The 42,275-nt window shown below is 73.4% G+C and carries 37 protein-coding genes; 15 read left to right on the top strand and 22 right to left on the bottom strand.

All coding sequences use genetic code 11. The annotated features are described in order from the left end of the window. Positions 1-75: 75 nt before the first annotated feature. Positions 76-1,404, bottom strand: coding sequence for a ricin-type beta-trefoil lectin domain protein (locus ABZZ17_RS35170; protein ID WP_356882533.1), 1,329 nt, complete (start codon positions 1,402-1,404; stop codon positions 76-78). A gap of 180 nt (positions 1,405-1,584) precedes the next feature. Then, a complete protein-coding gene (locus ABZZ17_RS35165; RefSeq protein ID WP_356882531.1) occupies positions 1,585-2,040 on the bottom strand; it encodes a hypothetical protein in 456 nt (151 codons plus the stop codon). Positions 2,041-2,218: 178 nt separating this feature from the next. Here ABZZ17_RS35165 and ABZZ17_RS35160 point away from each other — a divergent pair, with 178 nt between their 5' ends. Beyond that, positions 2,219-3,484, top strand: a complete 1,266-nt coding sequence (locus ABZZ17_RS35160; RefSeq protein WP_356882529.1) for a histidine kinase — start codon at positions 2,219-2,221, stop codon at positions 3,482-3,484. Then, positions 3,472-4,125 carry a response regulator transcription factor gene (locus ABZZ17_RS35155; RefSeq protein WP_356882527.1) on the top strand — a complete coding sequence of 218 codons (654 nt, stop codon included), beginning with the start codon at positions 3,472-3,474 and terminating at the stop codon, positions 4,123-4,125. The genes ABZZ17_RS35160 and ABZZ17_RS35155 overlap by 13 nt, the downstream gene beginning before the upstream one ends. A gap of 160 nt (positions 4,126-4,285) precedes the next feature. On the opposite strand, the gene ABZZ17_RS35150 is transcribed toward ABZZ17_RS35155, so the two are convergent. The 10 genes from ABZZ17_RS35150 to ABZZ17_RS35105 all read right to left on the bottom strand — a co-directional run bounded on the left by ABZZ17_RS35150 (position 4,286) and on the right by ABZZ17_RS35105 (position 13,539). Continuing rightward, the gene (locus ABZZ17_RS35150) at positions 4,286-4,795 is read right to left on the bottom strand and encodes a DinB family protein (protein ID WP_356882525.1); all 510 of its coding nucleotides are present in this window, start codon (positions 4,793-4,795) and stop codon (positions 4,286-4,288) included. A 111-nt stretch (positions 4,796-4,906) separates the two neighbouring features. Then, positions 4,907-5,560 (bottom strand): LPXTG cell wall anchor domain-containing protein, encoded by a 654-nt coding sequence (locus tag ABZZ17_RS35145; RefSeq protein ID WP_356882523.1) that lies wholly within the window; start codon positions 5,558-5,560, stop codon positions 4,907-4,909. Between the two features lie 162 nt (positions 5,561-5,722). Next, a complete protein-coding gene (locus tag ABZZ17_RS35140; protein ID WP_356882521.1) occupies positions 5,723-7,822 on the bottom strand; it encodes an RICIN domain-containing protein in 2,100 nt (699 codons plus the stop codon). Positions 7,823-8,187: 365 nt separating this feature from the next. Further along, positions 8,188-8,520, bottom strand: coding sequence for a TcmI family type II polyketide cyclase (locus ABZZ17_RS35135; RefSeq protein ID WP_356882519.1), 333 nt, complete (start codon positions 8,518-8,520; stop codon positions 8,188-8,190). A 41-nt stretch (positions 8,521-8,561) separates the two neighbouring features. Then, a complete protein-coding gene (locus ABZZ17_RS35130; protein ID WP_356882516.1) occupies positions 8,562-9,041 on the bottom strand; it encodes an SRPBCC family protein in 480 nt (159 codons plus the stop codon). A gap of 1 nt (position 9,042) precedes the next feature. Further along, positions 9,043-9,297, bottom strand: coding sequence for an acyl carrier protein (locus tag ABZZ17_RS35125; protein WP_356882514.1), 255 nt, complete (start codon positions 9,295-9,297; stop codon positions 9,043-9,045). Between the two features lie 75 nt (positions 9,298-9,372). After that, positions 9,373-10,626 (bottom strand): beta-ketoacyl synthase N-terminal-like domain-containing protein, encoded by a 1,254-nt coding sequence (locus tag ABZZ17_RS35120; protein ID WP_356882512.1) that lies wholly within the window; start codon positions 10,624-10,626, stop codon positions 9,373-9,375. After that, positions 10,623-11,894, bottom strand: coding sequence for a beta-ketoacyl-[acyl-carrier-protein] synthase family protein (locus tag ABZZ17_RS35115; protein WP_356882510.1), 1,272 nt, complete (start codon positions 11,892-11,894; stop codon positions 10,623-10,625). The genes ABZZ17_RS35120 and ABZZ17_RS35115 overlap by 4 nt, the downstream gene beginning before the upstream one ends. After that, positions 11,891-12,337, bottom strand: coding sequence for a cupin domain-containing protein (locus tag ABZZ17_RS35110; RefSeq protein WP_356882508.1), 447 nt, complete (start codon positions 12,335-12,337; stop codon positions 11,891-11,893). The genes ABZZ17_RS35115 and ABZZ17_RS35110 overlap by 4 nt, the downstream gene beginning before the upstream one ends. A gap of 101 nt (positions 12,338-12,438) precedes the next feature. Continuing rightward, a complete protein-coding gene (locus ABZZ17_RS35105; protein ID WP_356882506.1) occupies positions 12,439-13,539 on the bottom strand; it encodes a SchA/CurD-like domain-containing protein in 1,101 nt (366 codons plus the stop codon). 274 nt (positions 13,540-13,813) lie between these two features. On the opposite strand from ABZZ17_RS35105, the gene ABZZ17_RS35100 reads away from it, so the two are divergent. Further along, positions 13,814-15,445, top strand: coding sequence for an FAD-dependent monooxygenase (locus ABZZ17_RS35100; RefSeq protein WP_356882504.1), 1,632 nt, complete (start codon positions 13,814-13,816; stop codon positions 15,443-15,445). Between the two features lie 55 nt (positions 15,446-15,500). Here the strand turns inward: ABZZ17_RS35100 and ABZZ17_RS35095 are convergent, their stop codons facing one another. The 4 genes from ABZZ17_RS35095 to ABZZ17_RS35080 all read right to left on the bottom strand — a co-directional run bounded on the left by ABZZ17_RS35095 (position 15,501) and on the right by ABZZ17_RS35080 (position 19,457). Next, entirely contained in the window at positions 15,501-15,710 is a 210-nt protein-coding gene (locus ABZZ17_RS35095; protein ID WP_356882537.1) for an acyl-CoA carboxylase subunit epsilon, read from the bottom strand. 183 nt (positions 15,711-15,893) lie between these two features. Beyond that, on the bottom strand, positions 15,894-17,777 hold the full coding sequence (locus tag ABZZ17_RS35090; protein WP_356882502.1) for a galactose oxidase-like domain-containing protein: 1,884 nt from the start codon (positions 17,775-17,777) through the stop codon (positions 15,894-15,896). Between the two features lie 164 nt (positions 17,778-17,941). Beyond that, on the bottom strand, positions 17,942-18,292 hold the full coding sequence (locus ABZZ17_RS35085) for a VOC family protein (RefSeq protein WP_356882500.1): 351 nt from the start codon (positions 18,290-18,292) through the stop codon (positions 17,942-17,944). Between the two features lie 58 nt (positions 18,293-18,350). After that, positions 18,351-19,457 (bottom strand): M20 family metallopeptidase, encoded by a 1,107-nt coding sequence (locus tag ABZZ17_RS35080; protein ID WP_356882498.1) that lies wholly within the window; start codon positions 19,455-19,457, stop codon positions 18,351-18,353. Between the two features lie 241 nt (positions 19,458-19,698). Here ABZZ17_RS35080 and ABZZ17_RS35075 point away from each other — a divergent pair, with 241 nt between their 5' ends. The 5 genes from ABZZ17_RS35075 to ABZZ17_RS35055 all read left to right on the top strand — a co-directional run bounded on the left by ABZZ17_RS35075 (position 19,699) and on the right by ABZZ17_RS35055 (position 25,857). Further along, on the top strand, positions 19,699-21,894 hold the full coding sequence (locus tag ABZZ17_RS35075) for a UvrD-helicase domain-containing protein (RefSeq protein WP_356882535.1): 2,196 nt from the start codon (positions 19,699-19,701) through the stop codon (positions 21,892-21,894). A 138-nt stretch (positions 21,895-22,032) separates the two neighbouring features. Further along, on the top strand, positions 22,033-23,307 hold the full coding sequence (locus ABZZ17_RS35070; protein WP_356882496.1) for a VWA domain-containing protein: 1,275 nt from the start codon (positions 22,033-22,035) through the stop codon (positions 23,305-23,307). Beyond that, on the top strand, positions 23,307-24,101 hold the full coding sequence (locus tag ABZZ17_RS35065) for a hypothetical protein (RefSeq protein ID WP_356882494.1): 795 nt from the start codon (positions 23,307-23,309) through the stop codon (positions 24,099-24,101). Before ABZZ17_RS35070 ends, ABZZ17_RS35065 begins: the two co-directional genes overlap by 1 nt. A gap of 112 nt (positions 24,102-24,213) precedes the next feature. Further along, a complete protein-coding gene (locus ABZZ17_RS35060) occupies positions 24,214-25,131 on the top strand; it encodes a MurR/RpiR family transcriptional regulator (RefSeq protein WP_356882492.1) in 918 nt (305 codons plus the stop codon). A 339-nt stretch (positions 25,132-25,470) separates the two neighbouring features. After that, entirely contained in the window at positions 25,471-25,857 is a 387-nt protein-coding gene (locus ABZZ17_RS35055) for a hypothetical protein (protein WP_356882490.1), read from the top strand. A 14-nt stretch (positions 25,858-25,871) separates the two neighbouring features. Here ABZZ17_RS35055 and ABZZ17_RS35050 read toward each other — a convergent pair whose 3' ends face one another. Continuing rightward, a complete protein-coding gene (locus ABZZ17_RS35050; protein WP_356882488.1) occupies positions 25,872-27,467 on the bottom strand; it encodes a phospholipase D-like domain-containing protein in 1,596 nt (531 codons plus the stop codon). A gap of 295 nt (positions 27,468-27,762) precedes the next feature. Here ABZZ17_RS35050 and ABZZ17_RS35045 point away from each other — a divergent pair, with 295 nt between their 5' ends. Next, positions 27,763-27,963, top strand: coding sequence for a hypothetical protein (locus ABZZ17_RS35045; protein ID WP_356882486.1), 201 nt, complete (start codon positions 27,763-27,765; stop codon positions 27,961-27,963). A 70-nt stretch (positions 27,964-28,033) separates the two neighbouring features. On the opposite strand, the gene ABZZ17_RS35040 is transcribed toward ABZZ17_RS35045, so the two are convergent. From ABZZ17_RS35040 to ABZZ17_RS35025, 4 genes are all read right to left on the bottom strand, one after another. Further along, positions 28,034-29,143 carry an aryl-sulfate sulfotransferase gene (locus tag ABZZ17_RS35040; protein ID WP_356882484.1) on the bottom strand — a complete coding sequence of 370 codons (1,110 nt, stop codon included), beginning with the start codon at positions 29,141-29,143 and terminating at the stop codon, positions 28,034-28,036. Positions 29,144-29,214: 71 nt separating this feature from the next. Next, positions 29,215-30,216, bottom strand: coding sequence for an NrtA/SsuA/CpmA family ABC transporter substrate-binding protein (locus tag ABZZ17_RS35035; RefSeq protein WP_356882482.1), 1,002 nt, complete (start codon positions 30,214-30,216; stop codon positions 29,215-29,217). 229 nt (positions 30,217-30,445) lie between these two features. Next, the gene (locus ABZZ17_RS35030; RefSeq protein ID WP_356882480.1) at positions 30,446-31,162 is read right to left on the bottom strand and encodes an ABC transporter ATP-binding protein; all 717 of its coding nucleotides are present in this window, start codon (positions 31,160-31,162) and stop codon (positions 30,446-30,448) included. Further along, positions 31,159-31,413, bottom strand: a complete 255-nt coding sequence (locus ABZZ17_RS35025) for a hypothetical protein (protein WP_356882478.1) — start codon at positions 31,411-31,413, stop codon at positions 31,159-31,161. The genes ABZZ17_RS35030 and ABZZ17_RS35025 overlap by 4 nt, the downstream gene beginning before the upstream one ends. Before the next feature lie 691 nt (positions 31,414-32,104). Here ABZZ17_RS35025 and ABZZ17_RS35020 point away from each other — a divergent pair. Then, a complete protein-coding gene (locus ABZZ17_RS35020; protein WP_356882476.1) occupies positions 32,105-32,677 on the top strand; it encodes an XRE family transcriptional regulator in 573 nt (190 codons plus the stop codon). Between the two features lie 84 nt (positions 32,678-32,761). On the opposite strand, the gene ABZZ17_RS35015 is transcribed toward ABZZ17_RS35020, so the two are convergent. Continuing rightward, on the bottom strand, positions 32,762-35,299 hold the full coding sequence (locus tag ABZZ17_RS35015) for a serine hydrolase (protein ID WP_356882474.1): 2,538 nt from the start codon (positions 35,297-35,299) through the stop codon (positions 32,762-32,764). 240 nt (positions 35,300-35,539) lie between these two features. Here ABZZ17_RS35015 and ABZZ17_RS35010 point away from each other — a divergent pair, with 240 nt between their 5' ends. From ABZZ17_RS35010 to ABZZ17_RS34990, 5 genes are all read left to right on the top strand, one after another. Next, positions 35,540-35,962 (top strand): GntR family transcriptional regulator, encoded by a 423-nt coding sequence (locus tag ABZZ17_RS35010; protein ID WP_356882472.1) that lies wholly within the window; start codon positions 35,540-35,542, stop codon positions 35,960-35,962. Continuing rightward, positions 35,959-36,891 (top strand): ABC transporter ATP-binding protein, encoded by a 933-nt coding sequence (locus ABZZ17_RS35005; protein WP_356882470.1) that lies wholly within the window; start codon positions 35,959-35,961, stop codon positions 36,889-36,891. The genes ABZZ17_RS35010 and ABZZ17_RS35005 overlap by 4 nt, the downstream gene beginning before the upstream one ends. Further along, entirely contained in the window at positions 36,888-37,841 is a 954-nt protein-coding gene (locus ABZZ17_RS35000) for a transporter (RefSeq protein WP_356882468.1), read from the top strand. Before ABZZ17_RS35005 ends, ABZZ17_RS35000 begins: the two co-directional genes overlap by 4 nt. A gap of 136 nt (positions 37,842-37,977) precedes the next feature. Beyond that, a complete protein-coding gene (locus tag ABZZ17_RS34995; protein WP_356882466.1) occupies positions 37,978-38,754 on the top strand; it encodes a class I SAM-dependent methyltransferase in 777 nt (258 codons plus the stop codon). A 210-nt stretch (positions 38,755-38,964) separates the two neighbouring features. Further along, positions 38,965-42,228, top strand: a complete 3,264-nt coding sequence (locus ABZZ17_RS34990; RefSeq protein ID WP_356882464.1) for a TIM-barrel domain-containing protein — start codon at positions 38,965-38,967, stop codon at positions 42,226-42,228. The last annotated feature ends 47 nt before the right edge of the window (positions 42,229-42,275 follow it).

The raw sequence follows: 42,275 nt of genomic DNA, 5'->3' as shown, positions 1-42,275 counted from the left end.
ACCGCCGCGAGGTACGTCGCCGCCTTCTGCGGGGTGTCCGGGACTCCGGCACCCAGGATCACCGAGCTCCGAGCGCTACTTCGGGGCGGTCCAGACCTGGCGCTTGTTCGTGTTCGCCGTGTAGAGCTGGACCACGGTCCCGTTGGCGGTCGCGCCACCCGTCACGTCGAGGACCTTGCCCGACGCCACGTGCACGATCTGCCCCTTCGCGTTGACGGACCAGCGCTGCGCCGCCGAGCCGTTGCAGTCGTGCAGGCTGATCTTGTTGCCGTTCGTGTTCGCGTTGCGCGCGTTGTCCAGGCACTTGCCGAACGCGCGGAACGTACCGTCCTTGCCCAGGATCCACGACTGCGCGGCCGAGCCGTTGCAGGTGTAGAGCTGGATCTGCGTGCCGTTGGCCGCCTTCCCGCCCTTGACGTCGAGGCACTTGGCGCCGAGCCCCGACACCCTGCCCTGCGGGGACAGCACGGCTCCGGCGCCGGACGCGAGGCGGCGCAGACCCTGTAGGTCGAACTGCTGGACGTAGGTGCCCGCGCGCTTGTCCTGGTACGCGTACGCCGGTGAGCACATGACCGGGAACTGGCCGGAGTCGGTGCCCTTCACGCAATCGCTCTTGTTCAGGCTGCGGTTGGCGTGCGTCAGGCCCAAGGTGTGCCCGAGCTCGTGACTCACGTGGTTGCGCATGTACGTCTCGCCCATGGCGGCGGTTGGCTTGCCGGCCGCGGTGAAGAAGCTGCTGTCGATGTAGGCGTGCCCGCTGGTGACGGTCTCGGGCAGCGAGGCGTTGGTGAAACCGCAGCTGAGGTTCGCGGTCCCCGAGCCGTCCCGCACGACCTTCCAGCCGGTGTTGCCCATGGTGCCGCCGTCCGCCGGCGGTACGCACGGGCGGGGCAGGACGCCGACGACGACCTCGCCCCTGGGCCTGACGTAGTCCCAGCCGACGGGCTTCGTGTCGACGCTCACCGGCAGGTTCGTGATGCGCTGGAGGTCCGCGGCGGAGGCCCGTACGTACGGAGCCAGCCAGTCCGCGGACTTCTGGTCGTAGAACTTGACCGTGTAGCCGGTCGTCAGCCACTTCGTGGCGCCGCTCAGCTTCCACCCCTCGCCCTGGGGCGGTGCGGGCGGTGCGGGCGCGGCGGCCGCGGCCGTGCGCGCCGCGGGCTTCGCCCCCGGAACGCCGAGGGACAGGACGCCGCCCCGGAAGGCCGTGCCGTCGTCGGTGTACGCGGCGGAGTCCTCCGCGTGGGATTCGGGAGCCTCCGAGGGCTCCAGCGGGACCGACGCCTCCGTCGGGGGTGCGGTGTCCTCGGTGCCGAAGGCGGTGGAAGGGAGCTGGAGGCTCCCGAAGACCGCCGCCGCTGCGGCGGCGACCATGGCTATGCGGTGCTTGCCCGTGAAACGCAAGTGCTCGTTGCCCTCTCATCGTGGATCACTTCCCGGACCCCGGCCCGGGCAGGGGCTCGCGAGAATCGAACAGATGATAGGTCAGCTACGGAAAAGGGCACGCACGGGCCGTAGTTGACGGTGGGTCCGCCCGCCCCCGCGTCGCCGCCCGTCCCCGCCCGTCCCGCCCGTCCCCGCCCGTCAGGCGGTACGCCGTACGGCCACCGCCGCGCAGACCGCCGCCAGCGGCAGCTCCGCCGCGGCCGCGAGCACCAGCGCCGGGCCCTGGCCGCTCGTACCGGCCGAGGTCGTCACGTCGAACCAGGCGTCCATCACCAGCAGAGCGGCCGTCGCCGCCGCCACCGGCGACACCCGGGAATCCCCCTTGCGCAGCAGGAACCCCGTTCCCGTCAGCCCTGCGGCCAGCATCGCGTCGAGGCCGATCCACGCGGCCGACCAGTTCGACACCTGCGCCGACTGCGGCACGGTCCGGGCCAGCACCACCATCCACGGCAGCAGCGCCAGCCCCGCCCCGGTGAGCACCGTGGACAGGCGCGGACCGCGACGGCCGGCGCGGGGGCGGGACCCGCCCCGCAGGGCTCGGTTCCGCAGGAGCGGGAACCGCGGGGCCGGGAACCGCGGGGCGACGAGGGTCATGACGGGAGGTCTCCTTCCTGCCCGGCGGACCGTCCCCCGGGCACACCACCACTCTCGTCGCGCGCCCCGGCGAGATCACTGGCTCCACGGCCCGAACCGGGGGTGGTGCCAGGTACACCCCGGGCCGGGCACCAGGGTGGTGGAAGGGCCCCCCGCACGTCCGATTACCGTACGAGTCATGGCATACAGCGGCGCGTTGAGGCGTACGTACACCTGGATCGCCGCGCACACCCCCTGGTCGGTGTGGGCCCGGCACAACACCGCCTTCTCCGTGGCGGCGATCCCGCCCGCCCTGCCCGTCGTCCTCGGACTCGTGGTGCTGACCGCGACCCCGGCCCGCACCCCGCTCCCCCTGCTCGTCGTCCTCGCCTTCCGCCCGCTGCTGACGTTCCTTCAGCGCAGCCGGCTGCGGACCATGCTCGGCCTGGACGTACCGCCCGTCGTGCGCCACCACCCCTGGAACTCCGTCCGCGGACTGCGCGAAAGGCTGCGCTCCGAGGCGACCTGGCGCCAGTACGGCTACCACCTGCTGGTCAGCCCGTTCGCCGCGCTCGCGGGCGCGCTGATCGCAGTGGCCTGGGCCGCCGGCGCCGCCGCCGTCACCATCTACGCCTGGGAGTGGATGCTCCCCGCCGGCGGGGTGATCACCGGCCCCGACACCTCGGCCCGCTACGACCTGATCACCGCCGCGGGCGTGCTGACCCTGCTCGCCACGCCGTGGGCGGCCGCGCTCACCACCCGCCTGGACGCCTCCGCGGCGCTCGCCCTCCTCGGCCCCAACCGGGCGCGCGAACTGGAACGCCGCGTGGAGGACCTCGCCGAAAGCCGGGCCGGAGTGCTCGACGCGGCCGACATCGAACGCCGCCGCATCGAACGGGACCTGCACGACGGCGCCCAGCAGCGGCTGGTCTCCCTCGCCATGAACCTCGGCATCGCCCGGGCCACCCTCCACGACCTGCCACCCCAGGCGAAGGCCGTCATCGACGAGGCCCACCGCGAGGCGAAGGAAGCCATCGAAGAACTGGGCGACCTGGTACGGGGCCTGCACCCGGCCGTCCTGGAGGACCGGGGACTGGACGCCGCGCTCTCCGGCATCGCCGCCCGCGCCCCGCTCCCCGTCGAGCTGTCGGTGGAACTGGCCCGGCGGCCGGACCCCACCGTCGAGGCCGTCGCCTACTTCGTCGTCTCCGAGGCGCTCGCCAACGTCGCCAAGCACGCCCGCGCCGACCGCTGTTCCGTCCGTGTCGCCCGCGTCCCGGGCCGGCGGGGCGACCTGCTGCGGGTGGTCGTCACCGACGACGGGGCGGGCGGCGCGGACCCGGCCGGCGGCACTGGTCTGGTGGGCCTGCGCAAACGCGTAGGGTCGGTCGACGGAACACTGTTGATCAACAGCCCCCTCGGGGGCCCGACCGTCATCACCGTGGAGCTGCCGTGCGGGCTGTGATCGCCGAGGACTCCGTCCTGCTGCGCGTAGGACTCGTCCGGGTCCTCGAAATGGCCGGGTTCGAGGTGGCCGCCGAGACCGGCGACGCCGAAGGGCTGCTCGCCGCCGTCGGGGAACACCGGCCCGACCTCGCGCTGATCGACGTCCGGATGCCGCCCGCCTTCACCGACGAGGGCGTCCGCGCCGCCCTGGCGATCCGCGCCGAGAGCCCCGGCACGGCCGTCCTGCTGCTCTCGCAGTACGTGGAGGAACGCTACGCCGCCGACCTCCTCGCGGCCCCGTCCAGTGCGGGCATCGGCTACCTCCTCAAGCAACGCGTCGCCGACGTGGAGGCGTTCGTGGACGCCCTGCGCCGCGTCGCGGCCGGCGGGACCGCACTCGACCCGCAGGTCGTCGCACAGCTCCTGCTGCGCCGCGGCGGGCCGGACCCGCTGGAGCGGCTGACCCCGCGCGAGCGGGAGGTCCTCGCCCTGATGGCGGAGGGCCGCTCCAACGCGGCGATCGCGGCCGGACTCTTCGTCAGCGAGAGCGCGGTGGCCAAACACATCAACAACATCTTCGCCAAGCTCGACCTCCCCCCGGCCGCGGAAGCGCACCGCCGGGTCCTCGCGGTGCTCCGCTTCCTGAACGGCACGACCTGACGGGACCCGGGCGGCGGGCCTCCGGGCTCTGACCGGCGCGCCGTTCCGACGACGTGGCGTCCGCCGTCGACGGTGAGGACGTCCCCCGTCGTGCCAGGGGGTGTCGATCGGCCGGGCGCGACCGCGTTGACCCGGACACCGGGGCCCAGACCGCTCGCGATCAGCGGCGTTCGAGGGCGCCCCTGATGTAGGCGGCCTGGCCCGCGTGCTGGAGGTCGTCGGACAGGACGCTGACCAGGCGGACCGCCAGGGTGACCGGGGGGTCCCAGCGCTCGTCGACCACGCGGTCCAGGTCGGCCGCGGCGAGGCCGTGGACGAAGCGCAGGGTCCGTTCGTGGACGGCGTCGAAGTAGCCCAGCAGGAGGTCGCCGGAGTCGACGCGCACCGACGCGACCTGGCGTGCGGTCTGGCCGTAGCCGGTCGCGTCGGCGGGGAGGCCGAGCGCGAACCGGTCGGCCCAGCCGTCGGAGCGCCACACCTGCTCGGTGTCCGCGGCGTCGGCCAGGTGGTCGTCCTGGACCCGGGTCAGGTGCCAGACGAGCCAGGCGATCGAGTTCGCCTCCGGGTCGAGCCGGGCGTTCAGTTCCTCCGGGGACAGCCCGTCGACCACCTCGTGCACCACCTCGTGGATGCGCCCGAAGCCGTCCGCGAGTACGTCCGTTGCCTTCATGTGCCGTCCCCAGCCGTGTTCCGTCGTGTGCCGTCGGGGCGCCGCCGGGCCGGCGGCCGCCGCCGGGACCACCATGCAAGGCCCGCGGGCGGCGGCGCCGCAGACACTCCGTCAGCGGCGCGACAGGCGCCTGCGGCGCAGGAACACGCCGGCCGCGGCGCCGGCCAGGGCGATGCCCACGACGCCCGCGGTGGTCCACCAGCCGGTGTTGTCGGTGGAGCCGGTGGGCCCTGCCGCGGACGGGGAGGGCGCGGACGGCCGCGGGGACGGCGCGGCCTCGGGCGAAGCGGACCGCGCGGACGCGGGCGCCGGGGCCGGGGCGGAGGGGACGGTGGACGGCGCGGTGGACGGTGCGGTGGAGGGGGCCGGGTCCACCACCGGCACGCCGATCTCCCGCTGGCCGTGTCCCAGTCCGGGGAAGCCCGCGTCGACGCTCACCGTCCAGGTGCCGGGCGGGAGCACCTCGGCCGTCGTCCAGCCGGCCTTCGTGCCGGTGTCGCGGACCAGTCGCCAGGGGCCCTCGGTCCGGCTGCCGTCGGCGCTGACCGCGTTCACGGTGGCGGCGACTTGCTCGTCCACCGGGTCCCCGTCGTTCTCCCACGTGACGTCGGCGGTGACGTGACCGTCGCGCTGACCGGTGACCACCACCTTCAGGGTGTCTCCGTGGGCGTGTACGGGTCCGGCCAGGACGACCCCCTGGACCAGGCACAGCAGGGTGAGGCCGAGTCCGGCCAGGGTCGGGGAAGCGAGGGGACGCAGGCGCATCGGCACGGTGCTCCAGGTGATGAGGGAGAGCGGGAGGGGAGCGTGGGGGGGGCGATGGGGGAGGTGGGGGAAGCGGAGGAGCGTGGGGGAGGAGAACGGGAGGAACGGGGGAGCGGCGGGCGGCCGCAGGGGAGTACGGCCGCCCGCCGGTTCTGGGGGTGGTCAGCCGGCCTTGCGGGCCGTCCAGACCTGCGCCGGACGGCCGTCCGCGCGCTGGAGTTCGAGCAGCCAGTTCCCGTAGTAGGGCCGGTCGCTCACGGCGAGCGCGAAGCCGCCGCTCGGGTCGGCGACGGTCACCGTGCCGTCGCGGGTGGAGACCTTCCAGCGCTGGGCGCCGGAGTTCCCGCAGGGCTGCTGCGCGACCCACATGCCCGCCGCCGGGGCGCCGCCCGGCTGGAGGCACTTGCCGGAGACCGCGGACCGGATGCGGACCAGTCCGTCACCGGCGTCGTCGAAGAACCACTGCTGCTGCGCGTACCCGTTGGTGCGCCCGGCGACGAGGACCGTGCCGTCGGCGGTGCGGCCGCCCCACAGCTCGGCGGCCATGCCGGTGCTGCCGTTGCCGAGCACGTAGCGGGTGCCCGGCGTGGTGGCGCCGCCGCCCTTGTCCGCCGTACGGAACGAGGCGGCCTTGCCCGCGCCGCTGTCGCGGCCGGAGCCGTCACGCACCGACACGGCGGCCGTGTACGCGGTACCCGGCTGGAGGTTGTAGACGCGCAGGGACGTGGACTGCACCCAGGTCAGGTGCTTTCCGTTCAGCAGGACCTGGTACCAGACGGCGCCCTCGGTCTTCGGCCAGCTCAGCACCACCGAGTCCGCCTGGACCTGGCCGGCGGTCACGGCCGGGCCGCCCGTCGGCTGCTTGGTCGGCGTCGGCGTCGGCTTCTGCGTGGGGGTGGGCTTGCCGGTCGGCGTCGGTGTCGGGTTCGGACCCGGGTCCGTGCCGCCGCCGGAGCGCATCAGGAACTGGTTGTCGGCGATGTTCCAGTGGGTGGCGAGGTAGCTGCCCGCCTTGGGACTGGTGTGGAAGTAGTCGTCGTGGTTGCAGTCCAGGATGTTCTCCGCCGCCTGGTTGGTGCAGACGTTGCGCATCTTCGGGTAGTACGGGGTGTCCGAGTAGCACATGACGTCCCACTCGTCCGTGCAGTGCGCGCCGCGGCTGGTGTTCGGGGCGCTGTTGTTGACCGCGCCCAGGTTGTGGCCCAGTTCGTGGGCGGCGGTGTGGCCGCCCCAGCAGCCGGAGTCGGTGCGCCCGTAGGAGGGGCCGAAGTTGCTCAGGTTGTTCTGGCCCGGGCGCTCGTCGCCGTTGAAGGTGCCGATGCCGCAGTAGACCTGCGCGTCCGCGAAGATCATGTACTTGCGGTCGCGGCGGTCCAGTCCCTTGGCGGCGAGCGCCTTGTTGGTCGCGCTGAACTCCGCGAGCGCGGACTGCGGCAGTTCGATGCTGAGCACCGAGGGGGTGCAGTCGGCGGCCGTCACGTAGCGGATGTGACGGACACCGCCCGTCTCCTTGGCGCTCGCCGAGTAGATGACGTCGGCGTCGGCGGCCCACTTGCGGAACGAGGCGAGGTACTCGGCGTAGCGGTCCTTGCCCGGGGCGTGCACGTACACGACCTGGACGCGGTTGCCGGTGCTGCCGTCGCCGTCGCACTGGACGGTCTGTCCCGCCGGGCCGGCGGCGACCGCCTGGCTTCCGGAGGCGGGCGGTGCGGGCGCCGCGGCGGCCGCGGCCTTGGCGCTGCCGGCGTCGGCGGCGGCGGGCGCGTCCTGAGGACGCCCGCCGCCTTCCGTGGCGGCCGGGTCGCCCGTGGCCGGGGCGGCGGGGTCGGCGGCCGGGGCCTTCGCCCGTACCGCGGGCTGGACGTCCTTCTTGATGTCGACGCCGCCGGGAGGCGCGTCGGGGCCGTGCGTGCAGTGGCCGGCGTCCGTGCGGTAGACACCGGCGCAGTGGTCTTCCTTGGGCGCGGCCTCCAGGCCGTCGTAGACCATTCCGCGTGCGCCCTCGTTCGCGGGCTTGGCCGCGAGGGGCGCCGGTTCCGCGTCCCTGGCGGGTGCGGAGGCCGGCTCGGGGGAGCCGGCGCCGGGTCCGGCGGCCACGGCGGGCGGGACCGCTTCGGCCTGGTCGCCGAACCCGGAGTAGGCGAGGCCTCCCGCCATCACCGCCGCCGCGGCCACGGCGGCGGTGACGAGTATGAGCCGGCGGGGTCGGCGCCCGTCCTCGCGGGGTCTGCGGCGTCGGCCGCCCGCGCGTCTGGCTGTCATGCGCACCTCAAATCGATGTGAGGGGGGTGGGTGCGCGGAAGCTTGCCAGAAGGACGCCGAGAAGAATTCGGACAAACGGGAGACGGATCCGAGAAATCTATCCGTTACCTTGTGGATGAATCTGATGAACTGTCAAAGACCAATAAAACAAAGGGAGTTACGCGCGTCGCACGATAATGGTCCAGGCCTTTTCGGTGATGTCGTTATCGAATCGAGATATGAGGCGGAACCTTGTTGACGGCAATTCAGTCAGGTATTCATTCAAAAACTACCTGCCGAATCTCTCCCGTCACGAGCGGTGAACCACGGCCCTGGGTGCCCAGGCCGCCCGGTCGTTCCGGCGGCGGCAAGGGCACCCGTACGGACTACCTTCCGGCCTCCCGCTCCCAGCGGTAGAACCGGTGCGCCATCGCGTCCTTCGGACCCCGCCAGGTCTGCGGGTCGTGCGGGCTGATGAACGCCGAGAGCCGGTCGCTGAGGTCGCGGAACTCCGGGTGCCCGGTGACCTGCGCGATGGCCGGGCCGGGGTCCTTCTCCGACTCGATCAGGTGCAGGTACACGTCCCCGAACTGGAACAGGCTGCGGCGGCTGACCCCCACCAGGTGGGGGAGCTCGCCCGCGTCCGAGGCGGCGAACAGATCGGCGATGTCGGACGCCGAACCGGGCTGCATGCGGGCCACGATGAGGGCTTGGTGCATCGGGAGGGCTGCCTTTCGTCTCGGTGGGTGCGGCCGGGGCCTCAGCGCCGGTCGGCGACGGGGGTGCGGACCCGGCGCTGACTCTGCTCGATCTTGTCCCGGATGAGTTCCATCTGGATCCGGGAGTTGTGGTTGATGCGCCGCGTCATGCCCTCGTCGTCGATCGGGGCGTCCGGCTTCATCGCGAAGTCCTGGACCCAGCGCATGCGGGTGCCGCCGGGCACCTCGCCGTACTCCCAGTGGATGTCCATGTGGGCGAACGGGCCCGTCTCCACGCGGCGGGCCTTCACCGTGAGGCCCTTGCGGTCCACGGTCCGCTCGGAGACCCAGCTCCACACCACGCCGTTCTCGTCCGGGTGCATGGCGAGACGGAAGCGCGTGGTGTTCCCCTTCTGCTCGAGGATCTCGATCGTCGCGTACTCGCTGAACAGCTCCGGCCAGTTCGGCAGGTCGTTCGTGACGTCCCACACGACGTCGACGGGCGCGTTGACGGTGATCTCGTTGTCGGTGTGTCCAGGCATGTCAGGCTCCGGTCATCAGGCTGTTGTTCACGAGGTCGAGGAACTCGTGGGGGCTCTTGCAGCGGTCGGCGTCGGTGGGCAGGGCCCGTCCGCGCCGGTTCTCGAGCTCGCCGACGATGCCGAGCAGGCCCAGCGAGTCGAGTCCGTACTCGTCGAACTTCGACTCCGGACGGTTCGCCATCTCGGAGGGGTCGACGGTGATGCCCGCGGTCTTCATCAGGGCCGCGAGCTCTTCCATGGTCAGTCGGTCGGACATGGGTGCCTTCTCTCTTTCCTGCTTCCGGAGAGCCGCGCCGAGGAGGCCGCGGCCCTGACGAACGGGTCCCGATCCCTACGCGGGCGATTCGGGCCCTGTGCGGAGGACGAGTGCCGCGTTCGAGCCCATCAGGCCCCGGCTCAGTACGAGCGCGGTCCGTACGGGCACGACCCGGGCGCTGCCGGTGACGAGATCGAGGTCGTGGCAGACGTCGAAGACGTTCGGCGTGGGGGGTACGACGCCGTGCTCCAGGGCCAGGACGGCCGAGGCGACGTCGAGGGTGCCGGCCGCGCAGTACGCCCGTCCGGTACCGGTCTTGGGGGCGGTCACGGCCACCTTGGCCCCGTGCCCGCCGAGCGCGTCGTGGATCGCCCGGACCTCGGCGGCGTCCGCCTCCGGCGTCCCGAGGGCATCGGCGAAGACCACGTCCACCTCCTCCGGTGCGCAGCCGGCCTCCGCGAGCGCGCCGCGGATCGCGCGGGCGAGCCCCTGCGCCGACTCCTCCCAGCGCCCCGGCCCGGTGAAGGTGGCGGCGTGGCCGGCCAGTACGGCCCGCACCGGCGCGCCCCTGGCCGCGGCCGCGGCGGCCTCCTCGACCACGAACATCGCGCCGCCCTCGGCCGGGGCGAACCCGCACGCCTTCGCGGTGAAGGGCCGGTAGGCACGCTCCGGTTCCTCCCGGGTGCTGAGGCCCGGGTACCCGAGCTGGCACACCACCGAGTACGGGGCGAGCGGAGCCTCCGTGGCTCCGACGAGCATCGCCCGGCTGCCCTGGCGGATCTGCCGGGCGGCGTGCGCGAAGGCGTCGAGCCCGCCCGCCTCGTCGGAGGCGACCACCCCGCACGGGCCCTTGAACCCGCGCCGGATGGAGACCTGGCCGGTGCTGGCCGCGTAGAACCAGGCGATCGACTGGTACGGGCCGACGTAGCGGGGGCCCTGCCCCCACAGCCGCTGCAGCTCGCGCTGCCCGAACTCGCCGCCGCCCGAACCCGCGGCGGTGACCACGCCCACCGCGTACGGGTCGTCCTCGTAGTCCGCCCGGCCCAGCCGGGCGTGCTCCAGGGCGAGGTCGGCCGCGGCCAGGGCGTAGTGACTGAAACGGTCGGTCTGCACCAGGAAGCGGTCCTCGACCAGGGCGCCGGGCTCGAAGCCCCGCACCTCGCCCGCGACCCGCAGCGGCAGGTGCTCGCACCCCTCCCGCGTGACCCGGTCGAGGACGCTCTGGCCCGACTGGGTCGCCTTCCAGAAGGCATCGGCGCCGATCCCGTTGGGCGCGACGACCCCGATGCCCGTGACGACCACCGACTTTCCGGCAGTACGGCTCTTCACGCGCGTACCTCCTTGGGCTGGGTCAGGACCACGGCGGACTGGAAGCCGCCGAATCCGCTGCCGACCGACAGCACGTTGCGCAGGGTGTGGCCGCGGGCCGTGCGCGGCACGTAGTCCAGATCGCATTCCGGATCCGGGGTCTCGTAGTTCGCCGTCGGCGGCACCACGTGATGCGTCATGGCCAGGACGCAGGCGGCGAGTTCGATCGCCCCGATCGCGCCGAGGGAGTGCCCCACCATGGACTTGATGGAGCTCATCGGCGTCTTGTACGCGTGATCGCCCAGCACCCGCTTGACGGCCGCCGTCTCGTGGCGGTCGTTCTGCTTGGTGCCGGATCCGTGCGCGTTGACGTAGTCGATCGAACCGGCGTCGACCTGGGCCTGGGCCAGGGCCGTCTGGATCGCCCGGGCCATCTCCAGACCCTCGGCGGTCAGTCCCGTCATGTGGTGGGCGTTGCCGAAGGTGGCGTAGCCGCCGATCTCGCAGTAGACGGTCGCGCCGCGGGCCCGGGCGTGCTCCAGGTCCTCCAGCACCAGGACCGCCCCGCCCTCGCCGAGGACGAAACCGTCCCGGTCCGCGTCGAACGGACGTGACGCGTGCGCCGGGTCGTCGTTGTTCGCCGAGGTCGCCTTGATGGCGTCGAAGCAGGCCACGGTGATCGGGGAGACGGGCGAGTCGGAGGCGCCGGCGATGCACACGTCCATCCGGCCCTCCTGTATCGCGTGCACGGCGTACCCGACGGCGTCGAGCCCGGACGTGCAGCCCGTGGAGACGGTCTGCACCGGCCCGCGCGCCCCGGTCTGCTCCGCCACCGCGGAAGCGAGCGTGGCGGGCGTGAACGCGCGGTGCAGGAAGGGGGAGGCCAGGCGGTGGTCCACGTCCCACCAGTCGCCCTGCTGGCTGACGGCGACGTAGTCGTGCTCCAGACGGGTGGTCCCGCCCACGGCCGTGCCCAGGGAGACCCCGGTGCGCCACGCCGTGTCGCCGTCGAGTTCCAGCCCCGCGTCGGCCACCGCCTCGCGGGCGGCGACCAGCGCGAACTGGATGTACCGGTCCGCCCGGGCCGCGTCATCGGGGCCCAGGCCGTGTGCGGTCGGCTCGAAGTCGACCTCGGCGGCTATCCGGGAGCGGAACCCGGCCGGGTCGAAGAGGGTGATGCCCCGCGTCGCCGTCCGGCCGTTGGACAGCAGGTCCCAGAACGCGGCGGCGCCGATCCCGCCGGGCGCGACGACACCGACCCCGGTGACGGCCACCCGCCGGCGGGTCAAGAGACCACACCCGTACGCTCGGGCGGGCGCTCCGCCCACCCGGAGGCCTCCGGGTTCGGAGCCTCCTCGGTGTCGACGTGCCCGAGCTCCGGGCGCGGCGCGAGCGGGCCGAGGTGGAAGACCATCCGGGCCTCGGTGGAGCCGACGTTGCGGAAGCGGTGGCGCATGTTCAGCGGGACGAGCAGCCCCTGGTCGGTGCGCAGCGGGTGGGCTTCCCCGTCGAGGTCGACCTCCAGGGTGCCGCTCACCACGTACACGAACTCCTCGGAGTACGGGTGGTAGTGCTCGGCGATCGACTCCCCGGGAGCCATGACGGCCAGCCCCATGAAACCGCTGGTCGAGCCCACCGAGGTCGGCGTGAGGACGGCGCGCAGGTCACCTCCGCGCCGGGTGTTGGGCTGCGTCTCGCTGAGATCCACGATGCGCGGGTGATGTTGGGTCATGACTGACTTCCTCCTGGCGGATGCGGAGCCTGGACGTGGGGCTGCCGGTGGTGGTGGGGTGCTGCTCGGGCCGCGCCGGCGGGGCGCCGCGGCCGTCCGGATCAGGACTGCGCCGGAGCCCGACGGTCGGTGATCAGGTCCATGGGGTGGGGTGCGCCGTCCGGGGCCGCCGTGGGCTCCCCGGCCAGCAGCCGGCGCAGTACCGCCGCCTTGCGCGGGCCCTCGATGCCGAACCCGGCGGCGAACGCGCCGTCCGACGGGCCGGTGACGTCGAGGAGCCGGACCACGATGTCGTCGCGCTGGAAGACGGTGCTGCTCACCACCGGACTGGTGGGCCGCTGCGCCGCGGCCTCGTCCTGCCGGGCCAGGAAGCGGGCCACCAGCGGTCCGCAACCGGGCTTGGCCGGGTAGAACAGCGCGTGCCGGCGCAGCTGCTCCGGCTCCCGGCCGGGCGCCGCCACGTGGTGGACGGCCGGCAGGGCCGCCTTCATGAAGAACAGCCGGGCCGACTCGGCGTCGCCCAGGTCCCGGTCCTGCTCCAGATAAGGATTGATGGCCTGCTCCACGGCCCGCACCTCGGGCTGCTCCGACACGTGCCGCAGCGCCGACATCAGGTCGCCCTGGACCTCCACCGCCCGGACCACCCGGTTGCCGTGCATGTACAGGGACGTCCGGCACAGCCGGGTGTGGTCGTCGACGCGGGCGGCCGGCGAGGCGTACGAGGACAGGATCTCCGCGACCTTCTCCTCGCTGCCGGGCTTGACCGTGAAGGTCAGGGCGTGGCGCACGATGCCCGCACCCAGCCGGGGGGCGCCCTGGAGGCGGGCCGCGACCGCCCCGGAGGGGGCCTCGTAGCGCCTGCCCGTCTCGCGCAGGACGGTGAACTTCAGCGGGCGCATGGACCGGGCACAGGCACCCAGCGGGCGGACCTGCTCGGCGTGCTCCTCGCTGTTCACCCAGGCGAGGTACTGCGGGGCGCTCTCCCACTCGCTGGTGATCAGCCACTGCGAGGGGTTCTCGAAGGACTGGCACAGCTGGTCGCCGAGGTGGCCGGGCACCGAGGCGATGTCGTGCCGCAGCTGCTCGTAGGCGTCGAAGAACTGTTGCTGGACCCCCTCGTGCAGGTCCATCAGGAGGACGACCCGGAGCATGGAGCCGTCGAAGGCCGACTGCGACACCCGTTCGGACAGGGTGGTTGTCATCTGCTCACTCCTTCGTGAGGGCATGGAGTCCGGCGCTAACGCGCTCACATGCGTCTTCGGCTGCCATGGCCCGGGGCCGCGGGGCCGGAGCCCGTGCGATCGGGGACGGCGGGGCCGAGGGTCCGCCGCTGTCGCTCATCGTCATCCGGCCGGGTACGGATCGCTACATCTCCGGATCAAGCGGGTGACAAGAGGCGAATCACCAGGGCATCGAGGCTCATCGGGGGCATAAGGCGACCACTGCCCCCCCACACGAAACAGGAGCCCGCAGCTGATGGAAGAGCATGCCGATGTTCGCGTACCGGTCCTCGTCGTGGGCGGCTCCCTCGTGGGCCTGTCCACCTCGCTGTTCCTGAGCCGTCACGGCATCAGGCACCTGCTGGTCGAGAAGCATTCCGGTACCTCCGTCCACCCTCGCGGACGAGGAATCAACGCACGGACGATGGAACTGTTCCGGACGGCGGGCGCCGAGCCCGCCATCCGCAAGGAGGCCTCCGCGCTGGAGGCCAACCAGGGAATCCTGCAGACCCACGCGCTGATCGGCGGCGAGCACAAGTGGCTGATCAAGGCGGTCGACCCCTCCGGGGCGCTCGCCCGCTTCAGCCCCACCGGCTGGTGCCTGTGCAGCCAGAACAACATCGAGCCGGTCCTCGCCGCCCAGAGCCGCGCCCAGGGCGCCGACGTGCGCTTCTCCACCGAACTGATGAGCTTCGACCAGGACGCCACGGGAGTGACCGCCCTGGTGAAGAACCGCGAGACCGGTGAGCACCTCACCGTCCGCGCCGACTACCTGATCGCCGCCGACGGCCCGCGCAGCCCCGTCCGGGAGGCGCTCGGCATCCGCCAGACCGGCAACGGCGAGCTGTTCCACAACGTCAGCATCGTCTTCCGCTCCCAGAACCTCGCCGAGGCCCTCGGTGACCTGCGGTTCATCGTCTGCTACCTGATGCGCCCCGGCGCGGACGGCGCCCTGCTGCCGGTGGACAACGAGACCGAGTGGGTCTTCCACGCCCCCTGGCACCCGGAGACCGGCGAAACCCTGGAGGACTTCACGGAGGAGCGCTGCGTGGCGCAGATCCGCGAGGCCATCGGGGTGCCCGACCTGGACGTCGAGATCGGCGGCAAGGCCCCCTGGCACGCCGCCGAACGGGTCGCCGAGCAGTACCGCGTCGGCCGCGTCTTCGTGGTCGGCGACGCGGCGCACGAGATGTCCCCGACGGGTGCGTTCGGCTCCAACACGGGCATCCAGGACGCGCACAACCTCGCCTGGAAGGTCGCGGCGGTCCTGAACGGCTCCGCCGGCCCCGGCCTCCTCGACACGTACGAGGCCGAGCGGCTGCCGGTGGCGAAGGCCACCAGCGAACGCGCCTCCGCCCGTTCCGCCGAGCACAGCCACCCCGGCTACGTACCGCCCCCCACCATGGGCGGCGGCCCCGGCAGCGGCGTGCTGACCACCGCCATGGGCTATGCCTACCCCGAGGGCGCGGTCATCGGCGGCGACACCACCCGGCCGATCATCCCCGAGAAGATGCGCCTCGCCGGCGACGTCGGCACCCGCGCACCGCACATGTGGCTGACCCGGGCGGGGGAGCGGATCTCCACGCTCGACCTGTACGAGACCTCGTTCGTGCTGCTCAGCGCCCCGGGCACGCCCTGGCGGGCCGCGGCGGACGAGGTGGCGCGGCAGCTGTCGGCGCGCCTGGACGCCTACACGATCGGTTCGGCGCCCGACGCCGACCTGGTCCAGGCGCCCGACGCCGACTGGGCCGCCCTGCACGAGCTGCCGGCCGACGGCGCGGTGCTCGTCCGTCCGGACGGGTTCGTGGCCTGGCGTGCGGAGGGCGCCGCGGCGGATCCGCGGGCGGCGCTGCTGGAGGCGATGTCACTCCTGCTCGCGCGTTCCTGACCGGCCGCTCCTGACCGGCCGTTCCCGACCGGTCGTTCCCGAGCGGCAGGACGGGTCAGCGGCAGGCCCAGCACCCCGCCCAGCATCCGTGGCCCACCGGCCGCGGGCGCGGGCGGCGGTGCCGGTCCTGCGCGGGGCGGGTGGCCAGTGCGGCGGCCCGCCCCGCGAGGCAGGCGACCACGACGGCGATCGCGGCCAGTTCCTCGGGTTCGGCGGTGCCTCGGTGGACCCGGAGCAGGCTGGCTATGGGGGCGTCGTTTCGCATCGACACGGCCTCTCAGCAGGAGAGTTCACCTTGCCGGGGCCGCTGGGACCCTGACGCTCACGACGCTACGAGCCCCCCGGCGGCCTGTCGTGCCGGGGAGCTCCGTCCACACCCATCCGTGCGACGCGCCCGGGACGCGGGGGACCCGGCGGGCGGCGGCCGGAGGGGTGACGGCGGGCGGGTTCAGCGCACGCCGAGTTTCACCCACTTGGCGGTGCTGGGAACGCCCCGCGCGTCCAGCAGGAACAGCATGTAGTAACCGGGCGGCGCGTCCGCCGCGGACGGCGGGGTCCGCAGCCCGATCGTGTCGCCCCGCACCCCGGTGACGCGCAGCTCCAGGTGGCGCTGGCTGGTGTTCACCGCGTGCGTCACCGTCGTCGGGGCCAGCAGCACCGCCCGCCTGACCGAGGCGGCGCTCGTGCTGCGGACCTCGAAGGCGCTGTCGTGGGCCAGCTCGCGCCCGGGGACGCGGTCGAGCGAGGGCCTCGGACCCCGGTGCAGGTAGACGGGTTCGTAGAGTTCGACGCTGCCGTCCATCGCGTCCCGGACGTCGGGGTCGTTCGCGATCTGCTGGAGTTCGTCGCCGGTGACCATGACCCGGCCGTCGGGCATGACCAGGGCGTTGGAGTGGTAGCCGCGGGGCAGGCGCTGGGCCGGCCCGAGCCGCCAGTGCCCGCGCGCGTCGCGCAGTTCGGTCTGCCGGTACTTGAGGTCGGCCTTCGGGTTGAAGGGGCCGTTGCCGTAGTCCCGCGTGCTCAGGGCGCCGTTGACGGTGAGCAGGGTGGCGTCCGGGAGGATCAGCGTGTCGTCCTGGGTCCGGCCGAAGGCCCGCGGTCGCTCCGTGGTCCACCGTCCTCCCGCCAGCCGGTAGGTGTTCGGGTCGTGCGGATCGCCGCCGAGGACGAGCACGGAGTCCGGACCGCGGAACCCGGCGGGGAGGGGTACGGCGGAACCGTAGCCGCGGAAGTCCGCCGGGCGCCGCGGCAGGTCGGTGCGGGTCTCCTTGACGGGGTCGAACAGCCACTGCTGGTCGGCGTCCCGGCCCAGGCCGTAGATCAGGCCGTCCCGCAGCGAGAACAGGTGCGGATAGTCGTTCCTGAAGGGCGCGTCCGCCCCGAACCGCTCGGCGGCGACGTCGAGCGGGATGTCGTACGGACGCCAGGGCACGGGCAGGCGCTTCGCCGGGAAGCGTTCCACCACGGGCGTCGGGGTGCCCGTACCGCGCTCGGACTGGCCCGACATGATGATCTGGCGGCCGTCCGCGCCCGTGACCACCGACGGGTACCAGCGGCCGACTGCCATGTCGCGGTTGCGGAACCAGGTCTCCGTCCACGGGTCGAAGACGAAGGACAGCTTCGCGCCGCTGCCGCCCTTGCCACCGGTGTTGCCGCCGAACACGGCCAGCATGCCGTTGGGGAGGAAGGCGTGCCCGGCGCAGAAGAACGGCGCGGGGCGCGGCGCGTGCGTGCCGTCGGGCATCAGGACGGTCGGGGGCCGGACCTCCTTGAAGGCGCGGGCGCCCGTCCCGCGGGCCGGGTCCCACAGGAAGGCGCGGCCGGCGTTGGTGGGGCCGATGCGGTCGGTGGGGCCCGTCTCCTTGGTGGGGTCGGTCTCGACGCGTTCGAAGGAGAAGAGCAGCACCTTGCCGGTCGGCAGCTGGGCGAGGTGGACGCCGAAGTCGGGGGAGGGGAAGAACTCCGTGAACCGGCCCGACTCCGCGGCGGTGAAGGAGGCGTTGACCCGCAGTTGCGAGGCCCGCAGCGAGTCCAGGCTCGCGGTGCGGGTCGTCTGCGGGTACTCCACGGCGCCCCGGACGGCCGCGCGCCGCCCGGCGTGCGCGCGGGCGTGCTCCTCGCCGAGCAGGGCGACCTCGTCGGCGGCGGGCTCGGCGGCGCGGGCCGCCGCCGCTCCGAGGGGGTGACCGTGGTCGTGCGGGTGGTCGTGGGCCGGCGGCAGCCGGTGCCCGCCGGGGGCCGCCGAGGCCGGGACGGCGAGCGTGGCCGCGACCGCCAGCGCCGAGAGGAACACGCCTGCGGACTGGGCGGCGGACCGGTGTGCTCGGGACATGCCTCTCCTCGGTGCGACTGCCGGGACGGGACGCCCATGCTAGGAGAAACGGGACGAACCGCCGCATGTGACGCGAGGTCGCTTCCCGACCGGACCGGACCGGCCCCCGCCGGACGGCGCGTCCGTCCGGCCGGGGCGGGGGTGGGGCGGGGGTGGGGCTGCGGTCAGCGGTGGCCCAGGACGTTGACCACGCGGCCGTTGGGGTCGCGCACGAAGAACCGGCGCACTCCCCACTCCTCGTCCTGAAGGGGGTGGACGATCTCCGCCCCGCTGTCGCGCAGGGCGGCGTAGGCCGCGTCCACGTCGTCCACCTCGACGCTCATGTCGGGCGTGACGGGCGCGGTCCTGTCCTCCTCGGCCATCAGGCTGATCTGCGCCGACGGGTTGGAGGGGGACGCCAGCGTCATGATCCATCCGAGGTTCATGACCTCCTCGAAGCCCAGCAGGCCGTAGAACTCCCGGCTCTCCGGCACGGCTTCCGAACGGACGTTGGGTACGACGCGGCGGACGGTCATGGGCGGCTCCACGGGAGAAGGGACGTATCTGCGGTCTTCGGGCCCCCGGACGTCCCCGTCACTTCCGCGCGTCGCGGATCGCGTTCACCAGGCCGGCGACGAGGTGGGCCCGTTCGGCCATGGAGGCGATGACCAGGTACTCGTGGTCGGCGTGGGCTCCGCCGCCGACCGCTCCGAGGCCGTCGAGGGTGGGTACTCCGAGTGCGGCCGTGAAGTTGCCGTCGCTCCCGCCGCCGACGGCCCTGCCCTCGATGCCGGGGAGCAGTCGCCGCGCCACCGCGAAGAGTTCGGCCGAGGCCGACTCGGGCATGGGGGGCCGTCCGACGCCACCCTGGACGGTGATCCGCGCCCCGTCGAGGTGCGGGGTCAGGGCCGCGAAGGCGGCTTCGATCCGTTCCTTCTCGTCGGCGGACTCCACCCGGACGTCGACGACGACGGTCGCCTCGGCGGGTACGACGTTGTCCAGGGTTCCGGCGGCGGCGACGGTCGGGGTGACGGTCGTGCCGATCGCGGGCCGGCCGAGCGCCGCGATCTCCAGTACCTGGTGGGCCGCTTCGACGAGGGCGTTGATCCCGGCGGCGGGTTCGAGCCCGGCGTGCGAGGCCCGGCCGGCGATGGCGACCTGGAAGGTGCCGCATCCCTTGCGGCCGGTCTTGAGGCCGCCGCCGTCGGCGGCGCCCTCGAAGACGAGCACGGCGCCGCAGGCCAGGGCCCGTTCTTCGATGAGGGCGCGCGAGGAGTGGGAGCCGACCTCTTCGTCGGCGGTCACGAGGACCTCGACGCCCGAGAGGTCGTCGAGCGTCGCGAGTCCGTGTACGGCCTGGACGAGTCCGCCCAGCATGTCGAACACGCCGGGGCCGGTGACGTGCCCGTCGGCGACGGTGAAGGGGCGCCGTTCGAGGGTGCCGAGCGGGAACACCGTGTCGTGGTGACCGAGGATCAGCACGCGGGGGGTGCCGCCGCCGGACCAGTGGACGTGGGGTCCGGCTTCGCTCTCGACGAGGACGGCGTGCCCGCCGAGACGCTCGTCGAGGAGGGCGGCGACCGCTTTGGCCGATGCGGCCAGCGCGTCGTGGTCGCGCGAGGGGGACTCGGTTTCGACGAGTGTCCTGAGGTCCTCGATCATCGCGTCAACGTTCACATCGACGGTCTTGTGCGTCGTCATCCCGCAAGACTACTGCGGGCCAGCGCGCCACCGGGCGGCAGCATGGCGCAAAAAAATATCCCCGGACGAATTGACGTCCGGGGTGTGTGCCTGAGTATATTCGATGTTTCACGTCATCCTCGAAAGAGGGCGTGAAGAAGTGTTGTAGAGGCATCGTATCGCGTCGGGAGCGGAATTGTCAAACACGGAACGTGAAAACGAGCAGCAATTCATCACCCGGCTGTACGCGCGCCTCGAAGACATGCGGGACCAGGCCGAACGTGCTGTTCGGGCCGCCCTGAAGGCAGGCGGCAGCGGATATCAGGCGCGCCTGGAACGCGATGTCCTCGTCGCCGAACAATCCGGGCTGCTTTCCGCCCTGAACTCGGCCGAGCACGGTCTTTGTTTCGGCCGTCTGGAGTTCACCGACGGCCGCGACCACCACATCGGCCGCATCGGCATCAGGCAGGACGACGCCGAACGCACTCCCCTCGTACTCGACTGGCGGGCCGAAAGGGCACGCCCGTTCTACCTGGCGACCGGGCACGTCCCCATGGGGCTGCGCCGCCGCCGGCACATCACCACCCGGGACCGCACGGTCACCGCCCTGCACGACGAGATCCTCGACCTCACCGACACCGAGCGCACCGGCTACGAGGGGACCGACGCGGACGCCGTCCTCCTCGCGGCCCTCGACGCCGCCCGGACCGGCCGCATGCACGACATCGTGCGGACCATCCAGGCCGAGCAGGACCGCGTCATCCGCTCACCGCACCAGGGGGTCCTGGTCGTGGAGGGCGGTCCGGGCACCGGCAAGACGGCCGTGGCCCTGCACCGCGCCGCCTACCTCCTCTACGCCCACCGGGAACTCCTCGCCCGGCGCGGCGTGCTCATCGTCGGCCCGAACCCCGCCTTCCTCGGCTACATCGGGGAGGTGCTGCCCTCCCTCGGAGAGACCGGCGTCCTCCTCGCCTCCCCCGGCGACCTGTTCCCCGGCGTCCACGCGACCGGAACCGAACGCCCCGGCGCCGCCGAGGTGAAGGGCCGCGCGGCCATGGCCGAGGTCCTCGCCCGCGTCGTCGCGGACCGCCAGACCCTGCCCGAGGGCATCCCCGCGGGCAGCGGCGAGGACAGCGCCGTCGTCCCCGAACCCGCGCTGGAGATCGACCACGACGACTACGGCACCCTCCTGCTCGACCGCACCATGGCCCACGCGGCCCGTGACCGGGCCCGTGCCACCGGCCTGCCCCACAACCCGGCACGCCCCTACTTCGCGTTCGCCGTCATCGACGCCCTCACCGCGCAGCTCGCCGACCGGCTCGGCGCCGACCCCTACGGCGGCCCCAACCTCCTCGGCCCGGACGACGTCGCGCAGCTCGGCAAGGAGATCGCCACCAGCGCCGAGGTGCACGCGGCCATCGACACCCTCTGGCCCCCGCTCACCCCCGGCCGGCTGATCACCGAGTTCCTCGCCGACCCCACCCACCTCCCGGCCCGGGACGCCGACCTGATCCGGCGCACCGGCGGCGACTGGACCCCCGCCGACGTCCCGCTCCTCGACGAGGCCGCCGAACTCCTCGGCTTCGACGACACCGCCCGGCGGGCCGCCGAGGAACGCGACCGGCTGGAGCGCGTCGCCTACGCCCAGGGGGTCCTCGACCTCTCCCAGGGCTCGGACTCCTACGAGTTCGAGGACGCCGAGAACGAGTACCTCGCCGCCCACGACATCATCGACGCCCAGCGCATGGCGGAGCGTCAGGAAGAGGCGGACCACCGCACCGCCGCCGAGCGGGCCGCCGCCGACCGGACCTGGGCCTTCGGGCACGTCATCGTCGACGAGGCGCAGGAACTGTCCGAGATGGCGTGGCGCCTGCTCATGCGCCGCTGCCCCACCCGGTCCATGACGCTCGTCGGCGACCCGGCCCAGACCGGCGACGAAGCGGGCTGCGGCTCCTGGCGGCAGATCCTCGAACCGTACGTGGGCTCCCGCTGGGAGCGCGTACGCCTCGGGGTCAACTACCGTACGCCCGCCGAGATCATGGAGGTGGCCGCCGCCGTGCTCCGCGCCCACCGGCCCGGCTTCGAGCCGCCGCGCTCGGTGCGCTCCACCGGCGTGCCGCCCCGGGTGCGGGCGGCGGACGACCTCGCCGCCGGCGTCGCCGGAGCGGTCCGCGAGGCCACCCCCGCCGAAGGACGGCTCGCGGTGATCGCGCCGCGCCCGCTGCACCCCGAACTGGCCGCGGCCCTGCCCGGCGTACGGGCGGGGGAGGAGCCGGACCTGACCCGGCCGGTGGTCCTGCTGGACCCGCGCCAGGCCAAGGGGCTGGAGTTCGACACCGTGATCGTGGCCGAACCCGCCGACTTCCAGCCGAGCGACCTGTACGTCGCCCTCACCCGGGCCACCCAGCACCTCGGCGTGGTCCACACCGGCCGCCTCCCGCAGGGGCTGCGGGCCTGACCGCCGCGGACCGGCCACCCACCCCCGCCCGGGTAAGTGGCCGGCGCCGCGCGGCCCGCCCCGCCGGGCCGCCGCGGGTGAACACCGGCCGCCGCGCACCGTTTTGGATTGGTGCCGGTTCCTCAATACGATCCGGCGATGATCACAACAAAACGGCTGGCGGCCGGGGCCTGCGGCCTGCTCGTCGCCCTCACCGCGGGGCTGTTCCCGGCCGCCGCGGCCGCTGCCGACGGACCGAAGAAGGAACCGCCCAAGGTCGAACTCGTCCTCGACGTCAGCGGTTCGATGCGGGCGAACGACATCGACGGACAGTCCCGCATGGCCGCCGCCAAACAGGCCTTCAACGAGGTCCTGGACGCGGTGCCCGAGGACGTCCGGCTCGGGATAAGGACCCTGGGCGCCGGGTACGCGGGCGAGGACAAGGCGCTCGGCTGCAAGGACACCGCGCAGCTGTACCCCGTCGGCCCGCTGAACCGCACCGAGGCCAAGACGGCCGTCGCCACCCTCGCCCCCACCGGCTGGACCCCCATCGGCCCCGCCCTCCTTGGCGCGGCGCAGGACCTGGAGGGCGGCGACGCCACCCGCCGGATCGTCCTCATCACCGACGGCGAGGACACCTGCGCGCCGCTCGACCCCTGCGAAGTGGCCCGCGAGATCGGCGCGAAGGGCATCCACCTCGTCATCGACACCCTCGGACTCGTGCCGGACGCCAAGACCCGCGCCCAGCTGACCTGCATCGCGGAGGCCACCGGAGGCACCTACACCTCGGTGCAGCACACCGCCGAACTCTCCGGCAGGGTCAGGCAACTCGTCGACCGGGCCGCCGACCCCGTCGTCACCCCGGTGGCCACCGAGGGCGCCCGGCAGTGCGAGAACGCCCCGAAGCTCGGGGCCGGCCTGTACGCCGACCGGGAGACCTTCGGCGAGCACCGCTGGTACCGGGTCGACGTCCGCCCCGGGCAGGAACTGCGTGCCTCCGTCAGCATCTCCGCCGACCGCGCCGTCAACCGTGACTACGGGATCCTGCTGCGCGCGACGACCGTCCACGGGCGGGAGATCGTCCGGGGCTCGGAGTCCGGCGACGGCCGCACCGACGCCGTCTCCACCGGCCTGCGCTACCCCAAGGCCCCCCTGGACGACGCCGACGGGGACGCCGCCGAAGCCCCCGAGACCGTCTGCCTCCAGGTCAGCAACTCCTTCTCCGCCGGCCCCGCCGTCAAGACCGCCCCGGGCATGCCCGTGGAGCTGACCATCGACGTGGTCGACGGTCCCGACGAGGCGTCCGACGTGGCCGCCTTCGGCCTCGGACGCGGCTGGTGGCTGCTGGCCGTGCTCGCGCTGACCGGCCTCGTGGCCGGGCTGGTCTGGGGCTGGATCTCGCGCTGGCGCATCTCCGTCTGGAGGACCAACTGATGCGTACCGTACGCACACTGACCGCCGCCCTGCTCACCGGACTCGCCCTGGCCGCCACCGCGGCCCCGGCCACCGCCGCCCCGACCCCCACCCCGAGCGCGGGCGGGGACGGCGCCGGCCCGACCGAGGCCGGCACCGGCTTCCGCACCGCGACCCCCTTCCGCCCCGGCCAGCGCGCCACGGCCGCCGCCTCCACGGGCGACTACCTGTACTGGGTGCTCCCGGCCGACGCGGGCCAACGGGTCACCGTACGGGCGTCGGTGACCCTGCCCGAGCCGGCGCTGCGGCACGGCACGGCCACCTGGCGGCTGGACGTGTACGACGGACTGCGCCGCCGCCAGGCCTGCACCTACGGGACCCAGACCAGGGCGGTGGCCAGGGAGGCCGCGACGGCGGAGCTCTCGTGCACCTTGCGCACGGTCCGCTCCGGCGCCGAGCCCTGGGCCAACGATCCCCTGCCGGGCAGCTACTACGTACGCCTGACGGTCGTCGGACTGCCCGAGGAGGACCTGGGCCTGCCGGTCCGGGCGCAGGTGGAGGCCGACGTCAAGGACGTGGGCGGGGCCGTGGCCGTCGACGCGGCGCTGTCCGAGCCGCTCGTACCGGGCATCGCCGCCGCGTCGGAGGAGCAGCGGGCGGTGCGCGCGCCCGAGGACGGCTGGTCCGGCGGCTGGTGGTCCGACCGCTGGATCTGGACGGCCGCCGGAGGCGTGCTCGCGGCCCTCGCGGGAGTCTTCGGGTACTCCCTCACCCGTGGCTCGGGCCGCCCCGGGGGCACCCGGCCCGCCGCCTGAGCGGGGGCCGCCGCGCCTGCGGGCGCGGCGGTCGTCCGACCAGGGAGTTGATCACCGGACACGGAGCGTGGGCTATGTTGGAACACGAGTGACGTGAGAAGGAGGCCCGCCGGTGTCATCGGGGCAGCAGGCACGCGCCCAGGCGGCTGCGATCACGCCGGGCGGACGGGCGACGGAGCAGGTCAGGCCGCCGGCCGACCGCCTCCTCGCGCTCTTCGACGGCCACCGGCTGTCCCCGGGGCAGCGCCGGATCGCCCAGTACCTGATCGACCACCTCACCGAGGCGGCGTTCCTGTCGATCACCGAGCTCGCCGAGCGGGTCGGTGTGAGCCAGCCCTCCGTGACCCGCTTCGCCGCCTCCCTCGGGTTCAGCGGGTACCCGGCCCTGCGCGACGTCCTCCAGCCGATCGCGCTGAGCGCCGTCGCCGGGACCCCGGACAGCCGGGAACAGATCCGCCAGAACGAGCTCCAGGCCGCCGTGGACGCCGAGATCGAGAACCTGGAGAACGTGCGCCGGCTGCTCGCCGACACCAACCAGGTCCTCGACATCGGCCGCGAGCTGGCCCGCTCCGTCCCGCTGACCGTGCTGGGCCTGCGGATCTCGGTCTCCCTCGCGGAGTACTTCGCCTACGCGGCCCGCCGCATCCACCCCGACGTCCGCCTGGTCACCCGGGGCGGCAGCGTCGCGTACGACGCCCTCCTGCAGTCCCGGGCGGCGGGCGGGACCTGGGTGCTGGCCTTCGCCATGCCGCGGCACGCCAACGAGACCCTCGCGGCCCTGCGGGCGGCCCGCAGCACCGGCCTGCGCGTGGTCCTGATCACCGACCCGACCCTGGGGCCCCTGGTCGACGAGGCGGAAGTGGCGCTGACGGCCGGTACGGGCTCGCGGCTGGTCTTCGACTCGTACGCGGCCCCCGGCATGCTGTCGGCGGCCCTGCTCCAGGCGATGGCCGACGCGGATCCCGAACGGACCCAGGCCCGGCTGGAACAGTACGAGCAGGTCGCCGACCAGCACGGATTCTTCCTCTAGGGCTTCGTCTCCGGGCCCGTTCCCGCACCGCGCGTACCGTGAACGGACCGGAAATATTCAGAGCCCGCAGGTGCATGAAATTTTTCATACTCTTGCTTACTCGACGGTATATATGTTTACTGACGGCGGCGCTCCGGATCCATCAGATGCCAAGGGGGACGTCCCCACGTCTCCCTCGAACCGGACACCCAGTACGCCGCTCCTCCTCACGGCGCGACCGGGTGTCGAGTCAGGCTTTCGGATCCCGCAGGGCGCCCCGGCGGCCTCGGTCAACCCCTGGGCCGAGGCCGCCCCAGCACTGTCTCGATCAGAGTTCGACACCACTCGGAAGTGACGAGAATGTCCCAGACGGCCACCCTCACGCGCAGCCCGGACTGGCCCCTGCAGGTCAAGAGCCCCGGCACGCACGACTGGGAACGCACGGCCACCCGATGGCTGCGCGACCTCCTCCCGGCCCGCTACGGCGGCTACCTGACCCTGACCCGTCACCACGCCCTCCTCGCCCGCCACGTACAGCTCCAGCTCCAGCACGAGATGCGCGCGGTGCGCGTGGCCCTGCACACCAGCCGGGCCGACCTGCCCACGATGGGCGTGGCCGAGGCGGTCATCGAGAACACGATCAGGATGTACGCGATCGAACTGGAGCAGCTGTCCCGGCTGTCCCGGGGCGCCCGCCTGGTGTCCGAAGCCCTCCTCCTGAACACCCCGTCCCAGCGCAAGCGCTAGCGCTTGCTCGGTGGTCAGGGAGCGCAGAGGCCTCGGGTGTGGTCGTACGTCGCCGTGGCCTGGGAGTAGCGCCACTGCGGTGCCAGCAGGCCGGTCGCGAGCTGGCGGGCCGCGGCCGGGCTCTCGACGATGTAGCCGAAGTCCTGGAGCCAGGACGGGTACAGGTTCTTCGAGCCGATGTAGAAGGCCGAGTCGTCCACCGAGACCAGCTTGTGGTGCTGGGCGTACGGCTTGCCGTCCGCCCAGGTCGGGCTGTCCGAGGAGCGGAACGTCGCCAGCTGGAGGTTCTGGCACATCGCGGCCTTCGCGCGGCCCTCGTCACCGGTCAGTGCCGTCAGCCGGCCGCGCAGCGCGTCGCCGACCTCCGACAGGGACTTGATCTGCGAGTAGCCGTTGCTGCCGACCAGCCCCCCGTTCGCCGGGTCGCTGACGACGATGCGCACCTTGACCCCGGAGTTCAGCTTCGCGGCGAGCACGTCGTACAGCCGGACGTCGTAGCGGGGCAGCGGCGGGCAGGTCGCGTGGACGTCCTGCTGGGAGATCTCGATGTGCTCGGTGGCGCTCGCCACCAGGGCGCGCAGTGCGCTCTCCTCCGGGTTGACCGTGTCGTAGTCCCGGTCGGCGTTGGTCCGGTCGGGCAGCCCGATGCCGCACTTGGTGTCGGGGGCCGTCGGCAGGGCGGGGCGGAACGCCGACGCGGGGTCGTTCTGCCGGATGCCCACGCCCAGACCGCCGACGGCCAGGACGGGAACGTCACCGCCCGCGGGCGGGGAGGCGGGCCGGGGCAGGGTCGGGAGGCAGCCGGCGCCGTTCGAGGAGGCGAACCAGGCGGCGCTCCAGCTCCAGTTCCCCTTGTTGCGGCAGGTCCAGTCCCACAGGGTGTCCAGGTACCGGCCGGCGGAACCCGCCGCCGGACCGGACAGCGCCAGGTCGACGTCGCTCACCGGGTGCGCGGTGTCGAGGTAGTCCTTCTTCCAGCTGTTGATGCCGCCGGTGATCACCGACTCGCCGTCCACGACGACCAGCTTGGAGTGGTTCCAGGAGAACGCCGTCTTCGAGGTCGTCATCGACGCCACGTTGAGGGTGATGTTCGCGGCGTCCGGGCCGAGCCGGGTGACCAGCTCGTCGCGGTACGAGGACGGCACCACGTTGGCGTGGTAGATCGGCGCGGCGCCGACCATGACGCGGACCTGGAGCCGGTTGCCCTGCTGCGCGGCCTCCTTCAGCCCGGCCACGATCGCGTCCTGGAACGCGCCGTCGGGGAAGGGGGCCAGCGTCGATATGTCCACGCTCTGGCGGGCCTTGGAGATGTCCTCCCGCGTCTTGTCGAGCAGCCGGCGGGTGCCCGGCCGGTCGGTGCAGGTGGGGTCGCCCCAGCAGCCGGGCGTCTGGAGCAGCCAGTCGGCGCCGCCGGGCGCGGAGGCGCCCAGCCGGTTCCCGGCGGTGCGCTCCCAGACGGAGCCCTCCAGGCCGGGGGACACCTGGCGCAGGGTCTGCTCCACGGCGTCCAGGTGGGGTGCGGGGGCGTCGGCGGCGAAGGCCGGGGCCGCGGGCAGCAGCGCGGCGGACAGTACGAAGGCGAGGGCCGTCGTGCGGACGGTGCGGGCCAATGTGGTTCCTTGCTCGGGGGGTGGCTCTGCCGGGCGGCAGGGTGCAACCGGGCCCCCCGGCCTTGATCAACCCGCGCAAGTTACCAGCCCGTAGCCCCGCGTTCACCTCCGTGGGGCTGCTTCCGGCCACCGCCCGCCGGGAGGCCGTAGGCCGGTCCGTACGCCGGTCGGCAGGCCGGTCCGCGCGGCTGGTCCATTCGGATGGGACTCGCGCCCGCGCGGTCGGGCGCCGGGACAGCCGGGCCGCCGTTGCCTACCTTCGGTGCTTGCCCCCTCCCTTTCGAAAGGTGGATCCATGCGATCTGTCCGCTCCGTCCTCACGGTCCTCGCCGCCGGCGCCCTCGTCTTCGGCGGCGCCTCCGTCGCGAGCGCCGACGTGACCGTGACCGTTCCGGAAGGCAACAACTACACCCTCGTCTTCGGCGACTGGTTCCAGTTCGCCGCGGACGACGTCTTCAACGCGGGTCACGACAACACCGTGGGTTCGAACAACTGACGCAGCCACACCGGCACGGCCGGTCCCCCTCCCCGGGCAGCCGGGAGCGGGGGGACCGGCCGTACGCCGTTCAGAGCCAGGGGATCTGCTCCGCCCCGTACCGGTAGGCGCGGAACACCGAGTTCTGGGCGCCGCGCGAGGACTCCAGGCCGGTGCCCCGGCTGAACGAACCGAACTCCGGGACCACGAACTCCCACACCACGTCCCCCTCGGGGGTCACCTCGAAGAGCCGCCCGAAGGACCCCTCGGCGATGAAGGTGTTCCCGTTCGGCAGCCGCTGCGCGCTCGACATGTACGGGCTGTAGAAGTTCTGCGGCGGGTTGTCCTCGTACGACCACACCTCCTTGCCCGTGACCGGGTCCAGCTCCAGCACCCGCGAGTACGGCACGGACGTCGTGTCGCGGTACGTGCCGTTGTCGAAGACCAGGATGGTGCCGCCCGGCAGCTCGTGGGGATGGTGCTGCTGGGCCAGTACGTCGGGCCCGATGCGCCAGCGCACCGAGCCGTCGGCACGGTCGACGGCCACCGTCGTCGACGCGCTGCGGAAGCCCACCACGATCCCGCCGTCGGCGAGTTCGTTGACGGTGTTGGCCATTGGCCAGTGCTCGCGCGCGAAGTGCGGGTTCAGCGGAACCTCCTCGGGGTCGAGGTGTTCGATGGCCGCCCAGCGCCACACCGTCTCGCCCTCCCAGGTCAGCTCGTACACCACGTCCCCGTAGATCACCCCGCCCGGCGCCTCCGAGCCGGGGATGCCGCCGCGGATGCGGGCGGCGTCGGCCGGGGAGAGCGGCTCCACGACCGTGACGAGCAGGTTGCCGTTCCGCAGGACGGAGGCGTCGTGGTGGTGGAAGGGGTGCCGGACCTCGCGCAGCACCGTGGAGTCGGGGGCGAGCTCCTGGAAGATGCCGCCGTGGTAGACGTCCCAGATCGGGAAGAGCGTCGGCCCGGAGGTGTCCTTGGCCGCGTAGAAGAGGTTGCCGTTCGGGAGGAGCTGTGCCTGCCGGCCGGGCGGGTGCGGGGAGTTCCAGGTGTGGGCGGTCCGCCCCTCGATGTCGACGAGGTGGATCTCGCCGTCCCCCGTGATCGGGGTGTAGAGCGTGTAGCCGCCGTGGCTGCGCTCGGGATCGTGGGCGCGCAGGCCGGTGCCGCGCCGGCGCAGGGTGTTCTGGTCGACGGTCATGAAGGGCTCCTGTGGGGCGTGGGGTGAACGGGTCGTGGGTGGTGGTCGGTGGGACACCGTCGTGCGGGAGGTCAGCCGACGGTGACGGCGGACGGGTCGGCGGCCTTCAGCGGGCCCGGGCGCAGCCGCTTCAGCAGGGACGCCCGGTCGGCGTCGCCGGGCAGGGACTGGGTGGCCTTCGCCCAGGCGGCCTCGTCCGTCAGCTGCGTCAGCAGCTCGGGGGACAGGCTCGCGCCGTACGCGTACCGGGGCTGGAAGGCGTCGACGTACCCCGCCTGGAGCGCGCCCTTGGACTGCGCCACCACGGCCGCCCGGGCGGCGGCGGGGTCTTCGGCCGACGCCCGCTGGGCGCGCAGCACCGTACGCAGGACCGCCGTGACGGCCTCGTCGCTGGCCGAGGGGCCCGCGACCAGCAGGGTCCGCGCCGTGTAGCCGGTGAAGGGCAGTTCGGCGTAGCGGTCGCCGAGGGCGGTGCGCGCGGCGTCGTAGAAGCTGGGGAAGGTGACGCCGGCGTCGACGTCGCCGCGGGCCAGCGCCGCCGCGACCTGGTTGGGGGTCAGGTTGACCACGGTCACGTCGGCGGCGGTCAGCTGCGCCGAGGCGAGCATCCGGCTCAGCGCGTACTCGACGTTGGTGCCCCGGGGGACGCCCACCTTGCGGCCGCGCAGCGAGGCGAAGCCGGTGATCCCGCGGTCGGTGGCGGTCAGCAGCCGCCAGTCGGAGAACCGCGAGAGGTCGGCGACCACGCGTACGTCGCGCCCGCTCAGCGCGGCCGTCACGGCGGGCAGGTCGCCCACGATGCCGAGCTGCGCCTGGCCGCCGAGCACGGCGTTCAGGGCGTCCCGGCCGGTGGGCAGGGTGGTGACCGTGGCGTCGACGCCCTCGGCGGCCCACAGGGAACGTTCCTCGGCGATGTGGACGGGGGCGCCGCCGAGGTGGTCGCTGCCGGCCACGGTCACGGCGAGTCGCCCGCCGGACGTGTCGGGGCCGGCGGGAGCGCCGCCGCAGGCGGTGCTGAACGCGCAGAGCAGGGCAGCCAGCAGTACGGCGGCCACCGCGCGGGGTCTGGGCATGGGTCGGGATCCTTCCAAGGGGGGCGGTCGGGGGTGTGCTGAGGGGGATGCCGGTGAGTCGGGGTGTGGCCTGGGGTGGGTCCGGGGTCGGCCGGGACGGCAGGGCGCCGGGCCCGGTCGGAAGGCGACCCGGTCGGGAAGGCGGGGACACGGAGGGCCGGGGGACGTGGACGGTCGGGACGGCGGCCCGCCCGGTTCGGCGGATGCCGCCCGAGGGCATGGCCCCCCGTCAGGCGGCGCCGAGGTGGCGGGCGATCAGGTTGCGCAGGTCCGGGTCCGGGGGGCCGGGCTCGACCGGGTGATCGGCCAGCACCCGGCCCGGCGAGCCGCCGAGGACGACGACCCGTTCGGCCAGCGCGAGCGCCTCGTTGATGTCGTGGGTCACGAAGAGCACGGTGGTGCCGCTGCGCCGCCACAGCTCCCGCAGCAGGTCCTGCATCCGGGTCCGGGTCAGCGCGTCCAGGGCGCCGAACGGCTCGTCCATCAGCAGGACTTCGGGCCGCGCGGCCAGGGCGCGGGCCAGCGCCACGCGCTGCTGCATGCCGCCGGACAGCTGCGCCGGGTACTTGTGCGCTCCGTCGGCCAGTCCGACCTCCGCCAGCGCGGCCAGGGCCCGTTCGCGGCGTTCCGCGCGTGTCAGCCCGAGGCGCTTGAGGGCGAACTCGACGTTCCCGCGGGCCGTGCGCCAGGGGAACAGGGCGTAGTGCTGGAAGACCACCCCCCGGTCCGGACCCGGCCCCTCCACGGTCGCGGAGCCGGCCGTCACCCGGCCCGCCGCCGGGCGGACGAACCCGGCCACCGTGTTCAGCACCGTGGACTTCCCGCACCCGCTCGGTCCGAGCAGCGCGGTGAACGACCCCGCGGGGAACTCCAGGTCCGTGGGTTCCAGGACGGGGGTGTTCGCGTAGCCGGCCGACAGGCCCTCCAGCCGTACCGTCAGGCTCATGACGCGCTCCAGTGGACGAAGCGGCGGCCCACGGCGGCGAGTACGAGATCGGCGGCCACCCCGAGCAGTCCGAGGACGATCAGCCCCGCGAACATCCGGTCCACCCGCAGGAACTGGCCGTCGACCTGGAGCCGGTACGCCAGTCCGCTGTCCGCACCGCCCAGTTCGGCGGCGACCAGGGCCAGCAGCGCCACCGAGGCCCCGTAGCGCAGCGCGGCGAGCAGGGCGGGGGCGGCGGCCGGGAGCAGCACCTCGGTGAAGCGCCGGTGCAGCGGAGCCCCAGGGAGCGGGCCGCCCGCAGGTGGGAGACCGGTACGCGGGACACCCCGTCGTGCACGTACAGCCAGACGGCGAGCAGGACGGCGTAGGCGATCAGCAACCGCTTGGCGCTCTCGCCGATGCCGAACCAGGCCGTCGCCAGCGGTACGAGCGCGATGGCCGGGATGGGCCGCAGGAAGGAGACCACCGGAGTCACGGCGGCCGACAGCCGGGGCAGGTACCCCGTGGCGAAACCGAGGGCGCCGCCGATCAGCGAGCCCAGGGCGAACCCCTGGCCCGCGCGGGCCAGGCTCGCGCCCAGGTCGGAGGCCAGTACCCCGCTGCGGGCGCTCTCGACGAGCGCCGCGGCCGTCTCGGCGGGGGTGGGCAGCAGCCCCGGGGCCACCGCGCCGGACCAGGCGGCCAGTGACCAGAGGGCGAGCACCGCGCCGGCCGCGCCCAGGGCGGGCCCGAGCCGGCCGAGGGCCCGGCCCGTGGGCGAGGGGGTGGCTTGCACGCGAAGACTCCTTCGTTGAACCGCGTCGACCACGTTGGCCGCGTCGACCACGTCGTTCATAAGTGAGGTCAATAATTGACCACGCTTATGAACGGGGTGTTGCAGCGGTGCGAAACCTCCCCGGGGAGCCCCGGGCCCCCGATCGGCGATGGGGTACGTTCACCTGCGTGTCTCGACCAGAACCCACGCCCGAAGCGATCGAGGTCGGCCGGGCGATCCGCGGCTGCCGTACCGCCCGCCGCGTCTCCATGGCCGTACTGGCCACCCGATCGGGCCTGTCGCAGCCCTTCCTCAGCCAGCTCGAACGCGGCCTGGCCACGCCCAGCCTCAGCTCGATCTACCGGATCGCCGAGGCCCTCGACGTGACACCGGGGACCTTCCTGCGGCCCCCGGACCGGCCCGGAGTCGTCAGTCACGAGAGCGACCCGCAGGTCATCCGCGTGAGCGAGGCCGCCGGACAGGTGGCCCAGGTGCTCATCCCGGGCGGGCGCAGCGGCCTGATGGAGGCCTACGAGCACCACTTCGAACCGGGGCAGGGCGAACGCGGCTGGTTCGAACACCCGGGGGAGGACTTCCTCTACGTCCTGGAGGGGGAGATCGTCCTGGAGGTCGAGGGCGAGGAGCCGCTCGTCCTGCGCGCCGGACAGAGCGCCCACCACCGCGGCGAGGTACCGCACCGCTGCGGGCTGGGCGGGCGCGAGGCCGCGGCCCGCACCCTGCTGGTCATCGCCAACGCGTAGGCCCCGCCCGGGCGGCCCGCGAAGGCCGGCCCGGACGGGGCCCGGGGGTGTGGCGCCGGCCGGACGGCCGGGGTGGAACGGGGTTCAGGACAGGCGTGTCACCCGGGTTCCGAACGACGGCCCGGTCAGGGCGCGTTCGACCGCGACCGGCACGGACTTCGCGCCCGCGCCCTCGCCCACGGTGAGGACACCGACCGCGGTGCCCGCCTTCGCCTCGTGCGGCACGGGCTTCGTGCCGGGGCCGAGCGAGAGCCGCAGCTGCTGGCCCGGTACGGCTATCACGTTGAGGTCCTTCGTGGCCACCAGCGGCGTCGACCCGCCGAGGCCGTCCGACACGTGGCCCACGACCTGGCCCTTGCGGATCACCGGCGCCGAGGTCAGCGCCGTACGGACGGCCTCGATCACCTTGCGGCTGTTCTCCTTCACCAACCCGAGGGCCTTGAAGGCGTTCGGGTCCGGGCCGTCGACGCGCTGTTCCATCATCGCGCCCAGGATCAGCGGGGTTTCGTCCCCGACCGTCTTGTAGGCCGCCCACAGCAGGGTGCCGCCGGCGGGCGTGCTCGACCCGGTCTTGATGCCCTTGATGCTCAGCCCGTTGGACAGCAGCAGGCTGCTGTTGTTGTTCTCGATCGGCTTGGGCAGGCCCTCGATGGTCGCGCTGGGAAGCGCGACGATCGCACGGAACACCTCCTCCTTCATGACCGCTTCCCCGAGCTTGAGCTGGTCGGCCGCGGTGCTGACGGTCCCGGAGTCCAGGCCGCTGGGATCCGTGTACGTGGTGTCGTTCATGCCGAGTTCCTTGGCGGCGGCGTTCATCTTCGCGACGAAGGCGTCCGTCGAGTCACTGCCCGAGTCCCAACGGGCCAGCAGGCGGGCGATGTTGTTCGCGGAGGGGATCATCAGCATCTTCAGCATGTCCTGCTGGCTGAAGGTCGTCCCCGCGGTCAGCCCCTCGATCCGCGACTCGTCGTCGGAGTTGCCGTCGGCCACCGTCTTGGCGTCGACCTCGATGCGCGGCCCCGGTTCGCCCTTGCGCAGCGGGTGCTCCTTGAGGATGACGTAGGCCGTCATCACCTTCGCCACGCTGGCCGTCGGCATGGGCTTCTGCTCGCCGAAGGTCCCGATCTCTCCGGAGCCCGGGACGCGCACCGCCGCCTGGCCCTTCGCCGGCCAGGGGATCGAGGTGGTCCCCTCCAGGGTGTACGTCGTCGACCCGGCGACGAGCTGCGGCGCCGGGAGGGGACGCATCAGCTGGGCCCCGGTGGCGGCGGCGGCGAGCAGGAGCAGGATCGGCGTCCACACCTTGACGCGGCGCGTGAGCGTGCGGCGCGTGGTCTCCGGCGGGGGAGCGGTGTTGGTCAGTTCGGCCAGCAGGTCGAGCGGAGGCAGCGGCGCCTCCCGCGTCGGCTCCACCACGGGCGGCTCCGCGACGGGCCGCGCGGCGACGGCCACGGGTGCGGGCCTGCCGGGGTCCTTGAGCGCGACGAACGTACTGGTCCGCTCGGCATCGGACTCGTCACCGGCCCCGGTCCGGTCGGCCCCCGTCTTACCGCCCTTCGGCCCGGCAGCGGCGTCGGCCTCGCGGGGCCCGCCGGAGGCGGTGTCCGGGGTGCGGTCCCGGGCCGGCTCCGGCGCCCCGCGCTCCGCGTCGGGCTTGGCCCAGGACGGGGTCCGGCGTACGGAGGTGCCGGCGGCAGCGCCTTCGCCCGGCGCGGCTCCGGCCGGTGCGTCTGCCGCCGCCGCGGTGGCGGCTCCGGCCTCCTCCGCGGGTTCGTCCGCATCGTCGGGCGCGTCCTCCGCCGTGGGTGCGGCCGGGGCGGCGTCCGGCGTACCGGTTCCCGCATCGGCGTCGGGACCGGCGCCGGCTCCTGCCTCGGGCGCTGCGGTGCCGTCGTCCGGGTCGTCCGCGCCGTCCGAGTCGCCTGCGCCGTTCGCGTCGTCCCGGTCGTCCGCGTCGCCTGCGTCGTCGCCCGGTTCGGTGCCGGCCGCGGTCGTCGAGGAGGGTTCGTCCGTCGCGTCGGCCTCTTCCGCCTCCGTGGCGTTGGCCGGGGCGTCGTCCGGCGCGTGGTCCTGTGCCGGCCGCGGCGCACCGGCTTCCGACCCGGCGTCGGGCCCGGCCGGTGCGCCCCCGTCCGCTTCGCCGTCGTCCGCGTCGTCGTCATCCGCGGTGCCGCTCGGCCCGGCTGCTGGCGCAGCCTCGCGGGGGGCTTCGCCCGCCGCCGCGGACTCGTCGTCGCCCGACGGAAGTTCGGCCGGGTCCTCGGCGCCGGCGCTCGCTTCGACGTCCGCCTCGACGTCCGCTTCGGCCTCCCCGGCCGGCGCGCCCTCGTCCGCGCGTTCCGGCGCGTCCGCGTCCGCGTCCGAGTCCGTATCGGAGTCCTCCGGAGCCGACTCGCCCCCGCCCGCGGCGGCGTCCTGTACGGGCTCGTCCCCGCCCGGAGCGATCCGCTTCCCGTCCCCGGAACCGGGCACGCCCGCGGCGTCCTCCGCCCGGTCCTCCGGAGTCCCCCCTGTGGTGGTGTCCCGCAGGGCCGGGTCCGGGGCCGGAACGGCGTTCCCGCCCTCCGGCGTTCCGTCGCCACCGGCCGCCGTCGCCTCGCCCGCCACCGTTTCCGCCTTCATTCCAGCGCCCCACCTTGCTGCTCACACCCGGCCCGGCCGCTCGCGCGTCGGCCGGCCGGTTCTCGCCGACTCGTCGGCGGGTCCCGCGTCAGGGCCCGCCGAACCCCTAGATGTGCCTCGCGGCCTGCGCGTTCCACCCTTCGGAGCCTGTGACGGTTCGGTCATACTCCGCGCCGTTTGACGGGCCCGCCTCCACCCTGCACTATTCCACTAACGTGTTAGTGGAATGAGGTGGAGCTGATGGAATTCCGAGTCGACCGTCGCAGCGGCGTAGCCACCTATCTGCAGCTCGTCACCCAGGTGAAGCAGGCGCTGCGCCTGGGTGTGCTCGAACCGGGCGACCGGCTGCCGACGGCCCGTGAAGTGGTCGCGGCGACCGCCATCAACCCGAACACCGTCCTGAAGGCGTACCGGGAGCTGGAGCGCGAAGGGCTCGTCGAGCCGCGCCCCGGCGCCGGCACCTTCGTGCGCCGGTCCCTGTCCCACCCCGGGGCGGCGGCCGATTCGCCGCTGCGCCTCGCCCTGGCCGCCTGGATGCTCCAGGCGCGCGAGGCGGGACTCGGCCGCGAGGACATCACGGCGCTCATCGCGGCGACCGTGGACGAAAGCTTCAGCACCTCCGGGCCCCAGGGGCCCGGTCCGTCGAGAGAGGAAACGGCGTGAGCGATCCGACCCACGCTCCGGCACTACGGGCGACGGGCCTCGGGCGGGAGTTCGGCGGCAGGCCGGCCCTGCACGGGTGCGACGTGGAGCTGCCCCCGGGCCGCATCACCGCGCTCGTCGGCCCCAACGGCGCGGGCAAGAGCACGCTGCTCCAGCTCGCCGCGGGCCTGATGCGCCCGTCCGGCGGCGAGATACGCGTCTTCGGTGCCGCCCCCGGCACCCCCGAGGCCCGCCGCCGCACCGCCTACCTCGCGCAGGAGAAGCCGCTCTACCCCGGCTTCACCGTCGAGGAGACCCTGCACATGGGCAGCAGACTCAACCCGCGCCACTGGGACCAGTCCGCCGCCGAACGGCTCGTACGCCAGGGGGACATCCCCTTCCGGGCCCGGATCGGCTCCCTGTCCGGCGGCAACCGCACCAGGGTCGCCCTGTCCCTGGTCCTCGGCAAGCGCGCGGACCTGCTCCTGCTGGACGAGCCGCTCGCCGACCTCGACCCGCTCGCCCGGCACGAGGTGATGTCCCTGCTCATGGCGGAGGCCGCCGAACGCGGCACCGGCATCCTGATGTCCTCGCACGTCCTGGCCGAGATGGAGGACGTCTGCGACCACGTGGTCCTCCTCCAGCGGGGGTGCGTCCGGCTGGCCGGGGACGTCCAGGAGCTCTGCGAGGGGCACGCCTGGCTCACCGGCCGCGCCGACCCGATGGAAGCCGACGGCCTGCCCCGCTCGTTCGACCGCCGTGCCGTCGTGCACGCCGCCGCCAGCGGCCGTCAGGTCACCGCCCTCGTCCGGACGCCTCCAGGGGACCCGTTCGTCCCCGGTGACCGCTGGATCGCCGAAACCCCTTCCCTGGAAACCCTGTTGCTCGCACACCTGCGCGCTCCGCGCCCCGCCGCCCACCCCACCGAGAAGACGGAGGCGGCCGCATGAAGGGCGCGCTCTGGCTGGCCTGGCGCCAGCAGCGGCTGCTGATCCTGGCCGGTACGCTCCTGCTCGTCGGCTGCGCGGTGTGGGTGGCGTACCAGCGCTCCGGGATGGTGCAGCTCATCGAGGAGTACGGGTGGGTGCCCTGCCCCGGCTGGAACGGCGAGTGCGAGGGCCCCGCCACCTTCGAGATCATGGACGAGAACACCGGCCGCATCCGCATGCTCGGCACGCTCGGCCTGGCGGTCCCGGCCCTCATCGGCGTGTTCTGGGGTGCCCCGCTCATCGGCCGGGAGCTGGAGAGCGGCACCTTCAAGGTGGCCCTCACCCAGGGCGTCGGCCCGCGCGGCTGGTTCGCCGCCCGCTTCGGCCTCGCGGCCCTCTTCGCCGTCCTGGCCTCGGCGGTCGTCGCGGCCCTCGTCGCCTGGTACTGGCTGCCCATCGCCAACACCCTCGACGGTCCCTACTGGCACGACGCCGCGATCTACAACGCGACCGGCCCGGCCCCGCTGGCCGGCGCCCTGTTCGCGCTCGCCGCCGGAACCCTCGCCGGACTGCTGGCCCGCAAGGTCCTGCCGGCCATGGGGGCGGCCTTCGGCGTGATCGGCACGGTCATGCTGGCCATGACCTTCTTCCGGACCAGTTGGATCGACCCGGAGACCAGGATCACCCCGGGCATGACGCCGAAGCGGCGCGTCGGCAGCGCCTGGTCCACGGGCGAGTTCGGCTACCTCACGCCGGACGGCCGGGAGTTCTCCATCAACGACGTGTGCCGCACCTCCGGCGAGGAGGCCCGGCTGTGCATGGAGGAGCACGGGTTCGTCAGCCGCTTCCACAAGGTCTATCCCAGCGGCGACTTCTGGACCTTCCAGTGGATCGACACCGCGCTCTACCTGGGCCTGGCGGCCGTCCTGATCGCCGTCACCCTGACCGTCCTGCGCCGCCGTACGGCCTGACCTCCGTACGACCTACCGCCGTACGGCCTGACCTCCGTACGGACCGACCGCCGCCGTACGGGGCGCCCCGCGCCGCCCGTACAGCCACCGCAGGTCTTCTCCGCACCTCTTCTCCGTACCCCAGGGGGGACCCCTCATGGCCACCAAGAAGAACCTGACCGCCGACCGCGCCAGCGTCGCCCACAAGGTCCGCTACGCGCTGGGCAACCCGACCCGCATCGCCCCCTACGTGCGGCGTGCCGCCCGCGACAGCTGGCTGCGCTTCAAGCACCCCGACCACGTGGGCTACTACCGGGCCGTCATGGCCTCCGACACCGGCCGCAATCCGGAGGCGGCCGTCGGCAGCCAGACCCACGACCGCTGGCTGGCGCTCGGCAAGATGCAGTTCGACTACCTGACGGAGCACGGCCTGACGCCCGGGCACCGCATGCTCGACATCGGCTGCGGCAACCTGCGGGCCGGCTGGCGGTTCATCGAGCACCTGGAGACGGGCCACTACTACGGCATCGACATCTCGCCCGACATCCTCATGGCCGCCAAGCAGACCCTGACCGGGCGCGGACTCCAGGACAAGCTGCCGCACCTCACCATCACCCAGGACCTGACCCTGGACTTCCTGCCCGACCACCACTTCGACGTGGTGCACGCGCACAGCGTCTTCTCCCACTCGCCGATCGGGATCATCGACGAGTGCCTCGCCCACGTGGGGCGGGTACTGGCGCCGGGCGGCTGGTTCGACTTCACCTTCGACCGCACCGAGGGCACCGAACACCAGGTCCTGCGCGAGGACTTCTACTACCGCACGCAGACCCTGGTCGACCTGGCGGCCAAGCACGGACTGAAGGCCCGCTTCATGGAGGACTGGGAGCGCCTCGGCCACGGCCAGTCCAAGATCCGCGTCACCACCGGCTGACGGGCCGGTCCGCCCTCGCCCCCGGCAGGCCGCCGCAACGGCGCGCCGGGGGCGTCGTGTTGTGTGCGCACGGGCCGTGCGGTGCTCAAAGCTGCGTGGTAGGCGACGACTTCGAGCAACTTCCTTCAAACGGAGCGCCGGGACCGCTATGTTGCCGGGAGCATGCCAAAGAGGTGTGTCCGCGATCCGGACCGCACGAGGAGCTGCCCCATGACACCGAGCACGAGGCGCGACCGGCACGACCCCCCACCCGCCCGCCGCACCGGCCACCCGCGCGCGACCCCCGCCCGCCGGGTCCTGCGGTCCCCGCTCAAGGCGCTGCTCGCCGCCGCCCTCGCGGTCGCGGGCCTCGCCGCCGCCGGACCGGCCACCGCGCGCGCCGCCGGATCCGCCCCGCCGACGGGCGCGAGCGCACCGGCCGCGACCGCCGGGACGGTCACCGGCTTCACCCGGGCCGGCGGCACGTTCACCGTCAGCACGTCCAGCGGGGCCAAGGCCCGCGTGACCGTCGCCCGTGCCGACGTCTTCCGGCTCTGGCTGTCGCCCGACGGCTCCTTCACCGACGATCCGGCCGGCTCCGACCTGGCGCCCACCACCGACTTCGGCCCGGTGGACACCGCCTACTCGGACGCGGGCACCCACTACCGGATCACCACCGGCGCGCTGTCCATCCACGTCGAGAAGTCGCCCCTGCGGTTCTCGGTCTACCGCGCCGACGACTCCACCCTCGTCTGGCAGGAGACGCGGCCCACCACCTGGGGCGGCGGCAAGACCACCCAGTACCTCGCGCGGGGAGCCGACGAACAGTTCTACGGCACCGGCCTGCGGCTCGGCGAATGGGCGCTGCGCGGCAAGACCGTCCCCGTCGCCGTCGACAACAAGTGGCGCGAGAACGACAACGCCAGCCCCGCCCCCTTCTACATGTCCACCAACGGCTACGGCGTCATGCGCAACACCTGGGCCCCCGGCTCGTACGCCTTCGACGCGCCCACGGCCCTCACCCACGACGAGAACCGCTTCGACGCCTGGTACTTCACCGGGACCTCCCTCAAGTCCGTCCTCGACGCCTACACCGACGTCAGCGGCAAACCCTTCATGGCACCCCAGTGGGGCTTCGAACTCGGCAACGCCGACTGCTTCAACGCCTCCAACCCCGACTACCAGGGCGACCACGGCCGCCTCCGTCACCAGACCACCCCCGACGTCGTCGGGTACGCGGCCGACGCCCGTGCCGCCGACATGCCCTCGGGCTGGTTCCTGCCCAACGACGGCTACGGGTGCGGCTACACCAAGCCCCTGAAGTCCACCGTCGACGCCCTGAAGGCCAAGGGCTTCCAGACCGGCCTGTGGACCTCCACCGGTCTCGGCTCCATCGCCGACGAGGTGGGCACGGCCGGCAGCCGTGGGGTCAAGACCGACGTCGCCTGGATCGGCAGCGGTTACAAGTACGCCTTCGACGGGGTGCGGCAGGCGGTCGAGGGCATCGAGAAGAACTCCGACGCCCGCCGGTACGTCTGGACGGTCGACGGCTGGGCGGGCACCCAGCGCAACGCCGTCGTCTGGACCGGCGACACCCACGGCACCTGGGACGACATGCGCTGGCACGTCCCCGCCATCACCGGCGCCGGACTGTCCGGCCTCAACTACGCCGCCGGTGACGTCGACGGCATCTTCGGCGGCAGCCCCAAGACGTACGTCCGCGACCTCCAGTGGAAGGCCTTCACCCCCGCCTTCATGACCATGTCCGGCTGGGGCGCCACCAACCCCTCGGCCGGCTACCAGGACAAGCAGCCCTGGCGGTTCGCGGAGCCGTACCTCTCCGTCAACCGCAAGTACCTCCAGCTGAAGATGCGGCTGATGCCCTACCTGTACACGATGAGCCGCGTCGCCCACGAGAGCGGGGTGCCCAGCACGCGCGCCATGGTCCTGGAGTACCCCGACGACCCGGTGGCCCGCGGCAACGCCACCAGCGGCCAGTTCATGGCGGGCGACTCCTTCCTCGTCGCCCCGGTCGTCTCCGACACCGCGGTGCGCGACGGCATCTACCTGCCCGCGGGCACCTGGACCGACTACTGGACGGGCAGGACGTACGCCGGACCCGGCTGGCTGAACGGCTACAGCGCCCCCCTCGACACCCTGCCGCTGTTCGTCAAGGGCGGCGCGATCGTCCCGATGTGGCCGCAGATGAACCACACCGGGGAGAAGCCGGTCTCCACCCTCACCTACGACATTCACCCCCGCGGCGCCTCCACCTTCAGCCTCTACGAGGACGACGGCCTCACCCGGGCCCACGAATCGGGCGCCTACGCCCGCCAGCGCGTGGACGTCACCGCCCCCGCGACGGGATCCGGTACGGTCACCGTCTCCGTCGGCGCCCCCACCGGCAGCTACCGGGGCAAACCCGCCTCCCGCGGCTACGAGTTCAGCCTCCACGTGGCCTCCGCCCCCGGCGCCCTCACCGCGGACGGCACCCCGCTGACCCGCCTCACCACCAAGAGCGCCTACGACGCCGCCGCGACGGGCTGGTTCTTCGACCCGGCCGACCGCGCGGGCGTCCTGTGGGTCAAGACCGGTACGAAGGCGGGGGCCTTCACCGTCACCGCCACCGGAGTCACCGTCCCGGCGGCCGAACCCGTCCCGGTCTCCTCGCCGCCCCTGGACCGGGCAGGGTGGAGCCTGGTCTCCGCCGACAGCCAGGAGACCACGGCCGAGAACGGCGCCGCCGCCAACGCCTTCGACGGCGACCCGGCCACCTTCTGGCACACGGCCTGGTCCTCCGGCACCCCCGCCGCCCTGCCGCACGAGATCGTCCTCGACCTCGGAGCCCGCCACACCGTCGACGGACTCGGCTACCTGCCCCGCCAGGACGGCGGGACCAACGGCAGGATCGGCGCCTACGAGGTCCACGTCTCGGACACCACCACCGACTGGGGCACCCCGGCCGCCACCGGCACCTTCGCCGACACCCCGGCCGCGCGGACCGTCACCCTCGCCCCCAGGACCGGCCGCTACCTCCGCCTCAGGGCCCTGACCGAGGCGGGCGGCCGCGGCCCGTGGACCAGCGTCGCCGAACTCACCCTCACCGGCAGGCCGGCCCCCCTCCCGGCCGACGCCACCCTCGTCAACGCCGCCTCCGGGCGCTGCGCGGACCTCCCGCACAGCGCCACGACCCCCGGCACCGAACCCACCCTGTACTCCTGCCACGGCGGCCCGAACCAGCGCTGGACGCTGCGCCCGGACGGCCGCCTCACCGGCCTCGCCGGGGTCTGCCTCGACGGCACGGACCCCGCGAAGGTCACCGTCCAGACCTGCGGCGCCGGCCCCGGCCAGAAGTGGCAGACCGCCCCCGACGGCAGCCTCCGTACCGTCGGCCAGTGCCTCGCCCCCGCCGGGTCCGGCACCGCCGACGGGACCCGGCTCACCCGGGCCGCCTGCACGGGCGCCGCCGCCCAGCGCTGGACCCTCACCCCCTGACCCGCCTCCTGCGGGGTCCGGCCCGGCCCCCCACGCCGGGCCGGGCC

Origin of the sequence: Streptomyces sp. NPDC006512, from assembly GCF_040611935.1 — a bacterium.
Classification (GTDB): Bacteria; Actinomycetota; Actinomycetes; order Streptomycetales; family Streptomycetaceae; genus Streptomyces.
The sequence above is the reverse complement of the archived record's forward strand: the minus strand, read 5'-3'. Positions and strand labels throughout refer to the sequence as shown.

What these genes read in the sequence shown, in the direction of transcription:
- ABZZ17_RS35055 (WP_356882490.1), top strand. Translation starts at nt 25,471, where the DNA reads ATGTCCCAGACGGCCACCCTCACGCGCAGCCCGGACTGGCCCCTGCAG.
- ABZZ17_RS34995 (WP_356882466.1), top strand. Translation starts at nt 37,978, where the DNA reads ATGGCCACCAAGAAGAACCTGACCGCCGACCGCGCCAGCGTCGCCCAC.
- ABZZ17_RS35085 (WP_356882500.1), bottom strand. Translation starts at nt 18,292, where the DNA reads ATGACCGTCCGCCGCGTCGTACCCAACGTCCGTTCGGAAGCCGTGCCG.
- ABZZ17_RS35145 (WP_356882523.1), bottom strand. Translation starts at nt 5,560, where the DNA reads ATGCGCCTGCGTCCCCTCGCTTCCCCGACCCTGGCCGGACTCGGCCTC.
- ABZZ17_RS35075 (WP_356882535.1), top strand. Translation starts at nt 19,699, where the DNA reads ATGCGGGACCAGGCCGAACGTGCTGTTCGGGCCGCCCTGAAGGCAGGC.
- ABZZ17_RS35095 (WP_356882537.1), bottom strand. Translation starts at nt 15,710, where the DNA reads ATGCGAAACGACGCCCCCATAGCCAGCCTGCTCCGGGTCCACCGAGGC.
- ABZZ17_RS35065 (WP_356882494.1), top strand. Translation starts at nt 23,307, where the DNA reads ATGCGTACCGTACGCACACTGACCGCCGCCCTGCTCACCGGACTCGCC.
- ABZZ17_RS35125 (WP_356882514.1), bottom strand. Translation starts at nt 9,297, where the DNA reads ATGTCCGACCGACTGACCATGGAAGAGCTCGCGGCCCTGATGAAGACC.
- ABZZ17_RS35130 (WP_356882516.1), bottom strand. Translation starts at nt 9,041, where the DNA reads ATGCCTGGACACACCGACAACGAGATCACCGTCAACGCGCCCGTCGAC.
- ABZZ17_RS35040 (WP_356882484.1), bottom strand. Translation starts at nt 29,143, where the DNA reads ATGACCGTCGACCAGAACACCCTGCGCCGGCGCGGCACCGGCCTGCGC.
- ABZZ17_RS35045 (WP_356882486.1), top strand. Translation starts at nt 27,763, where the DNA reads ATGCGATCTGTCCGCTCCGTCCTCACGGTCCTCGCCGCCGGCGCCCTC.
- ABZZ17_RS35110 (WP_356882508.1), bottom strand. Translation starts at nt 12,337, where the DNA reads ATGACCCAACATCACCCGCGCATCGTGGATCTCAGCGAGACGCAGCCC.
- ABZZ17_RS35100 (WP_356882504.1), top strand. Translation starts at nt 13,814, where the DNA reads ATGGAAGAGCATGCCGATGTTCGCGTACCGGTCCTCGTCGTGGGCGGC.
- ABZZ17_RS35015 (WP_356882474.1), bottom strand. Translation starts at nt 35,299, where the DNA reads ATGAAGGCGGAAACGGTGGCGGGCGAGGCGACGGCGGCCGGTGGCGAC.
- ABZZ17_RS35070 (WP_356882496.1), top strand. Translation starts at nt 22,033, where the DNA reads ATGATCACAACAAAACGGCTGGCGGCCGGGGCCTGCGGCCTGCTCGTC.
- ABZZ17_RS35135 (WP_356882519.1), bottom strand. Translation starts at nt 8,520, where the DNA reads ATGCACCAAGCCCTCATCGTGGCCCGCATGCAGCCCGGTTCGGCGTCC.
- ABZZ17_RS35080 (WP_356882498.1), bottom strand. Translation starts at nt 19,457, where the DNA reads ATGACGACGCACAAGACCGTCGATGTGAACGTTGACGCGATGATCGAG.
- ABZZ17_RS35090 (WP_356882502.1), bottom strand. Translation starts at nt 17,777, where the DNA reads ATGTCCCGAGCACACCGGTCCGCCGCCCAGTCCGCAGGCGTGTTCCTC.
- ABZZ17_RS35030 (WP_356882480.1), bottom strand. Translation starts at nt 31,162, where the DNA reads ATGAGCCTGACGGTACGGCTGGAGGGCCTGTCGGCCGGCTACGCGAAC.
- ABZZ17_RS35010 (WP_356882472.1), top strand. Translation starts at nt 35,540, where the DNA reads ATGGAATTCCGAGTCGACCGTCGCAGCGGCGTAGCCACCTATCTGCAG.
- ABZZ17_RS35160 (WP_356882529.1), top strand. Translation starts at nt 2,219, where the DNA reads ATGGCATACAGCGGCGCGTTGAGGCGTACGTACACCTGGATCGCCGCG.
- ABZZ17_RS34990 (WP_356882464.1), top strand. Translation starts at nt 38,965, where the DNA reads ATGACACCGAGCACGAGGCGCGACCGGCACGACCCCCCACCCGCCCGC.
- ABZZ17_RS35105 (WP_356882506.1), bottom strand. Translation starts at nt 13,539, where the DNA reads ATGACAACCACCCTGTCCGAACGGGTGTCGCAGTCGGCCTTCGACGGC.
- ABZZ17_RS35035 (WP_356882482.1), bottom strand. Translation starts at nt 30,216, where the DNA reads ATGCCCAGACCCCGCGCGGTGGCCGCCGTACTGCTGGCTGCCCTGCTC.
- ABZZ17_RS35150 (WP_356882525.1), bottom strand. Translation starts at nt 4,795, where the DNA reads ATGAAGGCAACGGACGTACTCGCGGACGGCTTCGGGCGCATCCACGAG.
- ABZZ17_RS35165 (WP_356882531.1), bottom strand. Translation starts at nt 2,040, where the DNA reads ATGACCCTCGTCGCCCCGCGGTTCCCGGCCCCGCGGTTCCCGCTCCTG.
- ABZZ17_RS35140 (WP_356882521.1), bottom strand. Translation starts at nt 7,822, where the DNA reads ATGACAGCCAGACGCGCGGGCGGCCGACGCCGCAGACCCCGCGAGGAC.
- ABZZ17_RS35000 (WP_356882468.1), top strand. Translation starts at nt 36,888, where the DNA reads ATGAAGGGCGCGCTCTGGCTGGCCTGGCGCCAGCAGCGGCTGCTGATC.